Annotated in this window: 45 protein-coding genes; 31 read left to right on the forward strand and 14 right to left on the reverse strand. The window is 68.3% G+C overall.

Annotated features, from left to right (window positions below; all coding sequences use genetic code 11):
- Positions 1–119: 119 nt before the first annotated feature.
- The 15 genes from eccB (at position 120) to ON34_RS06630 (ending at position 23,160) form a co-directional block, all read left to right on the forward strand.
- Positions 120–1,670 carry a type VII secretion protein EccB gene (eccB, locus tag ON34_RS06550; protein WP_040775616.1) on the forward strand — a complete coding sequence of 517 codons (1,551 nt, stop codon included), beginning with the start codon at positions 120–122 and terminating at the stop codon, positions 1,668–1,670.
- Positions 1,670–5,680, forward strand: a complete 4,011-nt coding sequence (gene eccCa, locus ON34_RS06555; protein ID WP_051022207.1) for a type VII secretion protein EccCa — start codon at positions 1,670–1,672, stop codon at positions 5,678–5,680. The genes eccB and eccCa overlap by 1 nt, the downstream gene beginning before the upstream one ends.
- A 443-nt stretch (positions 5,681–6,123) precedes the next feature.
- Entirely contained in the window at positions 6,124–6,432 is a 309-nt protein-coding gene (locus tag ON34_RS06565; protein ID WP_040775621.1) for a WXG100 family type VII secretion target, read from the forward strand.
- A gap of 44 nt (positions 6,433–6,476) precedes the next feature.
- Positions 6,477–6,794: a hypothetical protein gene (locus ON34_RS06570; protein ID WP_040775624.1), complete on the forward strand. Its 318-nt coding sequence runs from the start codon at positions 6,477–6,479 to the stop codon at positions 6,792–6,794.
- Positions 6,795–7,095: 301 nt separating this feature from the next.
- The gene (locus ON34_RS06575; RefSeq protein WP_040775627.1) at positions 7,096–7,413 is read left to right on the forward strand and encodes a hypothetical protein; all 318 of its coding nucleotides are present in this window, start codon (positions 7,096–7,098) and stop codon (positions 7,411–7,413) included.
- Between the two features lie 30 nt (positions 7,414–7,443).
- On the forward strand, positions 7,444–8,769 hold the full coding sequence (locus tag ON34_RS33370; protein ID WP_051022208.1) for a PPE domain-containing protein: 1,326 nt from the start codon (positions 7,444–7,446) through the stop codon (positions 8,767–8,769).
- A 59-nt stretch (positions 8,770–8,828) separates the two neighbouring features.
- Positions 8,829–9,659: an ESX secretion-associated protein EspG gene (locus ON34_RS06590; protein ID WP_040775748.1), complete on the forward strand. Its 831-nt coding sequence runs from the start codon at positions 8,829–8,831 to the stop codon at positions 9,657–9,659.
- Positions 9,660–9,693: 34 nt separating this feature from the next.
- Complete coding sequence (locus tag ON34_RS37405) at positions 9,694–11,283, forward strand: MinD/ParA family ATP-binding protein (protein ID WP_040775636.1); 1,590 nt, start codon at positions 9,694–9,696, stop codon at positions 11,281–11,283.
- Complete coding sequence (gene eccD / locus ON34_RS06600) at positions 11,280–12,803, forward strand: type VII secretion integral membrane protein EccD (RefSeq protein WP_040775751.1); 1,524 nt, start codon at positions 11,280–11,282, stop codon at positions 12,801–12,803. Before ON34_RS37405 ends, eccD begins: the two co-directional genes overlap by 4 nt.
- Positions 12,803–14,161, forward strand: a complete 1,359-nt coding sequence (gene mycP, locus ON34_RS06605) for a type VII secretion-associated serine protease mycosin (protein ID WP_040775638.1) — start codon at positions 12,803–12,805, stop codon at positions 14,159–14,161. The genes eccD and mycP overlap by 1 nt, the downstream gene beginning before the upstream one ends.
- The gene (eccE, locus tag ON34_RS06610) at positions 14,158–15,882 is read left to right on the forward strand and encodes a type VII secretion protein EccE (protein WP_040775640.1); all 1,725 of its coding nucleotides are present in this window, start codon (positions 14,158–14,160) and stop codon (positions 15,880–15,882) included. The genes mycP and eccE overlap by 4 nt, the downstream gene beginning before the upstream one ends.
- Positions 15,883–15,898: 16 nt before the next feature.
- Positions 15,899–16,252: a helix-turn-helix domain-containing protein gene (locus ON34_RS06615; protein WP_040775643.1), complete on the forward strand. Its 354-nt coding sequence runs from the start codon at positions 15,899–15,901 to the stop codon at positions 16,250–16,252.
- A 77-nt stretch (positions 16,253–16,329) separates the two neighbouring features.
- Entirely contained in the window at positions 16,330–17,346 is a 1,017-nt protein-coding gene (locus ON34_RS06620) for a discoidin domain-containing protein (protein WP_157172193.1), read from the forward strand.
- A gap of 1 nt (position 17,347) precedes the next feature.
- Positions 17,348–18,046, forward strand: a complete 699-nt coding sequence (locus ON34_RS06625) for a hypothetical protein (RefSeq protein WP_040775649.1) — start codon at positions 17,348–17,350, stop codon at positions 18,044–18,046.
- A 170-nt stretch (positions 18,047–18,216) separates the two neighbouring features.
- The gene (locus ON34_RS06630; RefSeq protein ID WP_051022209.1) at positions 18,217–23,160 is read left to right on the forward strand and encodes an NAD-glutamate dehydrogenase; all 4,944 of its coding nucleotides are present in this window, start codon (positions 18,217–18,219) and stop codon (positions 23,158–23,160) included.
- A 39-nt stretch (positions 23,161–23,199) separates the two neighbouring features.
- On the opposite strand, the gene ON34_RS06635 is transcribed toward ON34_RS06630, so the two are convergent.
- Positions 23,200–24,264 carry an SPFH domain-containing protein gene (locus ON34_RS06635; protein WP_040775653.1) on the reverse strand — a complete coding sequence of 355 codons (1,065 nt, stop codon included), beginning with the start codon at positions 24,262–24,264 and terminating at the stop codon, positions 23,200–23,202.
- Between the two features lie 213 nt (positions 24,265–24,477).
- Here ON34_RS06635 and ON34_RS06640 point away from each other — a divergent pair, with 213 nt between their 5' ends.
- Positions 24,478–26,010, forward strand: a complete 1,533-nt coding sequence (locus tag ON34_RS06640) for an amino acid permease (RefSeq protein ID WP_040775656.1) — start codon at positions 24,478–24,480, stop codon at positions 26,008–26,010.
- A 188-nt stretch (positions 26,011–26,198) separates the two neighbouring features.
- The gene (locus ON34_RS06645) at positions 26,199–28,586 is read left to right on the forward strand and encodes a serine/threonine-protein kinase (protein WP_245547911.1); all 2,388 of its coding nucleotides are present in this window, start codon (positions 26,199–26,201) and stop codon (positions 28,584–28,586) included.
- Between the two features lie 6 nt (positions 28,587–28,592).
- Here the strand turns inward: ON34_RS06645 and ON34_RS06650 are convergent, their stop codons facing one another.
- Complete coding sequence (locus ON34_RS06650) at positions 28,593–28,949, reverse strand: DUF1707 SHOCT-like domain-containing protein (protein WP_040775662.1); 357 nt, start codon at positions 28,947–28,949, stop codon at positions 28,593–28,595.
- Between the two features lie 217 nt (positions 28,950–29,166).
- On the opposite strand from ON34_RS06650, the gene ON34_RS06655 reads away from it, so the two are divergent.
- The 4 genes from ON34_RS06655 to ON34_RS06670 all read left to right on the forward strand — a co-directional run bounded on the left by ON34_RS06655 (position 29,167) and on the right by ON34_RS06670 (position 36,178).
- Entirely contained in the window at positions 29,167–29,901 is a 735-nt protein-coding gene (locus ON34_RS06655) for a MerR family transcriptional regulator (protein WP_040775665.1), read from the forward strand.
- Positions 29,902–30,145: 244 nt separating this feature from the next.
- Positions 30,146–30,727: a dihydrofolate reductase family protein gene (locus tag ON34_RS06660; protein ID WP_040775668.1), complete on the forward strand. Its 582-nt coding sequence runs from the start codon at positions 30,146–30,148 to the stop codon at positions 30,725–30,727.
- A 103-nt stretch (positions 30,728–30,830) separates the two neighbouring features.
- The gene (locus ON34_RS06665; protein WP_040775670.1) at positions 30,831–33,341 is read left to right on the forward strand and encodes an ATP-binding protein; all 2,511 of its coding nucleotides are present in this window, start codon (positions 30,831–30,833) and stop codon (positions 33,339–33,341) included.
- 299 nt (positions 33,342–33,640) lie between these two features.
- Positions 33,641–36,178 carry an ATP-binding protein gene (locus ON34_RS06670; protein ID WP_040775675.1) on the forward strand — a complete coding sequence of 846 codons (2,538 nt, stop codon included), beginning with the start codon at positions 33,641–33,643 and terminating at the stop codon, positions 36,176–36,178.
- Between the two features lie 85 nt (positions 36,179–36,263).
- Here ON34_RS06670 and ON34_RS06675 read toward each other — a convergent pair whose 3' ends face one another.
- The 5 genes from ON34_RS06675 to ON34_RS06695 all read right to left on the reverse strand — a co-directional run bounded on the left by ON34_RS06675 (position 36,264) and on the right by ON34_RS06695 (position 42,110).
- A complete protein-coding gene (locus ON34_RS06675; protein WP_157172194.1) occupies positions 36,264–36,821 on the reverse strand; it encodes a hypothetical protein in 558 nt (185 codons plus the stop codon).
- A gap of 150 nt (positions 36,822–36,971) precedes the next feature.
- Entirely contained in the window at positions 36,972–37,346 is a 375-nt protein-coding gene (locus ON34_RS06680) for a hypothetical protein (RefSeq protein ID WP_040775680.1), read from the reverse strand.
- A gap of 695 nt (positions 37,347–38,041) precedes the next feature.
- Positions 38,042–38,785 carry a DUF6008 family protein gene (locus tag ON34_RS06685; RefSeq protein WP_040775683.1) on the reverse strand — a complete coding sequence of 248 codons (744 nt, stop codon included), beginning with the start codon at positions 38,783–38,785 and terminating at the stop codon, positions 38,042–38,044.
- A 177-nt stretch (positions 38,786–38,962) separates the two neighbouring features.
- Positions 38,963–39,604 (reverse strand): TetR/AcrR family transcriptional regulator, encoded by a 642-nt coding sequence (locus ON34_RS06690; protein ID WP_051022210.1) that lies wholly within the window; start codon positions 39,602–39,604, stop codon positions 38,963–38,965.
- Positions 39,605–39,641: 37 nt separating this feature from the next.
- Positions 39,642–42,110, reverse strand: a complete 2,469-nt coding sequence (locus ON34_RS06695) for a phosphoketolase family protein (protein ID WP_174372007.1) — start codon at positions 42,108–42,110, stop codon at positions 39,642–39,644.
- A 241-nt stretch (positions 42,111–42,351) separates the two neighbouring features.
- Between ON34_RS06695 and ON34_RS06700 the strand changes: the two genes are divergently transcribed.
- The 7 genes from ON34_RS06700 (at position 42,352) to ON34_RS06730 (ending at position 48,634) form a co-directional block, all read left to right on the forward strand.
- Complete coding sequence (locus ON34_RS06700) at positions 42,352–42,930, forward strand: FKBP-type peptidyl-prolyl cis-trans isomerase (RefSeq protein WP_040775686.1); 579 nt, start codon at positions 42,352–42,354, stop codon at positions 42,928–42,930.
- Positions 42,931–43,138: 208 nt separating this feature from the next.
- A complete protein-coding gene (gene tig / locus ON34_RS06705) occupies positions 43,139–44,515 on the forward strand; it encodes a trigger factor (RefSeq protein ID WP_040775767.1) in 1,377 nt (458 codons plus the stop codon).
- Between the two features lie 237 nt (positions 44,516–44,752).
- A complete protein-coding gene (locus tag ON34_RS06710) occupies positions 44,753–45,340 on the forward strand; it encodes an ATP-dependent Clp protease proteolytic subunit (protein ID WP_040775689.1) in 588 nt (195 codons plus the stop codon).
- 109 nt (positions 45,341–45,449) lie between these two features.
- Entirely contained in the window at positions 45,450–46,079 is a 630-nt protein-coding gene (locus ON34_RS06715) for an ATP-dependent Clp protease proteolytic subunit (protein ID WP_040775770.1), read from the forward strand.
- A gap of 428 nt (positions 46,080–46,507) precedes the next feature.
- The gene (gene clpX / locus ON34_RS06720) at positions 46,508–47,788 is read left to right on the forward strand and encodes an ATP-dependent Clp protease ATP-binding subunit ClpX (protein ID WP_040775773.1); all 1,281 of its coding nucleotides are present in this window, start codon (positions 46,508–46,510) and stop codon (positions 47,786–47,788) included.
- A 146-nt stretch (positions 47,789–47,934) separates the two neighbouring features.
- Positions 47,935–48,345: an STAS domain-containing protein gene (locus ON34_RS06725; protein ID WP_051022215.1), complete on the forward strand. Its 411-nt coding sequence runs from the start codon at positions 47,935–47,937 to the stop codon at positions 48,343–48,345.
- Positions 48,346–48,373: 28 nt separating this feature from the next.
- Positions 48,374–48,634 carry a ribosomal protein bL12 gene (locus ON34_RS06730; RefSeq protein WP_040775691.1) on the forward strand — a complete coding sequence of 87 codons (261 nt, stop codon included), beginning with the start codon at positions 48,374–48,376 and terminating at the stop codon, positions 48,632–48,634.
- Between the two features lie 351 nt (positions 48,635–48,985).
- Here the strand turns inward: ON34_RS06730 and ON34_RS06735 are convergent, their stop codons facing one another.
- The 4 genes from ON34_RS06735 to ON34_RS06750 form a co-directional block, all read right to left on the reverse strand.
- Complete coding sequence (locus tag ON34_RS06735) at positions 48,986–49,879, reverse strand: flagellar assembly protein FliX (RefSeq protein WP_245547912.1); 894 nt, start codon at positions 49,877–49,879, stop codon at positions 48,986–48,988.
- 216 nt (positions 49,880–50,095) lie between these two features.
- Complete coding sequence (locus ON34_RS06740) at positions 50,096–50,665, reverse strand: carboxymuconolactone decarboxylase family protein (protein ID WP_040775694.1); 570 nt, start codon at positions 50,663–50,665, stop codon at positions 50,096–50,098.
- Positions 50,666–50,781: 116 nt separating this feature from the next.
- Positions 50,782–51,564: an AraC family transcriptional regulator gene (locus tag ON34_RS06745; RefSeq protein ID WP_040775696.1), complete on the reverse strand. Its 783-nt coding sequence runs from the start codon at positions 51,562–51,564 to the stop codon at positions 50,782–50,784.
- A 192-nt stretch (positions 51,565–51,756) separates the two neighbouring features.
- Positions 51,757–52,389, reverse strand: a complete 633-nt coding sequence (locus tag ON34_RS06750) for a dihydrofolate reductase family protein (protein WP_040775699.1) — start codon at positions 52,387–52,389, stop codon at positions 51,757–51,759.
- A 194-nt stretch (positions 52,390–52,583) separates the two neighbouring features.
- Here ON34_RS06750 and mihF point away from each other — a divergent pair, with 194 nt between their 5' ends.
- Positions 52,584–52,898 (forward strand): integration host factor, actinobacterial type, encoded by a 315-nt coding sequence (gene mihF, locus ON34_RS06755; RefSeq protein ID WP_040775700.1) that lies wholly within the window; start codon positions 52,584–52,586, stop codon positions 52,896–52,898.
- 96 nt (positions 52,899–52,994) lie between these two features.
- On the opposite strand, the gene ON34_RS33375 is transcribed toward mihF, so the two are convergent.
- The 3 genes from ON34_RS33375 to ON34_RS06770 all read right to left on the reverse strand — a co-directional run bounded on the left by ON34_RS33375 (position 52,995) and on the right by ON34_RS06770 (position 56,752).
- On the reverse strand, positions 52,995–53,537 hold the full coding sequence (locus ON34_RS33375) for a hypothetical protein (RefSeq protein ID WP_051022213.1): 543 nt from the start codon (positions 53,535–53,537) through the stop codon (positions 52,995–52,997).
- Positions 53,538–53,618: 81 nt separating this feature from the next.
- Positions 53,619–54,458, reverse strand: a complete 840-nt coding sequence (fdhD, locus tag ON34_RS06765; protein WP_040775702.1) for a formate dehydrogenase accessory sulfurtransferase FdhD — start codon at positions 54,456–54,458, stop codon at positions 53,619–53,621.
- A complete protein-coding gene (locus ON34_RS06770) occupies positions 54,455–56,752 on the reverse strand; it encodes an FdhF/YdeP family oxidoreductase (protein ID WP_040775704.1) in 2,298 nt (765 codons plus the stop codon). Before ON34_RS06770 ends, fdhD begins: the two co-directional genes overlap by 4 nt.
- Positions 56,753–56,876: 124 nt before the next feature.
- On the opposite strand from ON34_RS06770, the gene ON34_RS06775 reads away from it, so the two are divergent.
- Positions 56,877–57,233 (forward strand): type II toxin-antitoxin system RelE/ParE family toxin, encoded by a 357-nt coding sequence (locus ON34_RS06775; RefSeq protein ID WP_040775707.1) that lies wholly within the window; start codon positions 56,877–56,879, stop codon positions 57,231–57,233.
- Between the two features lie 19 nt (positions 57,234–57,252).
- Positions 57,253–57,537: a helix-turn-helix domain-containing protein gene (locus ON34_RS06780; protein ID WP_040775708.1), complete on the forward strand. Its 285-nt coding sequence runs from the start codon at positions 57,253–57,255 to the stop codon at positions 57,535–57,537.
- The last annotated feature ends 134 nt before the right edge of the window (positions 57,538–57,671 follow it).

Below are 57,671 nucleotides of genomic sequence, written 5' to 3' on the forward strand. Positions count from 1 at the left end.
ATCGGCGGCTTCGGGCGGGAACCGGACTCGCTATTCCCGACGCTGGGGATAGGGTTCGTATTCGCATTGTTACCGGTCGTTAGGGTGGCATTGCAGGTCGGCGGAAGGAATGAAAACCCGTGGCGCGCTTCCGGGTTGTGACCAAGCACCAGATATCTGGTTGGCGCTTTCTGCTGCGGCGGATCGAACACGCACTGGTCCGCCGGGACGCCTCGATGATCGACGACCCGCAGCGCGGCCGTTCCACCGCCCTGTCCATCGGCATCGCGCTGGCCTGCGTGATCATCGCGGGTGCCGCCGTGCTGGCGTTCTTCAAACCCGCCAAGAAGGTCGGTGATTCGAACATCGTGGCGGAGAAGGACACCGGCGCGTTGTTCGTTCGCCTCGGCGGCCGGCTGTTTCCGGCGCTGAACCTCACGTCGGCCCGGCTGATCGTCGGTTCTCCCGACAAGCCGGTACAGGTTTCCAAGGACGAGTTGTCGAAGTATCCGCGTGGGCCGTGGGTCGGCATTCCCGGCGCGCCCGGCAGCATCGTCGACACCGACGAAAGGGATTCGACCTGGACGGTGTGCGACACGGCGAGAACCGGCGCCGCCGCGCCGGTCAACCCCGCGACCGGTCTGCCGACGGTCAGCCGCTCCGCCGTGCGAACCACCGCGATCGGCGGTCCGCTGACCGTGGACGGTGACGCCATCCGCCCGCTCGGCGATGGCGAGGCCAGGTTGCTTCGCGACGACACCACTACCTGGCTGATCTACGGCGACGCCGAGAAAGGTGTGGTGCGCGCGGCGATCGATCTCGCGAACACCGCGGTCGCCCTGGCACTCGGCATCGATTCGACTGCGCCGGTGATGGCCGTCTCCAAGGGACTGATCAACGCGATCCCCGAGGTGCCGCCGCTGCGCGTGCCCGAGGTGCCCGGCAAGGGTGAATCGATCACCTTGAACTCCGGACTCACCACGCCGGTCGGATCCGTGCTGACCGTGTCGACTCCGGATCAGGGCGCCTCGTACTACCTTGTCTCCCAATCGGGTCTGGTCCGGGTCAGCGCGGTACTGGCGGCGATGGTGCGCAATGCGGACTCGCAAGGCGCGGTGTCCACGCGCACCGTCGGCCCGGACGTGATCGCGGCCAACCTCCGCCCCGGCCAGTGGCCGGGCACCGCGACCTACCCGACCCGCCCCATTCGCCTGGTGGACCCGGAACGTTCCGGCGTGACCTGCTATCGCTGGTCGCGCGCCGCGAACGACCCGAACGCGGCCACCGAATTGCTGGTGGGCAGACAACTGCCGCTGACCAGGGAGGAGCAGGGCCGTGCCGTCGATCTGGTGACCTCGGCCGCCTCGCGCGGTACTACCGCGGACGCGGCGTACCTGCCCCGTGATACCGGCCGTTTCGTGCAGGTGACCGGCACCGAACCGGGATCACCGCTGCGGGAGTCGCTGTACTGGGTATCCGACAGCGGAGTTCGCTACGGCGTGATAACCGCCTCGAAAGGCGGGTCCAGCGACCCCACCCTGACCGCGCTCGCGCTGCGCACGCCGGTCCCGGCCCCGTGGAGCATCATCTCGCTGTTCGCGGTCGGTCCGGCCTTGTCCCAGAACGAGGCTCGCATTCAGCACGACGGGATTCCGGGCAACAAGATCGTCGCCGGGCTGGGTGGTCCGTAGTGACCAGCACCCGCCGATTCGTGCGACCCGCCCGGATGGTGCGCGGTCCCAAAGCGCCCGCCGTGACCGAATTACGGCTGCAGCCGCCGACCGAGCTGCCCAAGCCGGTCCCGCCGTCGCGGCTGCGCATGATCATGCCCGTGGTGATGGTGGCGGCCATGTCCGGGATGATGGTCATGATGTTCCGTGGCGGCGGTGCCATGAACCCGATGATGCTGATGTTTCCGGTCATGATGCTGGTGTCGATGTTCGGCATGATGGGCAGCTCGTTCTCGGGCAATGGCTCCGGCGGCGCGGCGAGTCTCAACGAGGAACGCAAGGACTACTTGCGTAGCATCACCGACAACCGCAAGACGGTGCACGGGGCCGAAGCCGAGTTGCATGCCTTCCTGCGTTACACCCACCCTGGCCCGGACGAGATCGCCCGGTTGATCGGCGGCAAGCGCATGTGGGAGGTGCAGGTCGCCAGTCCGCAGTTCCTGCGCGTGCGGGTCGGCCGGGGCCGCATCGCCAACCAGGTGCGCGTCATCGTCCCCGAGGCCGCACCCACCTCCGATCTGGATCCGGTCGGCGTCGTCGAGCTGACCCGCTTCGCCAAGGCGTATTCCACGGTCGGCGGCATGCCGGTCGCGATCAATCTGCTGTCCGCGCCGCAGGTCGGCATCGACGGCGACGCGCAGCTGGTGGCCGGACTGATCCGCGCGATGATCGCCGAGGTGGTGGTGCTGCATGGACCGGATCAGGTGGCGGTCGCCGCGGTGCTGTCGAATCCGGACGCGCCGGAATGGTCCTGGCTGAAATGGCTTCCGCACACTCAGCATCCGAGTGACACCGACGCGATCGGTTCCAGCCGGATGGTCTACCGCACCGTCGCCGAGCTGCGCACCAAGGTGCTGGCGGGGCTCAATCGCGGTCCGTTCTCGGCGAATTCGCAGCCCACCTTGGACCGCACGCACTATCTGCTGATCGTGGACGTCGGGGGACCGGCAAGCGACCGCGATATCTCCGGCATCGACGGCTGCACGTGGTTGCGGCTGGGTGCCACGGAGCAGAACCTGCCGCGCGCCCTGCGCTTCACCGTGTCCGAGGACCGCTCGCTGAACGAGGTGACCCCCCGCGGGCTGCGCCGCGTCGCCGTCGCCGACACGCTGTCGGTGGCCGCGATGACGGCGATGGCGCGCAACATCTCGCCCTACCGGTTGTCCACCGTGGTTGAGGCGGTGGCCGCCGAACAGGCCAGCGGCGGAACGTCCTGGGAGGAGATGGTCGGCATCGCCGATCCCGGCGCCATCCGCGTGGAGCAGGCCTGGGTTCGGCGCCGCGACGAGGATAGGGCGCGGTTGAACATCCCCTTCGGCCACGATCCGGCGGGCGGTGTCGTCTATCTCGACATCAAGGAATCGGCCGAAGAGGGCATGGGTCCGCACGGCATGTGCATCGGCGCCACGGGATCGGGCAAGTCGGAATTCCTGCGGACCCTGGTGCTCTCGGCCGTCGCGACGCATTCGCCGGACGTCTTGAACCTTCTGCTCGTCGACTTCAAGGGTGGCGCGACCTTCCTCGGATTCGACCGGTTGTCCCACGTGACCGCCGTGGTGACGAACATGGAGGAAGAAGCCGACCTGGTCACCCGTATGGAAGACGTGATCAACGGCGAAATGGCGCGGCGGCAACGCATTCTGCGCGACGCGGGCAATTTCGCCAGTGTCGCCGACTACGAGCGAGCCAGGGAGCAGGGCGCGGACCTGCGACCACTGCCGACCCTGCTGATCATTCTCGACGAGTTCGCCGAACTGCTCGAGCAGTACCCGAACTTCTCGAAACTGTTCGTGGCCATCGGCCGACTGGGCCGATCACTGCGCATTCACTTGCTGCTCGCGTCGCAGAAGGTGCCGGCCAACCGGATGGGTGAGTTGGAAGCGCACCTTTCCTATCGAATCGCGCTGCGCACCAACCAGACCAGCGACTCGCGCGACGCGATCGGCACGGCCGACGCCTACCACCTGCCGAAGAAGCCCGGATCGGGTTACCTGCGGGTCGGCTCCGGTGACCTGCAGCGGTTCCAGGCCGCCTATGTGGGCGAACGGTATTCGCCGCCCGCACAGATCTCGGCGGCCTCCGCGCAACGCGCCAGACGGCCGGGTGGCGGATACCGGCCGCCGCAGCGGTTCACGGCGGCTCACATCGTCGACACTCGACCTCCCGTGGTCGAGCCGGTGGTGGTCGACAACACCCCCGAGACCGCCGACGGAGAGTCGATCACCGTGATGGAAGCGGTGTTGCAGCAGCTGGCCCGGCACGGCCAGCCGGCCCACCGCATGTGGCTGCCGCCGCTGGTCGTACCCCCGACACTCGATCGGATGGTTCGAGCAGTGCCGCAGGGGGCGTTGCAGATGCCGTTGGCGCTGGTCGACAAGCCTCGTCAACAGCGTCAGGACGTGTGGTCGGTCGATATGTCCGGCGCCGGTGGACACATGGCCATCGTCGGTGGCACGCAGTCCGGCAAATCGACCGCGCTGCAGACATTCATCCTGTCAGCCGCACTGACGCATACCCCGGAGCAGGTCCAGTTCTACTGCCTCGATTTCTCCGGTGGCGGGTTGTCGGCTCTGGCGAACCTTCCCCACGTGGGATCGGTCGCGGCGGCCCGCGATGGCGACCGTATTCGGCGCACTATCGCGTTGATCACGAATCTGCTCGAGAGCCGCCAATCGCTGTTCGTCGAATTCGGAATCGACAGCACCCGGAAGTTCCGCACGTTGCGAAATGCTCCAGGCGAGCGGCCGCCATGGTTGGATCGCGACCCCTATGGCGATGTCTTCCTGGTCATCGATGGCTGGGACATCGGGTTCGGTGTGAACAGCCCGTACTACGACGAATACTCCGCGGTGATGGAATCGATCGCCCTCCAGGGGCTGAACTATGGCATTCACTTGGTGCTCACCAGTTCACGCTGGATGGCCATGCGGCCCGCGATCAAGGATCTGCTGCAAACCCGCGTCGAGATGCGTCTGGGCGACCTGGCCGACACGGTGTTCAACGTGCACCGCGCCGTGGTGGCGGCGATACCCGCCAATCGACCTGGCCGTTGCATCTCCACAGATGGCCTGCATATGTTGACGGCGTTGCCTCGCATCGATGGTGTAGGCGAGGCGGATTCGGCCGCGGAGGGTTTGGCCGCCGCGATCAGCGAAGTCGCGCAGCGCTATCCCGGCCGGCGCGCGCCGCAAGTGAAACTGCTCCCACCGCAAGTCGGCCTCGACGAGGTCAGAAGGGGACTGCCCGCGCCGCAGACGCTCGCCCAGCGACTCGTCGTGCCGTTCGGTATCCGGGAATCCGATCTCAGTCCAGCGGCAATAGACTTCGGTGTATCGACACATTTCATCGTGCTGGGCTCGTCGGGATCCGGGAAGTCCACGACGTTGGCCGCGCTATTGGAATCCATTCGACTCCAGTACGACGCTTCGCAAGCGCGTGTCCTGCTGATCGATTACCGCCGACGGCATTTGGGGGCCGTGCCGGACGAGATGCTGATCGGCCACGTGACCAGCGAGCGGGACGCGCGCGACGCACTGCCGGCGCTGGTGCAGAAGATGAGCTCCAGGCGCCCGCCCGAGAACGTGACCACTCGGCAGCTTGCGGAGAGGTCCTGGTGGAGCGGCCCCGAGGTGTTCGTGGTGATCGACGACTATCACATGGTCGTGCAGCGTGGCGCGCTGAACCCGCTGGAGCCGCTGAAGGAGATCATCGTCGACGGCCGCGATACCGGTTTGCATGTGATCGCGGCGCGCAACATCGCCCAGGCGGACACGGCGCTGTACGACAACGTGATCGGCCAGATGAAGAACCTCAACTCCTCGGGTCTGATCATGGACGGCTCGAAGCTCGACGGTGTGCTGATCGGTGACGTGCGGCCGACGAAACAGCCTCCGGGACGCGGTTTCTTGGTGGAGCCGATGAGCTCTCGCAAAGATCTCGTCCAAGTGGCCTGGGTGCCGCAGCAGCTTTGATCTCCGGCGCGCCTCCCAAGATTGGGAATGAATTACCGTTTTCCTTAGATACCACTCGATCCGAGTCGGTGATCAAAGCTCGATTGGAGTCTCACCATGGTACTCCCCACCGCTGTCTGTCCAGATCGCCTGCCATCCATCGTGGGCGCGACGGCGACAAGGAGCTGGTCATCGGCGGTTATCGCCGATGGACTGTCGGCGGCGGACGGCACCGACAGTCGGACTTCGTCGATGGCCACCACCGGCCAGGGACACCCGGCCAGCAACGTGCAGCAGGCGGAGAACCTCAGGAGGTGCCGGTTCTGGAGAAACCCCCCGTTATCGGTGTGATCGAGTACGTCAACGCGCAAGACGCGCATACCGACATTCCGACGCACACGTTGTCAACGTCCTCGGCGAACCCGACCGAGGCAAGGTAAACGCTTCATAGATAGGAAACGGATATGGCCATTGGCTACACCGGCGACCCTGCGGAGATCACCGCCACAGCCAAGAAATTCTACATGCACGCCGACACGTTCAAGAACCATATGGGCATCCTCGAGGGCATCAAGTTGGAGTATGCCCCGGCGGTGCAGGGGCAGACCGGCACCGCTATCCAGAACGCGATGCAGGCGGCCCTCGACAAGGGCGGAAAGCTGCACAACGTCTTCATGGAAATCGTTGACGCGCTGAATACTGCTGGCGCGGGTTTCGACAGCCAGGATCAAGAAGGTGCCTCGCAGGTCAACAAATACAACCTCAATTTCTGATTCCCTGGTCTGTGACCGAAAACTATTGGGAAAGGTTTTGAATAATGGCTCTGGTAAACAATTACAATGCCGTTGACGGCCTGGTCATCCGCACCGGCCAGGCGCTCACCGATATGACGGTCGACGCGGGGGAGCGGGCTGCGCTGGCCAAGCTGCTCGCCGAGAACTTCCAAGGTGACGCGGGTAGCTCGAATGCCACTCTGCAAACGCGCATCCAGACACTGATCGACGAATACAACGCGGCCCTCAGCGATCTGAAGGCAGCCACCTCGACAGTCTCCGGCATCGACGGCATGTTCCGCGCGGTCGACTTGGGTCAGTCCATGCGGTTCGAGCAGATCGGCACCGGCGGGATCATGTAATTCGTGGTTCCAGCCACGATTCCGGAGTCGGCCGAGTGTTCGGCGTGACATGGCGGCCGATCCGGCCCCGGTAGACGCTGTCGTCCTCGATGAGCTCGTCGCGCGGGCTTCGTCGAGGGCGACAGCTTGCATTTGCCGGTCGTGCGCTCCCGCAGGGATCTGACCCAGCTGACCTAGGTGCCGCAGCCGAGTAATCCCTCGTCGAGGCCCATTTCTGATCGGCATTCCCATAGCTGGGAATGTCTTAGCGTTCGTGATGTACTACTTCCCAAGAGTGGGTACCAGTCGTTAGGAGACTTCCATGTACCTCGCTGTTGCTCAGGAGCATCTCCCGGTTATCGCTTCCCAGCTCGGTGTCAGCGCGGAGGACCTGATGCTGATGCTCGGCGCGGCCGCTCCTGCCGCTGTCCCGCTTCCGCCGGGGCAAGATGACGTGAGCAAACTGATTCCGGCCGCGTGCGGCAAGCAAGCGGGGGCGTTCTTCCCCTGCACCGCAAACGGAGTCGGGCTGGGAATCGATGGTGCGGTCGAGCTACCAAAGGTGGCTGTCGCCTTCACTGATGGCGACGTGCACGGTGGCGCCCATGTAGGCAGCAGATCAGCGGCATTCGGCGAGTAGGCGCGGATAGCCTGAGCGAAAGCTGATGAGATGCTTGCTGTCGTATTCGGCGCGTTGGCGCCGGAGGCAATTATCTACCCGTTGCTCGCCGGGGACGGTGGCGCGACCACGCGATTGACCGCGAAGGCTTATGCGGCGATGGCCACGCAGTTGAATATCGCCGCGGCCAACACCGATCGCTCGATGGTCGAGATGGGCGGGCAGTTCCGGGCGCTCACGTCCGACCAGGCGCAGGCAGCGTTCCATAAGCATGCGGCATGGTTGCGTGAGCAGGCTACGGTGGCTGCGCAGACCGCCGCGCTGCTGGATCGAGCGGCCGACATCTACTCCTCGGCGCAGGGCGCCATGGGGGCGCTGGCCGCCAAATGTGCCGAGGTCCGGGTGCGAGAGGGTATCGCCGCCCTCGGCGGCATGGGCACGTTGAGCGGCCCGATGATCCTGGCGGCCGAGGCCGAGTTGGCCGCGATCAGAGTGGCCGCCATCGGTGTAATGCTCGGTTACGCTGGGGCGCTGGTGCCCACACTGGCCGCGCTCCCACCGCCGGTCGAGGCGCCGCCCGTTGCGGCTGGCGGAGATCCGGGCATGGATTACGCGCCCTATGACACCCCGGTATACGACGGGCCGACCGACAACACCGGCACCGGTCCTACCCAAACGTCGACATCCTCCACATCGTCGACGGGCGATGGGTCGACTGGATCCGACAACGGCGGGGGCGGCGATAAGACGCCTACCGATCCGACCCAACCGACCGATCCGACACAGCCCGCGGATCCGACGAACCCCGCCACCAATCCCGAGCAATTGGCGCCGGAGATGGATCCCAGTCCGTTGTCCGCTGATTCGGGAGCGAATGGCATAGGCGACGGAACCGCGAATGATTCCTGGTTCTACGGCACGTCGCAGAACTCCCCGACGCTGGCGGCATTGAATGGTGGGGTGGGAAGTCTCGTCGCGCTGAATATGGTCCGCGGCGGCCTCGGATCGATGCCGGGCGCTGCGACCGGTTTCCGGATGCCCGCCAACTGGAATCCGGGGGCGGGACGGGCATTCGGCGCCTTGCCGCAACAAGCAGCGGCCGGGCCGCCGGCGCGGAAGGGCCCGCCGCGCGGTGCCGTCGCACCCAAGGCGCGCATGCGGCGACGCCGCGACGACGAAGAGAAGCCGTCGAAGGTGTTCGTACCGGGCGAACCGCAGGATGTTCCGGTACTCGAGCAACCCCCGGTCATCGGGGTGATCGAGTACGAGGATCGTGATGGCCCGGACGAGGCGGTGTTGGAACCGGCACTGGCGGTCGGCGTCATCGAGCGAATCGAAGACGAGGCGGTGCTCGCCGCGGCGGAACGTCCCCGGTGAAGCGCGCCGAGACCAAGTATCCAGTTGAGGGAGAGGATCACAATGCATTCGGTGAAGGTGTGGAAGACGATCCAGTCGTAATCGAGCTGAATGTCGATGCCGCCCTGCTGTTACAACATCTGGTCGGCATCGACTCCTATCCGCTGGTATTGGCCCTACTGCCGAATATCTACCGCATCGAGGATCGAGATCGGGTGCATGCTGTAGTCGCCGCGCAGCTCACCGAGGTGGGCGTGCTCCAGGACGGTCGCGTGCACCCGGTGGTCGAGCATTGGCTTCAGTGTCTGTACCGGCCGGATGTGGAGCTGGCTGTCCGGATCGTGGACACCGGCCTGGACGGCGAGCCGAAGGGGATGCTGCGGCTGTCGCTGGTGCGCACGGGCGAGACCCATGTGCTCGCGGTGCGCTCCGACGATCATGTCGTCATCCAGTCGGTCTTCCAGCAGGACAACGAGCTCGACACCTTGTCGGCCGCCGTCGCGGCCGCGCTCGGTCCGGCGCCGGTGCTGCGGTTCGATCCGATCGCCGCGACAGCCGAGCAATTCGGCGAGGTCCCCGACGATCAGGACGAACGGCGGCGTGCCTTGGTGGAACTCGGTGCTGAACCGCATACCGCCGCAGTGCTGAGCCGGGTGCTGGACGAGGTGGTCCGGCGGGCCGAGGTGGTGGTGATCGAGCACCACGACGGTAGCTCTGCGCAGCCGGAAGTCTGCGTGAACGTGGTGGATACCCTGTCAGGGCGGTTCATCGTGACTCCGAGCGTCGCGATGGATGGACGGAAGTGGGCCAGATATGCGCCCGGCGACGATGCGGCCTTGCGGTCGGGCATCGGGGCGCTGATCGACCTGCTGCCCGGCCGAAGTTGGTTCGACACCAGCAGACTGAACTGAACGTCGGACCGTGGTTGTGGAGAGGACGACGGAAATGAACCGAGCACCGAGCAGAAACGGTCATTCGGCCGATGCCGCGCGGGCGCGCGGCGGCTACGACGCGTTCTTCGCACCGTCCGGCGAGCTGGCCGACGCGGCCGTGGCACAAGGGCCCGCCGCCGAGACACGCCAGGATGCCGACACGTTCAGTCACGTCGACCCCATTGTCGGGCCGCCGCGCGAGCCGCAGGCGGAGCCCGACCACCGTTCCCAGGGCGTGGTAGCTCCGCCGCCCGTGGCGAGTCCGCCGCTGCCCGGCGCGAGTGTGCCTCCGCCGCAGGTGAATCCTCAAACCCCACAAGCAAGTGCGGAGTCGTCGCAGGGCAGGGCCCAGCCGCCGCAGGCAAGTGTTCGACCGCCGCAGGCAAATCCGCAGCGCGACTACGCCGCCCCGCCACCGGCTGGAGGGCAACAGCAGGCGGTCCAGCAACATTCGGCACAGCAGCAGGCCGCCGAGCAGTACCAGACCGAGCAGGCAGCCGAGCCATCCCAGGCGCTCGCACGGAACGAACCCGCGTCCGCGAATCAGGATTGGTCGTCCGGATCGGCGACACCGTGGGTTCCCGACCGCGTCGACAGCTCCGCCTATGACTCGACGCCGCGGATCGAGGTGCTGCCCGCCGCGCTGAGCTCGATCGAGCTGCTCGCCGACATCTCCGCCGCCAAGCGCGCGCAGCTGCGCTCGCAGTCCGGCGTTCGCGGTGCGCTCAACAAAGTCGGCTTCAATCTTGGGCTTTCGCCTGCGGAGCAGCGAGCCGAGGATCGCCGCAACCGCATTCGCCGACAGCTGACTACGACCTATCAGATCGCGGTGGTGAGCGTGAAGGGCGGCGTCGGCCGCACCACCACCGCGGCCACGCTCGGCTCGACGTTCGCCAGCCTGCGCCCGGACCGGGTGGTCGCGATCGACGCGAACCCGGACTTCGGCGACTTGGCGACCCGTACCGCCAGGCATCCATACGGGCTGACCTTGCGCGACCTGGCGCAGTCGCAGAACCTGGACGCGTTCTCCGCGGTGCAGTCGTTCACCTCGATCAACTCGGCCGACCTCGCCGTGATCGCCTCGCCGTGGACGACCGAGGCCACCGAGGCGCTCTCCGGCCAGGAATACCGCACCGCGGTAGAGGTTTTGCGCCGTCACTTCAACCTGCTGCTGGTCGACTGCGGGACCGGTGTGCTCGATTCGGCGACCGCGTCGGTGTTGCAGACCAGTGACGCCGTCGTGGTGGTGACCCCGGCCACCGTCGGCGGCGTGACCGGGGCGGTGGCCACCCTGAACTGGCTGAGCTCGCACGGCTTGCAGCATCTGATCGCCAAGTCGATTGTCGGGATCGTGCATCACCAGCCGCTGAAACCGACCGTCGACGTGGACGCGATCGAGAAGCTGTTCGCGACCGCGCAGCGTCCGACCCGCGTGCTGCCCTACGACGCGCACCTGGCCGAAGGCGGCGAGATCGACCTCCGATTGCTGGAGAAGGACACCGTGCTCGCGTTCGAGGAACTGGCCGCCTGGCTGGCCGACGGATTCCCCGGATACCTCGCCGGTGGCGCCGACAACTCCGGTGATCATGGAGCGTGGCGATGAGCACTGCCGTCGCGCCCGCGCCCGCCGGGACGCAGTCGTCGGCGGAGGTCGCACGGGCCAGGATCGCCGTGATGGTCGCTTCCTACCAGGTCGACGTGGTGGTGCCGACCAAGTTCACCATCGAGACGTTCATCGACGATCTGCTGGTGGTGCTGGCCTCGGCGATCGATGACGAGAGCGTGGACTTCACCCCGCCGCAGGGCCAGTGGAGCCTGGCCCGCCCCGGTGAGCCGCCGATGCCGCGCTGGCGCAGCCTCGCCGACCACGACGTCACCGACGGCACCGTGTTGATGCTGTCGGTCGTCGAGTCGGCGGAAGTGTTCACGCCGGTGGTCGAGGACATCACCGACGCGCTCGCCTTGATCAACGAGCGTGAGTTCGCCGAATTCGACGCGAACACCGCGGTGATCGTCGGTCTCACCGCGCTGGGCATCGGTGCGTCCGCGGTGGCCGCGATGCTGTCCTGGTCGTGGACCATGACCGGTTCGGTCGCGTGGTGCGGGCTGCCCGCCTTGCTGCTCGGCGCGCTGTGCTGGGCCGGAGCGGCGATCGCGCGCCGCCGCGACGCTCCGGCCAAGATCTGCCTCGGCTTGTCGCTGGCGGCCACGCCGCTGCTGTTCGCGGGCGGCGCGATGCTGGTGCCGCCCGCCTACGGCCAGCCAGGGCCGTTCGCCGCGGCGAACCTCGCGGCCGGAGCGGTGGTCGCCGCGGTGGCCGCCGCCACCATGATGCGGTTGAGCGGACTCGGCATCGCGACGCTGATGGCGGTGACGGTGCTCGGCGTCGCCCTGACCGCCGCGGCTCTGCCGCTGACCTACGTGGATCTGTCCGTGGGTCAGGTCGCCGGTGGCGCCGCGTTCGTCGGCATCGTGCTGCTGACCATGGCGCCGCGAATCGCCGTGGTGATCGCGCGTATCCGGCCGCCGGATCTGCCCGACCCGGGCAACGAGGTCTCCCCGACGACGCTGACCGACATCTTCGACGCCGAGACGGTGCGTGACGGTGACGAGCACACCGAAGAAAACGAACGGCAGCGCCAGAGCACCGAGGTGGGCATCGAGAGTCGCGCCCGGCTGGCGGTGACCAGCCTGCGCGGCCTGATCGCCTCGATCTCCACCGTGCTCGCGGTCTCCGCGGTGATCTCGGCCGCGGTCAGCCCCGGCGGCATCCGCGAGATCGTCATGGCCGCCGCGATCGCGGGCTTGCTGGCGATGCGCTCACGCTGGCATCCGGACCGGGTGCAAGCGATCGCCTTGATCACCGCCTCCGCCGTGACCGTGTGCGGCGTGGGTTTTGTCTTGGTCGGCGCGTATGAAACCCCGGTCGCGCGTCTGGTGGTCGGATTGGTGGTGGTCCTCGCGGCCATCGCGGCCTGCGTCGCGGCGATCCGGTTGCCCGGCAAGCGACTCTCCCCGGTGACCCGGCGGGTCATCGACCTGGTGGAGTACGCGCTCATCCTGGTGGTTCCGGTGATCGCCTTCTGGATCATGGGCGTCTACACCGCGATGCGAGGGATCTGATGAAGGTCGGCAGCGCCGCTGTGGCGGTTCTGGCCGGAGTGCTGCTGGCCGTCCCGGCCGCGCCCGCCATCGCGTTGGAACCACCGCAGGTCGTGGTGGGTTCGCCGCCCGCGGATGATCCGCCAGGGCCCGAACTCCCGACGAAGCAGGACAAGGGCTGTTTGGCGGCGGGTCTGCTGCCGGACAGCGACGTGTCTCGGGTGCCGCCACCGGAACTCGCGCTGGATCTGCGCCGCGCTCGGGCGCTGAGCCGGGGCGCGGGCGTCACCGTCGCCGTGATCGATACCGGTGTGACTCCCCATCCGCGCCTGCCCAACCTCATCGGCGGCGGCGACTACGTGGCGGCGGGTGGCGACGGTCTCTCCGACTGCGATGCGCACGGCACGCTGGTCGCCGGGATCATCGGCGCCGCCTCGGATCCCGCGGACGGATTCGCCGGTGTCGCCCCAGACGCGCGGATCATCTCCATTCGCACTCGTTCCGGCGCGTTCAGCCTCGAACGACCGAGTTCCGATCGCGACCTGCAACTTTCGATCGACCTGCGCACCATGGCGCGAGCGATCACCCGCGCGGCGAACCAAGGCGCCGGGGTGATTACGGTGTCACTGCCGATCTGTGTGCCCGCGGACGCGCAGGTGGACCAGTCCATGTTGTCGGCGGCCATCGGCCATGCGGTGCACGTTCGCGGGGCGCTCATCGTCGCGGGCGCGGGCAACACCGCCGGCACCGCCAACTGCGCGCAGAATCCCGACATCGATCCGACCCGGCCCGCCGACTCCCGCAACTGGCGGGACGTGAAGACCATCTCCACGCCGGGCTGGTTCGGCGCCGACGTGCTCACCGTCGGATTCACCACCGCGACCGGTGCGCCGATGCAGGATTCACTGAACGGGCCATGGGTTTCGGTGGCCGCGCCGGGAACCGGCATCGAGTCGCTCGGTCCCGGCGGCGGCGGTCTGATCAACGGAGTCGGCACTCCCGACAAGCTGGTTCCGGTGGGCGGCGCGTCGTTCGCCGCGGCCTACGTCAGCGGGGTCGCCGCGCTGTTGCGCTCGCGGTTCCCCAACGAGACCCCGGCTGAGATCGCCGCCCGTTTGCAGGCCAGCGCGCACGCGCCCGCCCGCGGCATCGATAACGCGGTGGGCGCGGGCATGATCGACCCCCTGGCCGCGCTGAGCTACCGGACGCCCCCGAAGCAGCCCGCCGGGCTGTTCCGGTCCTCGGAGCTGCCCATGCCCGCCCCGCCGCGCCCGAAGGATCCGCTGCCTGCGATCACCGCGACCGTCGTGATCGCCGTCGCCATGCTGCTCGGCCTCGCGGGCAGTCACGCGAACTCCCTGATGCGGAGGCGGCGGTGAGCTTTCCGAGCGTCCGGGTCGGCGGCGTCGAGCGCGGTCCTTTCGCGGCCTTCGTCGTCGTCGGCAGCCCGCTGCTGGTCGGTCTGTCGGCCAAGACACCCTGGTGGGTCAGCGCGGTGGTCGTCACGGTCCTGGTCACGACGGTGACCGTCCGGGTGAACGGTCGCACCGGCGCGCGCTGGCTGCTCGACTGGATGGGCTACCGATCCGGCCGGACCACACGGGCGCGGGAACGGGAGCGACAGGCCCGAATCCGGGATGTCCAAGTCGCGGCAGGTGTTTGCGGCATCAACGAGGCGGGCGACACGCTGATCGCGATGATCCAGCTCGCGCCGAACCTGGACCTGCCCACCGTCATCGGAGAGCGAACGCTCTACACCGAGGACACCATTCCGGTCGATCTCCTGTATCCGATGCTGGACCAGTTCGGCATTTCGATCGACATCGATATCGTCACCACCGGGCAGCGTGTTCGTTCCGCGGGCAGTTACAGCATGCTCTACGACCAGCTGATCGGCTCCCACCCGGTGGTCGGCGACCGGCTGACCTGGCTGGTGGTCCGGCTCGACCAGGAACGCAACTTGGCCGCGCTGAGCAAGCGCGGCCCATGCTCGGTGGTCGCGCCCAAGGCGCTGGCCAGCGCCGCGCATCGGATAGCGGGGCGGCTACGCGAACGCGGCATCGCCGCGCACGCGCTGCCCGCCGACGCCTTGCGGGACGCGACGCGCTTGCTGCACGCCGGTGTCGAACTGACCGATCTGCGGGAGACCTGGAGCAACCTGGAGTCGTCGGTACCCGGTCGTTGCGTGACCAGCTTCCTGATCGACTGGTCCCGCTTGGATGGGGTCGGCCTGGACGATTGCTGGACCTGGAACCGCGGCCGCACCACGCTGGTGGTGAGTCTGACCGATGACGCAGACGGGCCGCGCGCGCTGGTCCGGTTCATCGGTCCGGCCCTGACCACCTCCCCGCCGGAGTACCTGCGGCTTCTGCGCGGCGACCAGTCCACGGCGCTGATGGCGTCGTTGCCCACCGGCTACTCGGTTCGCGCCTTGCGCGGCTTCGAGTCCGGCTCCGACGTCGCACCCGCCGACCTCGTCGCCGAACTGACCATCGCGATCGGACCGAACGGACAGATCCTGGGTGCGATCAGCGGCCAGCCGCGGCACACTCTGGCGCTGCCGCTGTTCGACCCGGCCCGGTACAACCCGCGCAGGCGCACCATCGACGTGCACGCGGTGCTGCCGGTCGCGCAGCAGATCATCTTGCGGGCGATGGTGGTCGGCGCGGACGTGGAGATCCATTCGGCGCGACCGGACAGCTGGCGTCAGCTCGTCACCGCGGTCGGTGACCCCCGCTCCATGCGGATGGCCGATCCGAACGCCGGAGGACCAAGAGCCCAGAACGACGCGGCGGCCGACAGCCCCGCCACGATCGCCGTCTTCGACCACCTGCCACCGCGGGCGTCCAGCGCACAGACGACGGTCACCATCAGCGAGCCCGGCGGTCCGCGCAGGCGTGCGGTCGATCTCGCGATCAATCAGGTCAGCGCGACCGCGGTGGACGTGAGCATTCCGATGCGCACGGTGCGGGTCGACCTCATCGAGCCGAGAGGCGAAACACGATATTTCGATACTGTCGACGGTCCGCCCGCGCCTGCCGCTCGGGCCTCTGCACCCGTGGTTGCACCTCCGCAACCGGGTGGCCGTCGCGTGAGTTGACGGGAGCGGTCGGTTAATGTCTATCACCGTGGTTGCGGACACCCATTCCGATGGCGGCGATCTCCCTCATCAGGACGCCGGGGACGCGCTGACTCCCAGGCAGGCCGCCGCCGCGATCTTCTCCAGCCGGTTGTCGGAGCTGATCGCGGAGTCCGTCGTGTCCACCGAGGACGGATCGACGCGTTCGCTGACGCTCTATTCGCTGGCGCAGCACCTGGAGTTGGCCTACCCGGACGTGCCGGTGTCGCAGTCCGGTCTGTACCGGCTCATCCACGGTGACGCGATCCCGCGGCTGGACTTGGTGATCGCGCTGGCGCGGGTTTTCGACGTGCCGCCGGAGTACTTCGTGACCGAGGAGAAGAAGCGCTGAACCGGCCTCTCGGCTGTTCCCTCCAGCGGGAATAGCGGGAGCTCGGCGGGCTGGGCGCGCCGGATACGATCCGGTTCATGCCCGATGAGGACGCGGGAGACGTTTTTCTCCGTCATCGAGGCGCGGTACTGGAGGCTTTGCTGTCCGATCCGTCGTTCGGGCCTTCGGCCGCGCCGCCCAGCGACAGTCCGGACTTCGGCACCGCGTCGCTCGGGCTTCCCGACCTCGATCCGGACTCCGAGCCGGTGGCGCCGCGGCGCCGCGGCGGTGACGGCCCGAGGGCCAGCGAGCGAATCCTCGCGCTGCTGAACGGGCAGACCCAGGACACGACGTCCGCAATGGATTTCGCGAGCGACTACTCCGCGGCCGCGGCGCGCTCGAACACGCCGGAACCGGAACCAGAACCAGAACGTCCTGCGGCCACCCAGTCCAACCGGCTCGCGCCTGCGCAACAGGTGGCCAAGGACGCGCTGGTTCAGCTGCGCAAACCGCGGGTGGCGTTGATTGTCGCCGCGGTGGTCGCGGTGCTTCTGGTGCTGCTGCTGGTGACCACCGGTGGCGGCGACTCGAAGAACACGGCGCAGAACCAGCTGCTGGTCGTCACGCCGCCGCCGACCTCAGCGGCGCCGACGACGTCGGCCGCTCCGGCGGCGGGCTCGATCATCCAGGTGAAGTCCGCGGAGTCGAAATGCCCGCCGGGCAGCACCTCGGCGATGGACGCCTTCTCCGGGCAATCGGGCAAGGCGTGGTCGTGCGTGCGCGCCTACAAGGTCGACGGCCAGGTGATCACCATCGACCTGGGCAAGACCTACCAGATCGACTCGATCGGCATCGTGCCCGGCTGGGACAACATCAGTGCGGACGGTATCGATCAGTGGTCGAAATACCGCACCGTGAGCCGGGTTTCGTACCAGTTCGACGACGGCAACAAGACCGTCTACACCCAGCCGACCCTCGATCAGCGCACCTTGGTGGTGACCAAGATCGAGCCCACCGTGAGCGCGTCGAAGATCGTGCTGACTGTGCTGGAATCCAAAGGCGGTCCTTCGATCAACACCACCGCCATCTCCTCGATCGTGGTCACGGGGCGCTGAGGTGTCCACGCTGCGCGAGCTGGTCTGCGAGTACTGCGGGCATCGCAACACCGGTGCCAATTCCCGGTGCGCGCACTGCGGTGCGCCGCTGCGGTCGTCGGGGGACAAGTCCGTCGTCGAGCGCAAGCTGCCCACCCAGGTGGCCGAGGTTGCCGAGAAGGTCGGCGCGGAGGCGGAGAAAGCGGTCGCCGAGACCAAGAAGATCGTCGGCAAGACGTATCCGCTCTGGCAGTGGCGTGCCGTCGGAATCGCGATCGTGGTCATGATCGTTGCCGCCGTCTTCGGTGTCCGCTCCTGCTCGATGCCTTTTCCCGTGGTTCCGAGCGGCGACACACAGGCACAAGCCATGCCGGGTCTGCTGCGGTCCGCGGCATCGTGTCAGCCGCTGGACAACACCGGGCGCGGCGAGAAGTGCGTCATCGCGGCCGACAACCCGATGCTCTTCGGCGGTATCGCCGGTGGTAGGGATCTGACCTTCTATTCCGAGCTGGTCCAGCCGGATCAGCTGTCGGACACCATGTCCCGCTGGCGCAACGCCCGCGCGGTCGTGCTCGTCGACGGGCCCGTCTATGTGGCGATCAGCCCCTCGGCAACCGTCTGGTACGCGGACACCCGGGCCGGTTTCCGGTTGGAGACAGGGACATTCGCCGGTCAGACGGCCGCCCGGACCTTTGTCTCGCGGGCGGGACTGGTCCGCTGACACGGCACCGTCCGCCTCGTCCGGCCGAAGAAACGCCCTGATCCGGACGCCGTAACCCGTATCTGCTACGGAAAATTATTGTTACACTGTTGATTGTGCCGTTATCCAGCGGTACGTTATTTGAAGTACGACACACGTACGAGCGCAGTTCTCGGGAAGGCAACGGATCGATGGTGGCAACCACCCAGCAGACGATTTCACCGAAGCGGTTCCACGATGATCCGACCGATCTAGAGGCGGCCTACTTCCGGTGGATCCAGCCGGGGCCCTCGGCCTCGGCGATCACGGATCGCGCCGAGCGGATCTTCCGCCAACACCTCGGCCTGGCGGCCACCCGCGCGCCCGGTTCGGCGACCACCCGGGTCTACCGCCCGGATGACAACGCCGGGCTCGGCGCCGCGATCCAGATCGTCAACGACGACATGCCGCTGCTGGTCGACTCGGTCACCGCCGCGCTGCGGCGGCTCGGTGCGACGATCACCGAGGTCGTGCACCCGGTGTTCGACGTGTCCCGGGACGCCGAGGGCAGGGTGCTTTCCATCGCGCCCCGCGACGTCGAGGCCGAACCCTCCGCCGAGGCCGACGGACAGACATTGCGCGAGTCGTGGATTCACGTGCAGCTGGGCGCGGGCCTGTCCGACGAGCTGGTGGACCGGATCGAGCGCGCGCTGCCGCCCCTGCTGGCTGACCTGCGCCAGGTCGCCGACGACACGCCGACCATGGTCGAGGTGCTGACCACTGTCGCCGACCAGCTCGATCAGGCCGCGCAGTGGGCAGGCGACGCCGAGATCCCGCAGACCGCGAATCTGCTGCGCTGGCTGTCCGACGGGCACTTCACCCCGCTCGGCTACGGCTACTACCACTTCCGCCGTTCCGCGCCGACCGCGAACGCCGACTTCGAGCCGTGGCAGCTGCCCGGCACCGGACTGGGCGTGCTCGCCGGCGGCGCCGCCGCGGATATCAGCGTGCCGGTGGTCGGCGCGAAGCGGACGGTCCTGCGCATGGCCAACGGCTCGGTGGACTCGCTGCTGCCCGGGTCGCGGGATCTGTACTTCATCAGCGTCGCCGACTACGGCTCCGGCGATCCGAGCGGGCGCGCGGCCTGGGGTGACACCGTCGCCATGGTGAAGGGCGAGCACGTCTTCGTCGGCACCTTCACCGTCGCGGGCCTGCACGAGAACATCCTGGACATCCCGGTCATCTCGCGGCGGGTGCTGCAGGTCATCGACTGGGCCGGTTTCGACCTCAACTCGTTCTCCGGGCAGGCGATGCTGGAGATGATGCAGTCGTTCCCGCGGGTGGAGCTGTTCTCCACCGACGCGCGCAGGCTCTTCGAAACCGTCTCCGCCGTCATGAATCTCGGCCTGCGGCGCCAAGTGCGGTTGTTCCTCCGGCGCGACGCGCGCAGCGACACCATCTACTGCCTGGTGTACATGCCGCGGGACCGCTACTCCACCGAGGTCCGTGTGCGCATGGGCGACATCCTGCGTGCGGAGTTCGACGCCGAGCAGATCGCCTATTCCGCGCGAGCCACCGAATCCGAGCTGGCCGTCGTGTATTTCACGGTGCACCGCAAGCCGGGCGCCGAACCGGGCGACATCTCCGAGGACAACCGCGAGCGGATCCAGGAGCTGCTGCTGGCCACCACGTGGACCTGGAGCGACCGCCTGGTCGCCGAGGCCGCGGGAGCCTCGGATGTACCGCAGGCGCTCGTCGGCGACTACGCCGCCGCCTTCCCGGCGAGCTACCAGCAGGAGCACGAGCCCGCGCGTGCGCTCACCGATCTGCGCAGGCTGGAGCGGCTGGCCGACGGCGAGATCGACACCAATCTCTACCGGCACGGCGAATCCGCCTCCGCGGAGTGGCGATTCACGCTGTACGTGGCGGGCGAGGGCGTCTCGCTGAGCCGGGTGCTGCCGGTGCTGCACAGTCTCGGTGTGGAAGTGGTCGACGAGCGGCCCTACCGCATCACGGTGCCGGACCGGCCGGACCGCTGGATCTACGACTTCGGGCTGCGCGTGACGGCCGCGCCGCTGCGGGACGCGCTCGACAGCGAGCCGCCCGCGCAGCTCGGGCAGTCGGTCGATGTCGCGTCGCTGCCGGAAACCAGTGTGCGACGGCGTTTCCCGGACGCGGTGACCGCGATGTGGTTCGGTCGCGCCGAGGTCGACGGCCTCAATGAGCTGATCCTGCGCGCTGGTCTGCACTGGCGTCAGGTGGCGCTGCTGCGCGCCTACGCGAAGTACTTGCAGCAAGCCGGATTCGCCTACACCTTCGGCAACATCACCCGCGTGCTGCTCACCCACCCGGCCACCGCCCGCTCGTGCACCGAACTGTTCGCCGCGTACTTCGATCCGGATAGGGTCGACGATCAGACCGCCGACCGGGCCGCCGAGATCGCCGAACGGGTGCAGTCCGAGATCGACGCCGTGGTCAGCCTGGACACCGACCGGATTCTGCGCGCCCTGTTCGGCTTGATCGAGGCGACGCTGCGGACCAACTACTACCGGCATGACGAGGCGGGTGATCCGCTGGACTACCTGTCGGTCAAGCTGAACCCGCACGCGATCGCCGAACTGCCCAAGCCGCGTCCGCAGTTCGAGATCTTCGTCTATTCGCCGCGAGTGGAGGGCGTGCACCTGCGCTTCGGCTCGGTCGCGCGTGGTGGTTTGCGGTGGTCGGATCGGTTGGAGGATTTCCGGACCGAGATTCTGGGTTTGGTGAAGGCGCAGGCGGTGAAGAACGCGGTGATCGTGCCGGTCGGTGCCAAGGGCGGGTTCGTGGTCAAACAACCGCCCGCGGCGACTGGCGATCCGGTGGCGGATCGGCAGTCGCTTGGTGCGGAGGGTGTTGCCTGCTACCGCACCTTCATCTCCGGTTTGCTGGATATCACCGACAATGTGGATCGGGCGACCGGTGAGGTGTTGCCGCCTGCTCGGGTGGTGCGCCGCGATGGTGACGACACGTATTTGGTGGTGGCCGCGGACAAGGGGACGGCGACGTTTTCGGATATCGCCAATGAGGTGGCTCAGAGCTACGGGTTCTGGCTGGGTGATGCGTTCGCCTCTGGTGGGTCGGCGGGTTATGACCACAAGGCGATGGGGATTACGGCCAAGGGTGCGTGGGAGAGTGTCAAGCGGCACTTCCGTGAGATGGAGATCGATACCCAGACGCAGGATTTCACTGTTGTGGGTGTCGGTGACATGAGTGGTGATGTGTTCGGCAACGGCATGTTGTTGTCGGAGCACATCCGGTTGGTGGCCGCGTTCGACCACCGCCACATCTTCCTCGACCCGATTCCCGACGCGGCGCGCTCGTTCCAGGAGCGGCAGCGGATGTTCGCCCTGCCGCGTTCCTCGTGGGCCGACTACGACCGGTCGCTGATCAGCTCCGGCGGTGGCGTCTACGATCGCTCCGCCAAGGCGATTCCGGTGACACCGGAGGTGCGTGCGGCACTCGACCTGCCCGCACACGTGACCACCTTGTCGCCGCCGGAGATGATCAAGGCCATCCTGCTCGCGCCGGTCGACCTGCTGTGGAACGGTGGCATCGGCACCTACATCAAGGCCAGCACCGAGACCAATGCCGAGGTGGGCGACAAGTCCAACGACGCGGTCCGCGTCAACGCCGACGAACTGCGGGTAAAAGTAATCGGCGAGGGCGGGAACCTGGGTGCGACCGCGCTCGGCCGCATCGAGTTCTGCCGCAACGGCGGACGGATGAACACCGACGCGCTGGACAACTCCGCGGGCGTGGACTGCTCCGACCACGAGGTGAACATCAAGATCCTGCTCGACGCCGTCGTCTCCAGTGGCGAGCTCCCGGTCGCGGAGCGCAACCCGCTGCTGGCCTCGATGACCGACGAGGTCTCCGAACTCGTGCTGCGGGACAACATCTCGCAGAACTTCCGGCTGGGGATGTCACGGGCCGACGCGGCGGGCATGTCCGGCGTGCACGCCAGGCTGATCAACGACCTCGAGCAGCGCCGCGGCCTGGACCGCGAGCTGGAGGCGTTGCCGACGGATGCCGAGCTGGCCCGCCGCGCCGCCGAAGGCACCGGGCTCACTTCGCCCGAGCTGGCCAATCTGATGGCGCACGTGAAGCTGTCGCTCAAGGCCGACCTGCTCGCCGGCGACCTGCTCGACAGTGCCGCGTTCGCGTCGGTGCTGCCCGCCTACTTCCCCGCGCCGCTGCGCGAGCGGTTCGCCGCCGCGATCGGCAGGCACCCGCTGCGGCGCGAGATCGTGGCCACCGTCGTGGTCAACGAGATGGTCGACTACGGCGGCATCACCTACGCCTTCCGTCTCGCCGAGGAGGCCGGGGCCACCACCGACGACGCGGTGCGCGCGTACAAGGCGGCGGTCGAGATCTTCGATCTGCACACGCTGTGGGAGCGGATCAGGCAGACGCCGATGTCCACGGCGGCGCGCAACGAACTGGAGCTGGAGACCAAGCGCACGCTCGACCGGGCGTCGCGGTGGCTGCTGTCCAACCGGCCGCAGCCGATCGCGATCGGCGCCGACATTGCCAGGTACCGGGACGGGGTGCGTGCGTTGGCCGGCCAGGTGCCCGCCTGGCTGACCGGGTATCTCACCGACGATCTCGCCGAGCGTTCGCGGCGGTCCATCTCCCGTGGCGCGCCGCGTGAGCTGGCCGAGGAGGCCTTCGGGCTGATCCACCGCTTCCCGCTGTTGGATGTGATCGACCTGGCCGACATCGCCGACCGCGATCCGGCGGAGGTCGCGGTGCTGTACTACGCGCTGAACGAGCACTTCCAGATCGAGCGCCTGCTGACCGCGGTGGGCAAGCTGGAGCGCGGCGGGCGCTGGCGGGCGCTGGCCCGGCTGGCGGTGCGCGAGGATCTCTACGATTCGCTGCGCTCGCTCACCCTGGACGTGCTGACCGCGAGCGAACCGCAGGACAGCACCGCCGAGAAGATCGCGTACTGGGAGTCGACCAACCGGTCGCGGCTGGCCCGGGCCCGTGCGTCGCTGGCGCAGATCTTCGCCGCCGAGACCCACGACCTGGCCGCTCTCTCGGTGGCGGCGCGGCAGGTCCGCGGCATGGTGAGCGGCGGTGAGTCGACCGCCGTCGCACCGACGGCCGCAGGCTGATCCATCCGGACGATGCCCGCCAGGCTGGCGCGCTCGGCGTCAGCCTCCGGGCATCGGCGTTCCGCAGGAACCGCAGAACTTGGCCGTAGCGGGCGATTCCGCGCCGCAACTGGGACAGTGCCGCGGCTGCGGCGCCAAGCGCGCACCGCAGTTCATACAGAACTTCGCGCCGGTCGGGTTCGCGGTATCACAGGCGGCGCAGGACACCTGTCCCGCCGCGGGAGCCGCGGGCGGAAGCTGCGGTGTGGCGGGATGGGTGCCGACCTGCTGGCCGATGGCGTTCAAACTCAGCGCGGCGCCGAGGAATCCGCCGTCGGCGCCGTGGTGGTGACCGTGCGCGAAACCCTGGCTCGCGCCCAGCGCGAGTTCGCCCGCGGCGTAGCGCTGGAAATCGCCGGTCAGGCGAATGTACTTGACGTCCTTGGCCAGGCGCTTCAGCCGCTCGGCGTCTTCGGGAGCCAGTGAGATGTCGAAGTTGCCGATCCGGGGGATGCGGAGGCCGTATTCGTAGAGCGCCGTGTTCGTCTGGCGCAGCACCGCGGTCTCGATCGGCTGCAACTGCGCCGAGAGCCCGAGCACCTGCCAGTCGCCGCGCGAGATGCCTTGTGTCACGGCAATTTTCATGGACTTGAGCAGCAGATCGGCGCACCAGCTCTGCACCCGCTGCTGGTCGGTGAGGTCGGCGGTGCCCGCCAGCTGGGTGAGCAGCTCGGCGGGATCGCGGACGGTGAGGGCGAACTCGCCGAACACGCGCAGGGTCACCACCTGCTCACTGACCGGGTCGAGGATGTCGGCCAGCCGACCACCGAACCGGATCCCCGGAAACTCCCTCGTGGAGACGAAGTACAGCTCGGCGCGATAGAAATTGCCGCCGGTGACCGTGTCGACGAGGGCGCCGAGCACCGGGAGCTCGGTGGCGTCGATGCGGTGCCGGCCGGGGCCCATCGCGGCGATCACCCGCCCGGACTGGACGAACAGGGCGATCTCGTCGGCGTTGACGATCGCGCGGCTGTAGCGGCGGATGTTGACATCCGGCCACTTGTAGACCAATTGGTTCTTGCGCTCCTCGGGGACCGCGATGAACTCCCGCTCGAACCACGCCATCTGCGCTCCCTCTACTGCATTCCCACTGCGAGCGTACCGATATCCAGTGGCTCGTTCAATGATTACACTTTGCGATCACTGCTGCTCGAACGCCCTTTTTTCAAAGTCGTTGATGTCCAGCATGTTACAAGTGGCGAGTCGCTATTGAACGTACCGCTATATAACGGTACATTGAGCGAAGTTATGATCGCCGTCACCTGAAAGGCCATCGCCATGACCACAGTTCGACCTCCCGCGGAGGCGCCCGCACCCGCTGCCGCGCTGCATGAGGAGGACGAGGGATATCACAAGGCCCTGCGCCCCCGTCAGCTGCAGATGATCGCGATCGGTGGCGCGATCGGCACCGGGTTGTTCCTGGGTGCGGGCGGGCGACTGGCCAGCGCGGGCCCGGGCCTGTTCCTCGTCTACGCCATCTGCGGCGTATTCGTGTTCTTCATCCTGCGGGCGCTCGGTGAGCTGGTGCTGCATCGCCCCTCCTCCGGATCGTTCGTCTCCTACGCGCGTGAGTTCTACGGCGAGAAACTGGCCTTCGCGGTCGGGTGGATGTACTTCTTCCACTGGTGCATGACCGGGATCGTAGACATCACCGCCATCGCGACCTATGTCCATTACTGGGGAGCGTTCGAAGCGATACCGCAGTGGCTGATCGCCCTGGTCTCCCTCGCGGTCGTGGTGGCCATCAACCTCATCTCGGTGAAGTGGTTCGGCGAGCTCGAGTTCTGGGCCGCGCTGATCAAGGTCGTCGCGCTGGTCACCTTCCTGATCGTCGGCACGGTGTTCCTCGCGGGCCGCTTCAAAGTCGACGGTCAGGTCACCGGCCCCAGTGTCATCACCGACAACGGCGGGCTGTTCCCCAGCGGCCTGCTGCCGCTGGTCCTGGTGACCACCGGCGTCGTCTTCGCCTACGCCGCGGTGGAGCTGGTCGGCACGGCGGCCGGTGAGGCGGAGAACCCGGAGAAGATCATGCCGCGCGCGATCAACTCCGTGATCGCCCGGATCGCGCTGTTCTACGTCGGTTCGCTGGTGCTGCTCGCTCTGCTGCTGCCCTACACCGCCTTCAAGAACGGTGAGAGCCCCTTCGTCACTTTCTTTTCGAAGCTCGGTATCGATGGCGCCGGTTCGGTGATGAACCTGGTCGTGCTGACCGCCGCGTTCTCCAGCCTGAACGCCGGCCTCTACTCGACCGGCCGCATCCTGCGCTCGATGTCGATGAACGGCAGCGCGCCCACCATCGCGGCGCGGATGTCCCGCGGCGGCGTACCCTACGTCGGCATCCTCGCCACCGGCGCGGTCGCGCTCATCGGCGTCGGCCTGAACGCGGTGGTGCCGGAGCAGGCGTTCGAGATCGTGCTGAACATGTCGGCGCTGGGCACCATCTTCGCGTGGGCCGCCATCGTGGTCTGCCAGCTGCAGCTGTGGCGCTGGTCGCGCACCGGCCGGGCGGAGCGCCCGTCCTTCCGGCTGATCGGCACGCCCTACACCAGCTTCGCGACGCTGGTCTTCCTGGTGACCGTGGTCGGCCTGATGGCCTTCAGCGATGACCACGTGCAGCGCGGAGCCGTGATCGCCATGGTCGTCATCATGATTCCCGCACTGGTCGGCGGCTGGTTCCTCGCCCGCAAGCGGGTGCTGCAGATCGCGGCGACCCGCGAGGGCGTCACCGGGCAGTTCCCGGTCCTGGCCGAGCGGCCGCAGCGCCACACCGGCGACACCGTGGTGATCCTCGACAAGCCCGACGAGGAGTGAGCCAGTATCCGCCCCGGGCGTTTCGCCCGGGGCGGATCTATTCCCAATGCCGGGAACAACACTCTGCGCATCGACAGGCGGCGGACCAGAATGAAACCCCGATTCAACGGTGGGTTTGAGAGGTTCGTATGCCGGAGCACCCCAGCGCATCCGACCGTCCACTCGCGCATCCGTGGGCGAATCGGCGAATGCGCGGCACCGAGGTGCCCCGGCGAACTTCCCACCCTTGGGCGACTCGGCACCTGCTCAAAACCGAAGTGGCCCCACGACTACCCGATCCGTGGTCGACACCGCGGTGGGCCGAGGAGCGGTCGAAGCGTGCCGTCGCGGTGGATTCCGTCCCCAGCGTCGTCGAGCGCGGGCCCGCTCCGGACGCCGCGCCGGAGCCGACCATCGGCACTGCCGAGCTGCTGCTCGGTGAACTCGAATCCGAACCCGGTTCCGGGCGCAGCGCGCGCTCGCGGCCGAGCGTGCGCAGATTGGGTGGCGGTCTGGTGTCCATGCCCAAGGTGAGCCCGCTCGATCCGCGCACCGCGGTCATGCAAGACCCGGAAGTCCCTGAGCACAAACGTTTCTGCTGGAAGTGTCAGCAGCCGGTCGGCCGCACGACCGAAGCCGGGCCGGGTGCGGTCGAGGGGGAGTGCGGCCGATGCGGCTCCCCGTTCAACTTCCGGCCCTCGCTCCAGCCGGGTGAGATGGTCGCCGACCAGTACGAGGTCCAGGGCTGTCTGGCCCACGGTGGACTCGGGTGGATCTACCTCGCCGTCGATCGCAACGTGAGCGACCGCTGGGTGGTGCTCAAGGGGTTGCAGAACCCGCTCGACTTCGAAGCGCACGTGGTCGCCCTCGCCGAACGCCAATTCCTCTCCGAGGTGGCCTATCCCGGCATCGTCAAGATCCACAACTTCGTCAAGCACCGCTCCGGCCGCGACGTGCCCGACGGCTACATCGTCATGGAGTACGTCGGCGGACGCTCGCTGAAGAAGATGCTCGACCTGCGTGCGCCGGAACGTATTCCGGTCTCCGAGGCGATCGCCTTCATGATGGAGATCCTGCCCGCGCTGGACTACCTGCACTCGTTCGGGCTGGCCTACAACGACCTCAAGCCGGACAACATCATGGTCAGCGAGGACGAGGTCAAGCTGATCGACCTCGGCGCGGTCGCCGCGATGGAGTCCTACGGCAGCATCTACGGCACTCCCGGCTACCAGGCGCCCGAGATCACCGAGACCGGCCCGACCGTCGCCTCCGACATCTACACCGTCGGGCGGACGCTGGCCGCGCTGGTCATGGACATGCCCAAGAACGCCGCGGGCCACCAACTGCCCGGCATTCCCTCGCCGGAGCAGGAGCCGCTGCTCCGGCGCTACCCGGCGCTGCACCGGCTGCTGCTGCGCGCGACCGATCCGGATCCCCGCCGCCGCTTCCCGACCGCGTACGCCATGTACGGCCAGCTCGCCGGTGTCCTGCGAATGGTGCTCGCCTACGACACGGGCAAGGAGCACCCCCAGGCGTCGCTGGAATTCGGCGCGATGCGGGGCGATTTCGGCATCGAGACGCTGATCGGGCAGACCGACGGGATGGCCGACGGGCGGCACCGGTTGCCCGCGCTGGACGCGCCGAGCGTCGTCGCGGCCCTGCCGGTTCCGTTGATCGACAGCGAGGACCCCAGCGCCGACCTGCTGTCCACCCTCCTGCACGGTGACCCGAGGCACGCCCTGGACGCGTTGCGCCGCACGGCCGACCGGATCGTCTCCGGGACGATCCGGGAGCCGGAGACCTTCGAGCTGGAGGGCACGCTCACCGCGGTGCGCGCGCACCTCGACCTCGGTGAGGTAGTACCGGCCTGCGACCGGCTCGCCGATCTGCGGCCCGACTATGGCACCGACTGGCGTATCGAGTGGTACTCCGCCATCGCCGCGCTGCTGGACGGCCAGTACGAGCGCGCCTTCGAGTACTTCGATTTGGTGCACCGCATGCTGCCCGGCGAGATCGCGCCCGCTCTGGCGCTGGCCGCCACGGCCGAACTCACCCTGCAACATCTGGGGGAAGCCGCGGGCGACACCGACTGGGGCGGGCTCGCCGAGGAGTACTACCGCACCGTGTGGCGGACCAACCACGGCGTGGTGAGCGCGGCCTTCGGCCTGGCCCGCAGGCTCGCCGCAGACGGCGGGCTGCTGGAGGCCGTGGAGGTCCTGGACCAGGTGCCGGAGGCGTCGCGCTATCAGAACGTCGCGCGGATGACCGGGTGTCTGCTGTTGGTCTCCCAGCCGATCCCGGAGACGACCGAGGCCGACCTGCTGGAGGCCGCCGCGCGCTTGGACGCGGCGCCCGACGAGCCACGAGCGCTGCAACTGCAGGTCATCGTGGTGGGCGCGGCGCTGGAGTGGGTGCGGGCGGGCGGGCAATCGGCCACCCCCGACGCGACCCTGCTCGGTTTCCCGTTCACCTTGCTGGGGCTGCAACGCGGGCTCGAGTCGAGCCTGCGTGCGCTGGCGCGGATCGCGCCGCATCGCTTGCACCGGTACCGCTTGGTCGACCTGGCCAACTACGTACGTCCGAAGTCGCGGTGGTGACCTGGCTCAGGTCGTCCGCGCGGTGAGCATGAAAAGCGCTGGCGCCGCCAGGATCACCAGCAGCCACAGCCAGTTGCCGGTGGTCACCGCGAGCACCACCGAGAACACCACGGCCGCCCCCGCCAGCACGACGAGGCGGGGCAGCGGATTGGCCGGGGTGACCTCGGGTGCGGGCGGTGTGCTGCCGGGCAGGTCGGCGAACAGTTCGGCCAGCTGAGCCTTGCTGGTCGCCGCCGCGACGGCGGCGCTGAGCTCGTCGAACTCGGCCAGGCCGATTCGGCCGGTGCCCAAGTGCTGGGTCAGCTCGCGAAGCGCCCGCTCGCGGTCGGCGATACTGGCCGGAGGGCCTGCGGATTCACCCATGCCGGAAGGATAGGCGCAGCGGCAAAAGCCGTGCACCGAGCGGGTTTCCAAGGGCGGGAAGGGCGGTCGGCCACGGGGTGCCGACGGTGTCCGGCGGAGCGTGGGGCGCCACCACCTGCGCGGCATTTGCTGAATTGTCGCTAGAGACCGGTCGGTCGCGCAGGCAATGGCCGCGCACCGGCCGTCGCACCGTGTTGCGATGTGGTTTCCTTGGAGTATGACTGCGGGTGTGGAGTACACGATCGACGAGCTGGCGCGGGAGGCCGGTACGACCGTGCGCAGCCTGCGCGTTTACCACGAACGCGGGGTGCTGCCGCCCCCGCAGGTCAAGGGGCGGACCGGGTTCTACGGCGCCGACCACCTCAACCGGGTGCGCACCATCAGCAGACTGCTCGACCGGGGGATCAAACTCAACGGCATCAAGGAATTGCTCAACGCCTGGGACCGCGGTGACGACCTGGGCGACATCCTCGGCGTCGGCGAGCCCGGCGCGCCCGAGACGGCCGCCGTCGACGCCGGGGACACCATCGCGGCGACCGAACTCGCCGAGCGCTACCGCGACGTGCCCAACGGCCTGGCGCGGGTCGTCGCCGCTGGCATGTACGAGCCGGTGGACGCGGCGACGTATCGGATCGCGGATCGGCGGCTGGCGCACGGTTTCGACCGCCTCACCGCCGCGGGTGTCCCGGCTGATCAAGCGCTCGGCGAGCTGGAGAAACTGCGCGCTGACGCCGACCGGATCGCCCGCCGCTTCGTCGACCTGTTCCGGGGCACCGTCTGGGCGTCGTTCCAGGATTCGCCGGGCGGCCCGGCGGAGGTCGCCGATCTCGGACAGCGGCTGGCGGCCACCCGCGCGATCCCCGGCGAGACCGCCGCCGAACTCGTAAACCACTTCATCGCAAAGTATCTCGACCAGGACACCGAGCTCGCCGAGGCGCTGCCGCGGGACTGATCGGCGGGTGCGCCCGGAACGGCAGGAAATATCTCCATTTCAGATTCCCATCAGTGGAGATACGTGACAGTAACGTGCCGTTAATTAGCGGTATATTGGCCTCATTCGACGCGCGTCCGCACTGTTGCGACGCTACCTATGGTCGTCTACCTAAGTATGTCTCCCACCGATCTACCGATGCGCCGAAGTGTCACTCTCCCCGACAATTTGACCGTCGCACAAGGGCAGCAGATGGGTGTGGGCAATGGGAAGCGTGACACTGTGGATGCAGATGTCGCTCGACGGCTTCGCGGAGGGGCCGGACGAGGAGATCCACTGGCCGGTGGTCGACGAGGAACTGTGCGAGTCGTTCCTCGACGAACTGCGTTCGGCGGACCTGTTCCTCTACGGTCGCAAGACGTACGAGATCATGGCATCGTTCTGGCCGACCGCCGACGTGGATCCGGCGATCTCGGAGTTCTACGTCGACTTCGCGCGGTGCTGGAAACAGACGCCGAAGCTCGTCTTCTCCCGGACCCTGCGTTCCGCCGGGTGGAACACCCGCGTCGTCCGGGACGATCTGGTCGAGCAGATCACCGCGCTCCGCGCGCAGCCCGGCTGCGACATGGTCCTGTTCGGCGGCGCGGAGACGGCGTCGGCGTTCATGAAGCACGACCTGATCGACGAGTACCGGCTGTTCGTTCACCCCATCGTGCTCGGTGGCGGCGTCCCGCTGTTCCCGACGCCCGTGGTGGCGTCGGGGTTGCAGCTCGTCGACGTGATGACGTTCGACAGCGCGGTCGTCCAAATGCACTACCAGCAGATGGCCTCGGCGTCGACGGCGTAGTGCGCCCACGCGGTGCCCGCCGTCGGCATCGGCGGGCGATATGGGACGAACGTTACTTCTGATTGCTCAGCGCGTGGGCGCGTGGTCGGCTAACTTTCGTTCTATGTCCCTGGTTCAGGCACGTGGCGACGTGCTGCCTGCATCCACCAGTGAATTCATCGGCCGGGAAACGGAATTGGACCGGCTGGGCGCGCTGCTGGACGGTGACGCCCGCCTGATCACCCTGGTCGGCCCCGGCGGGATCGGCAAGACGCGATTAGCCGCGGAGGCGCTGCGCCGTGGCGCGCGAGCCAGGCGCAGGCCGGTCTACTGGGCGCGGCTGGCCGAGCTGGAGCCCGACAGCACCGCGACCGCGCAGGACGTGATGCAGTCGGCGGTGCGCACCGATCTCAGCTCCCCACCGACCCGAGCCGCGCTGGTGCGCACCTTCACCAGCGAGGACCGTTCCGCCGAGCGCGCGATTCTCGTGCTGGACAACTGCGAACACCTGCTCGGCGCGGTCGCGGCGATGATCGCCGAGCTGCTGGACGCCGCCCCTGGGCTGACCATCCTGGCCACCAGCCGCGAACCGATCGGCTGGGCCGACGAGTACCTGCTCGCCGTGCCGCCGCTGTCGCCGCGCCAGTCCCTCGAATTGTTCCGCCAGCGCGCCGAACTCATCGGACGGGCGATCCCGGACGACCGCGAGCAGGTCGCCGTCGCCGCGCGGATCTGCCGCCGGGTGGACCACAACCCGCTGTTCATCCGGCTGGCCGCGGCCCGGTTGCGGCATCAGCCACCGATGATGGTGCTGCGGGAACTCACCGGCGACGCCGACGACAAGCGCCTGCACTGGACGCACGGAGCCAGGGCGGGCGCCGAGGAGCGCCACCGCGGCGTCTACGACGTCATCGCCTGGTCCTTCGCGCTGTGCAGCCCGCCCGAGCAACTGCTGCTGGAGCGGCTGTCGGTCTTCGCCGCGGGATACGAGACCGATGCCGAGTCGGTGCGGGGCGGAATCGAGCTCGACGCCGCGATCGCGGTGTGCGCCGATGACTCCCTTCCCGCGAGTGAGATCGAACACCTGCTGGAGCGGCTCACCGAGCAATCGCTGGTGTCGGCGCATCTGACCGCGACGACGGTCAGCTGGTACCTGGTGGAGAGCGTGCGGGTGTTCGCCCGCGACCAGCTGCGCCGCCGCGACCGCGGCGAGTTCGACCGCCTCGCCGCCCGGCACCGCCGGTACTTCCGAGACAAGGTCGTCGCCGGCCAGGCCATCTGGCTCGGCCCGCACGACCTGGCCTGGCTGGCCTGGGCGCGGTCGGCGTGGAACGACATCGTGCTCGGCATCGAATCCGGCCTCGCCGACCCGGCGGAGGCCGTGATCGCGCTGGAGACCGCGACGGTGCTGCTGTCGATGAAGGTTCCGTTCGTCAAGTCCGGTGCGGGCGCGCTGACCCGGCTGACCGAACGGGCGCTGGAAGCCACCAAGGCGGCCGGGCTCGGTCCCTCGGGGGTCGTCGACCTCGCCACCGCGCTGCTCGGCTGGATCTCGTTGTGGCAGGGGCGGCCCGACAACATCCCGCAGTTGCTCGCCGACTGCGGGACCGGCCCGGCCGAGCCGCGCTACACCGACGTGGATTTCGGCTTGCCCGCACCGGTGGAATGGATGTGGGGACTCGAGCTGATGCTGGTGCGCGGCGACCCGCGCGCGATCACCGTCCTCACCCGGGCCCGGGACAAGTTCGCCGAGCAGGGCGACCGCATCGGCGCCGAGCGCAGCGACGTGTTCGTGGCGTTCTGCTCCGCCCTCGTCGGCGACCGGCGGCAGGCGCTGGAGAACACCGCGCGGTTCCTGGAGCGGTCGGTGTCGTCCGGTTCGACGCTGTCGACGGCGTGGGCGGAAATCGCGCGGGCGGTGGCGCTGGCCAAGCACGGGTCCGCCGCCGAGGCGCTGGAGCTGACCCACGACGTGTTCACCCGCCACCGCGGGGAACGGGACACCTGGACGGCGACTTGGGCGGTGGGCGCGCACATCGTCGCGATGGCCCAGGTGCTCATCGCCGAGCGGGCCAGCGGCGGCGATCCCGCGGCGGTCGCCGCCACGGCCACCGAGATCGCGTATCTGGTGGGCAGTTTCAAGACGCGGCAGCGCTCGATGGGTATCGCGGTGGACCGGGTGCCGCTGATCGCCGCCGAGATCCGCAGCGCCGCGGAAGTCGCCCGCACGGTGCTCGGCGACCGGGCATACGCGTCGGCCGAGCGCCGGACCCGGCTACGCCCCGAACTGGACGCGCTGTGGTGGCCGACCACCGACTCGACGCCCGCGTCCCGGCGGCCGGACCGGCCCAGCGCGGCCCGCCCCGCGTCGCGGCGGCCCAGCTCGCGCTGGAACGAGCTGTCGGAGGCCGAACGCGACGTCGCCGTCTTCGCCGCGGCGGGCTGGCCGAACAGCGCCATCGCCGCCCTGCGGCGCAGCTCCATCCGGACGGTTGACGCGCAGGTGGCCACCATCCGGCAGAAGTTGATGATCGCCTCCCGAGCCGACATCGCCGGTCACATTCCCGCCGAGCTCGCCGACCGCGTTCGCCGTGAATCCGAGCGACGGCCCAGACGCGGCCGCAGGCGTGCCTGATGGGAGCTGCCGGAAGAGGTCCGTCGATAGCTCGCGTATGGCCGGAGCGAAGCGGGAGGTACGCATAGTGGGCACTGCCGGACGCAGTCCGTCGGTCGCTGCCGCATGGCCGGTGCGGAGGCGGGCGGTGCGCATAACGGGCGCTGCCGGACGCAGTCCGTCGGTGGCCGCCGCGTGGCCGGTAATGGGCGCTGCCGGACGTAGTCGGTCGGTAGGTCGCGTATGGCCGGAGCGAGGGCGAAGGTGCGCCTACTAGGCTGCTGCTCCCGGTGGTTTCTGGATCGATAGGTGTGGGCGGCATGTCGGAAGTGAATAGCGGCGGTGGCAACGGCCCCGCCGCGCCCGGCGAGTTCGTGGGCAGACACGCCGAACTGCGACAGATCGACGCGCTGCTGTCCTCGTCGAGCGCGCGGTTGATCACGCTGCTCGGGCCGGGCGGCATCGGCAAGACGACGTTGGCGTTCGAAGCCGTGCGCCGCTATCGCGGCACGGCGCGGCACTCGGTCTACTGGACGCGTCTGGCTCGGCTCGCGGCGGGCGCGGAGACCGGAGCGGTCGCCGAGGAAGTGCTCCAGTCCCTCGCCAAGAACGGCATCACCGGCCGCTCGGCCTGGGACGGCTTGGTGGCGACATTGAGCGAGGACGACGACGAGTCGCACCGGACCATCCTCGTGCTCGACAACTGCGAACACGTGCTCGGTGGAGTCGGTCCGCTGATCGTCGGACTGCTCGACGCGGTGCCCGGCCTGACCGTCCTCGCGACCAGCAGGGAGCCGGTGGGCTGGATCGACGAGCACCTGGTCCACGTGCCGCCGCTGTCCAGCACGCACGCCCTCGAATTGTTCCGGCGGCGTGCCGAGCGCACCGGACGGCCGATTCCCCAGGATCCCGGGCAGCTCGCCATCGCTGCGCGCATCTGCGGTCATGTCGACAACAACCCGCTGTTCATCCGGCTGGCCGCGGCGCGACTGCTGCACCGGCCGCCCGCGATCGTGCTGCGCGAACTGTCCGGCGACACCGACGACCGGCGCCTGCACTGGACGCACGGCGCCAGGGGCGGCGTCGGGGAACGCCACCGCAGCGTGCGCGACGTGATCGCCTGGTCCTACGGCCTGTGCACCGACCTGGAACAACTACTGCTGGAACGGTTGTCGGTGTTCGCCACCGGTTGCGACGCGGAGAACGACGAAACTCCGTGCGGCGGAGCGGATACGGACGCGATCGTGGCGGTCTGCGCGGACGCGTCGCTGCCCGCCGAGGAGATCGGGCCGCTGCTCGAGCGCCTGGTGGAACGGTCTTTGCTGTCGGCGCACATCACTCCGACCGCGGTCAGGTACTACCTGCTGGAGAGTGTCCGGGTGTTCATGCGCGACCGGCTGGCGGCGCGCGGCGGCGACGTCGACGAGGCGCGGCTGCTCGCCCGGCACCGGCGGCACTACCGCGACCGGGTCGCCGCGGGCCCGGCCACCTGGTACGGCCCACGGGAACAGGAGTGGATCGACTGGGCGCGCACGGCCTGGGACAACATCCTCATCGCCATCGAGACCAGCCTGGCCGACCCGGAGGAGGCCGTCGTCGGGCTGGAGACCGCCGCGACGCTGATGGCGTTGCGTGTGCCGTTCATCACCGGCTCCAACCGTGCCATCACCGGTCTCACCGAACAGGCGCTGGAAGCCACCGCCCAGCTCGATCCGCCGCCGACCAGGCTGCGCATCAACGCCACCGCGCTGGTCGGCTGGATCGCCATCTGGCAGGGCAGGCACACCTACACCGCGCAATTGCTGGACGAGTGCGCCGCGGAGTGCCTGACCGACCCGGACCTGCGCCGCGGCTGGCGGGAGACCACGGCCACCGACGTCGGCCTGCCCGCCCCCGTCGAGTTCACCTGGGGCCTGGAACTGCTGCTCATCCACTTCGACCTGCGCGCGGCCGACGTACTGGCGCGGGCGCGAAGGAAATTCGCCGCGGCGGGCGATCGAGCGGGGGAGCAGCGCAGCGAGCTGTTCGAGACGCTCACCTACGCCAACATCGCCGATGCCGACGTGGCGCTCGGCGCCACGCGCAGGCATCTGGACCGGGCCCTCGACTCCGGCGCGGCCTGGGCGATCGCTTGGGCGGAGCTGGCCGTGATGATCGCGGTGTCCAGGCACGGCGATCCGCAGGAGGCGGTGCGGCTCGGACAGTCCACGCTGGAGCGCCTGCTGACCACCGGGGACACCTGGACGGCGGGCTGGGTCGCCCACTTCAGCATGATGGCGAAGACTTACCTGCTGTGCGCCCGGCTCGACGCGGGCGAGGCCGGGAGCGCCGAATCGATCGCCGCGGCCACCGAAATCGCCCATCTGCAAGGCGGAATCGACACGCTGCACCGTTCGATGGGCATCGTCGCCGACCGGGTGACACTGGTGGCCCGCGGCACCGCCAGAGCCGTCGAGGTGGCCACCTCGGTCGTCGGCGAGGAGGCCTACGCGGCGGCCGCCCAGCGCGGCGCCCGCCTGCGGCCGGAACGCGACGAGCTCCAGTTGTTCCTGCTCGGCAGGTTGCCCATCGATCAGCTCCCCAGCCCCCGACCGCGAGCGAGGACGATCGCCTCGCGCTGGGACGAGCTGACCCCCGCGGAGCGCGAAGTCGCCGTGCTCGCCGCCGCGGGCTGGGCCAACAGCGCCATCGCCGGGCGCAGGGGCAGCTCGATCCGGACGGTCGACGCCCAAGTCGCGGCGGTGCGCAGGAAGCTGATGGCCGCTACCAGGGCCGACATCACCTGGCATATCCCGGAGAACCTGGAGGAACGGGTGCGGATGGAATCCGAGCGGCGGCCCGCGCGGCGCTCTGCGTGATCGCGTCCGAGCCCCGCACCAACGCGACCACGCCCGTAACCGTCGCGGCGGTTACGGGCGTGGTCGGGGGTTGTTCGGGGTTCGGTCAGATCAGGGAGCCGTCATGGCAGGAGCCCGATGACCGCCAGGACGGCCGCGGACCCGTGCCGGGATCGAACGCCCACTGGTCGATCGGTCCTGCGGCTTTCCAGTACAGCCCGCCGCGTCCGTCCGCGACGACCTGGTAGACGTCCTCGGAGCCCTCGATGAGCTGGTTGCCGACGCAGTAATCGTTGTAGTCGGTACCGAATTGGCGTGCGCCGGCGCTGAACAGGCCGGTGGGGTTGGTGTACGCGCCCGGGTTGGGGACGGTGCTGGCCCGGCGCGCGTCTCCGCGGTGCCAGGAGGACGTGTGCCAGTACGGAGCGCCGCGACCGTCGGTGCCGCAGAGGAAGTTCCAGCCGCCTGCCACGACGGTCGTGCCCTGGCCGTAGGCGCCACCGGCCCAGAGGCAGGCAGCGCCCTGAGCCTCGGCGGTGCCCGCGCCGAGGCTCAGGCCGCCCGCCGCCACCACTGCCGCCGCCAGCAGGGTGAGCGTCCGTGCCGGGGCGGTCCGCTTGTCGTTACACGCGGACGCCCGGCGTAGGCCTCTAATCTTGCTCATTGGTGCTTCTCTTTCGTGCGCTATCCCGGCCGCCGGCAGGGGATCGGGAATGATGATGCTTCAAGTAGTGTGCCGCTGAATAGCGGTAAGATCACTGCGAAAATCGGGAAAGGTGTCGTGGTGCTGCGAGCTGGTGCGTCGGCTGGACGATCAGCGGCACCAGCTGGCCTGCGGCTTGCACACGGTGTAGCCGCTGCCGTCCGGGCGGGTCGTCCGCGACCAGGTCGAGCTGTTGGAGTTGCTGCCGGTGACGGTGTCGTTCGGCCCGGGCTGGCTCTGGCGCTGGTGGTAGTCGCGGCGGGCCTGGTCGGCCGCGTTGGCTTCCAGCCGGTCGCTGTTGATGTGGTGCTGACCCATCGGGTCGATGTGGGTCCAGCCGTGGTCGTCGCCGGTGCCGTTGCGCGGATCCGAGGGATTCGAGCGCGGCTCGGCTGTGGTGATGCCTGCGGCGCCCGCGGTGAGCGCGCCGATGATCACGGCACAGGTGAGCAGTCGCCGGGCGGTATGCGCGATGGTGGCGTTCATCGTAAGTCTCCGTTGGGAATTCGAACCGTGCGCGGCGCGGTTCGGGATGCGGCGGTGCGGCGAACGGCGGGTGTCGGGGTTGCCGCGCGGGGTGGGGGCGGGGAAGGAATCGCGGCGGCATCCGTCGCGGACATGTCGTCCGGGGGTCGGTGCCGGTCGGCGCGGTTCCGGTCGTCGGGGCGGGAAGAGCCCGGCCTGTCGTCTCCGTGGCGGCCCGGGTATGCGGGGCGCGGGTCCTCGACGGTGTCGGGCCCGGCCAGCGCTCGGGTCGGCGCCGGGGTTTCCGGCGTGGCCGCTATCGCGCTCACGATCAGCGGGCGGACGAGCCAGGTCTGCGTCCGTCGCTGGTGGGCAGTGATGCCGGTCATCGTTCGTGTCCGATTCATCTCGCCACCCTTGGGATCGGGGATCGGTCCGGTGTGGTCCGATCAACGACTCCCTGTCTATCGTGCCGTTGGATAACGTCACATTAATCGACGGGTAGATAGTTGTCGAGTGGTTTCTCGGTGCTGGGAAGTCGGCGGAGCGGCGGGGTGATGACCAGCGGCGATCGGGCGCGCCGAAAGATGGTCGGCGGCAATATTTCGCCCGTGCTCCCTCAGGAACCGTTGGTGGCCAAGGCGGGTGTGAATACGAGAAACCGCGTCTGTCGGCAGGTGACCTGCCGGCAGACGCGGTGTGGATCTACGAGGAAATCAGGCTTCGATGGCGTAGGCCGGGGCCACCGGCTCTGGCGCCGTGTCCGGAACGCGGCGCGGCTCGGCCGCGGCGGGATCACGGAACGGGGCTTCGATCACCGCGCGTTCCCGCCACAAGTGGTACAGCGCGAGCGCGAAGATGGTCGTGCCGATCACGTTGGCCAGGAAGTGCCACCAGATGCGGTAGGTCGACGCGCCCGCACCGGGATCCAGCAGGCCGAAGATGGTCGATAGGCCGATCGCCTCGGTGCCGAACGCGACCGTGAGGGTGAGCGCGAGATGCTCGAGCCCGTGGATGCCCTGCATCAGCACGCCCATCCGGCCCCACTTGCGCGCCTTGCTCTCCAACGCGTGATGGGTGATCAGCGCGATGCCGACCAGCCCGGCGAGGAAGTGGAAATTGCCGACCAGGTGCAGGATTTCCATGCCCAGCGACGGCTTCATGTGGTTGACCTGGCCGAACCCGTTGGCCAAGCCGGTGCCCCACGGGGTCATCCAGGAGGGTGAGTTCGGATGCTGGATCCAGTACCCGACCTGCGCGACATGTTCTTGGAAGTGGGCGATCTGGGCGATCACGCCCAGTCCTATGACACCGAGCGCGGTGCGGAACATCCAGGGGCGCAATGGTTTTCGAAGGGCAACGATGAGCACGCCGACGGCCGCCCACATCACGACCATCCACGCCACCATCCCTATGGCGCCTAGGATTTCCAACGCGCTCGCTTCGGCTGTGTGGTTCATCGAACCGCCCTTCTGTGCGCCCTCCGGCAACGGCGACGGATGGGATGTTGCAACGGAACGCGTTCAGACGCGTTATCCGCAAGATACAAGCCGACGCTCCGTTTGTCCGAACTATCCGAATGTCCAGGTGCGCCGACTAATTCGGCCCTCGTTATGCGTGAAGTGCATAGTCCATGCTCAGGCGGGTTGCAGGAATCCCTCGATGATCCGGCGGGCGCGCTCGGCGGCCCCGGGATCACCGATCCGGAACGCCGTGTTGGTCGCGCAGAGCACCGCGTCGATCTGGAACGCGGCCAGTTCCGTGTCCAGCTCGGCGATCTCACCGGCGGACACCGCCGCGCGCAGTTCCCGTTCCAGCAGCCGCACCCATGCTCGCTGGTCGCGCAGCAGCGCGTCCCGGACCGGGCCCGGTTTGCTGTCGTGCTCGGCCATGGTTGCCACGCGGAAGCAGCCGCCCGCGAACAACGGCGTCTCGGCGTACACCATCCAGTGCTCGACCAGCGCTCGCAGGCGGGCGACACCGTGCGGCGCGGACCGCGCCGGTTCCACGACCGCCTCGCCGAACCAGTCCCGTGCGTAATCGATCGCGGCCAGTTGCAGCGCCTCTTTGGTGCGGAAGAGGGTTTGGATCCCCGCCTTGCTCAATCCGGTGTCGGTCGCCAGCCTGCCGAAGCTCAAACCCGAGAGCCCGTCCAGCGAGGCGATGTCGACCGCCTGCCGCAGCACCGTCGCGCGGGTCTTCGCGCCGCGCAGCAGACGCTTGTCGGTGATGTCCGGGGTGTGCCGCTGGGGCGGCGAAACGGAGTCCGCACGTTCCATACGGTCGATCGTACGTTCTCTACACCGGTAGCCGCACTCAGCCGCGCTGGTAGGGCCAGGTCCAGTCGGCGACCTCGGGGATGTCCGCGCCGTGCTCCCTGGTCCACGCGCGGGCGGTCCAGCGCGCGTCGACCATCTCCTGCCGCAGTCCCGCGGCTCGCTCGCGCAGGGTCGGCACGCGATCGATCACGTCCATCACCAGGTGGTAGCGGTCCAGGTCGTTGAGCATCACCATGTCGAACGGCGTGGTCGTGGTGCCGCGCTCCTTGTACCCGCGCACGTGCAGGCCGCCGTGGTTGGCGCGCCGATAGGTCAGCCGGTGGATCAGCCACGGGTAGCCGTGGAAGGCGAAGATCACCGGCCGGTCGCGGGTGAACAGCGTGTCGAACTCGCTGTCGGGCAGCCCGTGCGGATGCTCGTCCCGCGGTTGCAGCCGCATCAGATCGACCACGTTGAGCACCCGGACGCGCAACTCGGGCAGTCGTTCGCGCAGGATCGCCGCCGCGGCCAGGGTCTCCAGAGTCGGGACGTCACCGGCGCAGGCGAGCACCACGTCCGGCGCGGTGCCGATCTCGTCCCGGTGGCAGGCCCAAGGCCAGATGCCGATGCCGCGCGCGCAGTGCTCGGCCGCTTCGGTCGCCGACAGCCAGTCGGCCTGCGGTTGTTTGCCCGCGACCACCACGTTCACGTAGTGCCGGGAACGCAGGCAGTGGTCGTAGGTGGACAGCAGCGTGTTCGCGTCCGGCGGCAGATACACCCGCACGATCGAGGGCTTCTTGTTCAGCACCACGTCCAGGAAACCGGGGTCCTGGTGGGTGAAGCCGTTGTGGTCCTGCCGCCAGACATGCGACGACAGGAGGTAGTTGAGGCTGGCGATCGGCCGCCGCCACGGCACCGCCGCGCTGGCGTCGAGCCATTTGGCGTGCTGGTTGAACATCGCGTCCACGATGTGGATGAACGCCTCGTAGCAGGTGAACACGCCGTGCCTGCCGGTGAGCAGGTAGCCCTCAAGCAGACCTTGGCACATGTGCTCCGACAGCACCTCGATCACCCGGCCGGTGCGGTCGAGTTTCTCGTCGCGGGCATCGATCTCGGCCTGCCAGTCGCGTCCGGTCACCTCCAGGATGTCCTGCAGCCGATTGCTGGCCAGCTCGTCGGGCGCGAAGGTCAGGAAGTTGTCCGGGTTGCGCCTGGTGACCTCGCGCAGCCATCCGCCGAGCACCCTGGTGGCCTCGTGCCGGGTCGCGCCCGGCGCGCTCACCTCGACGCCGAACTCGCGCCAGTCCGGCAGGCGCAGGTCGCGGACCAGCGCGCCGCCGTTGGCGACCGGATTGGCGCTCATCCGCCGATCGCCGTCCGGCACCTGGTCGCACAGCTCCGAGACCGGCTTGCCGGTTTCGTCGAACAACTCCTCCGGACGATAGGACCGCAGCCACTGTTCGAGGACCGCGCGGTGCTCCGGGTCGGTGCGCGCGGCGGGCAACGGGACCTGATGTGCGCGGAAGGTGCCCTCGACCGGGTCGCCGTCCACTATCGGCGGGCAGGTCCAGCCCTTCGGCGTACGCAGCACGATCATCGGCCACGCGGGCCGGATCCCGTCGGTGCCGCCGCGGGCGGCGCGCTGGATCTGCGCGATCCGCTCCAGACCGGTGTCCAGCGCGGCGGCCATGGCCTGGTGGACGGTGGCCGGTTCGTCGCCCGCGACGACGATCGGCTCATAGCCGTATCCGTGCAGCAGCGCGAGCAACTCCTGTTCCGGGATACGCGCCAGGATGGTCGGATTGGCGATCTTGTATTCGTTCAGCGCCAGGATCGGCAGGACCGCGCCGTCGCGCGCCGGGTTGACGAACTTGTTCGCATGCCAGCTGGCGGCCAGCGGACCGGTCTCCGCCTCGCCGTCACCGATCACGCAGAACACGGTGAGATCGGGGTTGTCCAGCGCGGCGCCGAACGCGTGCAGCAGCGAGTAGCCGAGTTCACCGCCTTCGTGGAAGGAGCCCGGCGTCTCGGGCGCGCAGTGACTGGGCACGCCGCCGGGGAAGGAGAACTGATGGAACAGCGCGCCCATGCCGGTGGCGTCCTGCGGGATGTGGCTGTAGAGCTCGGAGTAGGTGCCCTCCAGCCAGGCGCACGCGTTCGGGCCGGGCCCGCCGTGCCCTGGCCCCGCGACGAACACCGCGTTCAGGCCGCGCTGCCGGATCGCGCGATTCGCATGCGTCCAGACCAGATTCAGGCCGGGCACGGTGCCGAAGTGGCCGAGCAGGCGCGGCTTGATGTGCTCGGGCCGCAGCGGTTCGCGCAGCAGCGGGTTGGCCATCAGGTAGATCTGGCCGACCGACAGATAGTTGGCGGCCCGCCACCACGCGTCGATGGACGTCAGCTCGTCGCGGTCCAGCGGGCCCGGCGCGTCCGCGAGCCGATAGGGGCGCGGAGCGACGGTTTCCCCGCTCGTCGCGCCGACATTGTCGGCCGAAGTATCGCCACCTGCACTGGCCATGTGGGTCATGCGCCGACTCTCCTCACCCTCGGGGCATCGGGGACAGTGGCGCCACCACGCGCCGTCCCGGATCGTGCACGGCTGCCGATCGCAATCGGCAACGTGGAATGGAGAATTCATCGCCAGCTTAACGGGATGGGCGATTCCGGCGTGGCGAAAGCGTGTCGCGGGACGTCCGGCCCGCCAACGCTGCGGCCATGCGCGGCCTGTTGACGGACCGCGTCCGGCTGCGTCCATTAAGGTCCGCGGCATGCACATTCTCGGAAGGATCATCGGGATCGGCGCCCTCGCCGCGACGGCCATCGCGCTCGCGGCCTGCGGGTCGGAGGACGAGACCTCCCCCGCTGTCACCACCACCAAGGCCACCGCCCAGGCGGGTCCTTCCGCCGCGCAGCGCCCGGCCACGCCGAGCAAAGGCCGCGAATGCACCGCCGAGGACATCCGGGTGACCGGCGACTTCGGCGCCGCGCCGACGATCACCATCCCGGACGACTGCGACCCGCCCGAGCAGCTGATCGTCAAGGACCTCAGCACGGGCAGCGGGCCCGGCGCCGTGGCCGGTCAGCAGCTGACCATGAACTACGCGCTGGTCACCTGGTCGGACAAGAAGACGCTGGACAGCTCGTTCGACCGGGGCAAGCCGTTCCAGCTCACCCTCGGCGCGGGCCAGGTCATCGACGGCTGGGACCAAGGGTTGGTCGGCGTCCAGGAAGGCTCGCGCAGACTGCTGATCGTGCCGCCGGAGCTCGGCTACGGCGCTGGTGGGCGCGGCATCGCGCCGTACGAGACGCTGGTGTTCGTCACCGACGCGGTCTCGGTGGGGAAGTAGCGCGGCCCGCGGCGGGCACCGCCGAGTGCAGGCCCGCTCGGCCGGTCAACTAACCTGGTCGGGATGCGTCGCGCACACCGCATCCCTCGTCGTCTCGGCCGAGGCCGGGAGCCCGGTTCGGATCGGCGCCGGTGGCGGTGGTGGTGCCTGGGGTGGAGCGCGCACAGCGAACGTCGACCAGTACGAACAACGAACAAGGAGCATGTCCGTGAAGAGCACCGTCGAGCAGCTGAGCCCGACCCGGGTCCGGATCAATGTCGAGGTGCCCTTCGAGGAGCTGAAGCCGGATTTCGACCGCGCGTACAAGGCATTGGCCAAGCAGGTCCGCATCCCCGGCTTCCGTCCCGGTAAGGCGCCCGCGAAGCTGCTCGAGGCCCGCCTCGGCCGTGGCGCGATCCTGGAGCAGGTCGTCAACGACGCGCTGCCGGGCCGCTACAGCGAGGCCGTCACCACCTCCGAGGTGAAGGTCATCGGGCAGCCCGAGATCGAGATCACCAAGATCGAAGACGGCCAGGAGCTCGCCTTCACCGCCGAGGTGGACGTGCGTCCGGAGATCACCCTGCCGGACTACTCCGGCATCGCGGTCACCGTCGACGCGATCAGCGTCGGTGACGAGGACATCGAGGAGCAGCTGCAGTCGCTGCGCCAGCGCTTCGGCACGCTGACCGGCGTCGAGCGCCCGGTGCGCGAGGGCGACTTCGTCTCGATCGACCTGTCCGCGACCGTGGACGGCGAAGAGGTGCCCGAGGCCGCCACCACCGGCCTGTCCCACGAGGTCGGCTCCGGCCAGCTCATCGAGGGCCTGGACGAGGCGCTGGTCGGGCTGTCGGCGGGCGAGTCGAAGGAGTTCACCTCGAAGCTGGTCGCCGGCGAGCACGCGGGCAAGGACGCGGTCATCACGGTGACGGTGCAGTCGGTCAAGGAGCGCGAGCTGCCCGAGGCCGACGACGAGTTCGCCCAGCTGGCCAGCGAATTCGACACCCTCGATGAGCTCAAGGCCGACCTGCGCGGCCGCGTCGAGCGGGTCAAGAAGGTGCAGCAGGCGGGCGAGATCCGCGACAAGGTGCTGGAGACCCTGCTGGAGCAGGTCGAGGTGCCGCTGCCGGAGGCCGTGGTCAAGGCCGAGATCGACGCCGTGACCCACGACGCCGTGCACGGCTTCGACCACGACGAGGCGAAGTTCGCCGAGGCGCTCGAGGCGCAGGGCAGCACCCGCGAGGAGTTCGACGCCGACACCAAGGAGGCCGCCGAGAAGTCGGTGAAGACCCAGCTGCTGCTCGACGCGATCGCCGAGGCGGAGGGCACCCAGGTCGGTCAGGAGGAGCTCACCGAGCGCATCCTGTTCCAGGCGCAGCGCTACGGCATGTCGCCGGAGCAGTTCATCCAGCAGGTGCAGCAGGCGGGCCAGCTCGGCGCGGTGTTCGCCGACGTGCGCCGCGGCAAGGCGCTGGCCGGGGTGGTCGGCAAGGTCACCGTCACAGACTCTGCGGGCAACCCGGTGGACACCGCCGAAATGTTCGGCGCTCCGGCGGATTCGGCGGACGAGGACAAGGCCGACGAGACGTCCGCGGCGGACGCCGAATAATTCCATGGACTACCCGTGCGATCGGCGCCCGAGGGGTGCACTGATTGCGCTGTGAGCGAAGAAAGGGCGGTACCGGGAGTTCGGTGCCGCCCTGCTTCGTTAGTGTTTTGTGACGGCAAGTCGAATAGGTTGTATTCCAGCGAATGCAGTCGATTCGACAAGGGATGGCTACGTGGCAACCGGCGACGAGCCGGTGAGAGAAGGCAGGTATCCGTGACAATCAACCAGGCAGGGGTCATGACAACCGCGACTGCTGGTCTCAACCTCAGTGATTCGGTGTACGAGCGCCTGCTGCGTGAGCGCATCATCTTCCTGGGCACCCAGGTCGACGACGACATCGCGAACAAGCTGTGCGCGCAGATCCTGTTGCTGTCGGCCGAGGATCCCACCAAGGACATCTCGCTCTACATCAACTCGCCGGGCGGTTCGGTGACCGCGGGCATGGCCATCTACGACACGATGCAGTTCGCCGAGTGCGACATCGCCACCTACGGCATGGGCCTGGCCGCGTCGATGGGGCAGTTCCTGCTCACCGCGGGCACCAAGGGCAAGCGCTACGCGCTGCCGCACGCGCGGATCATGATGCACCAGCCGTCGGCGGGCATCGGCGGTTCGGCGGCCGACATCGCGATCATGGCCGAGCAGTTCGCGCACACGAAGCGGGAGCTGAACGAGCTGCAGGCGCTGCACACCGGCAAATCCGTGGAGCAGGTCACCACCGACGCCGACCGGGACCGCTGGTTCACCGCGGCCGAAGCCCTGGAGTACGGCTTCATCGACCACGTGATCAGCCACGCGAACCAGGCCAACGGCGCCAAGAAGTAACGCACCGGATCACCCATAGGCCCCCGGACGCCTCGAACGTCCGGCCGCCACACCGACTTTGGAGACGAAGATGGCCCATTCGATCGACCCGCGCGCCGGCCTGTCCGGCATCGCTCCGCAGAGCCCGCAGGCGCGCTACATCCTGCCGTCGTTCATCGAGCACTCGAGCTTCGGCGTCAAGGAGTCCAACCCGTACAACAAGTTGTTCGAGGAGCGCATCATCTTCCTCGGCGTGCAGGTGGACGACGCCTCGGCGAACGACATCATGGCGCAGCTGCTGGTGCTGGAGTCGCTGGACCCCGACCGCGACATCACCATGTACATCAACTCGCCGGGCGGCTCGTTCACCTCGCTGATGGCCATCTACGACACCATGCAGTACGTGCGCGCCGACGTCGCCACGGTCTGCCTGGGCCAGGCCGCCTCCGCCGCGGCCGTGCTGCTGGCCGCCGGTACCCCCGGCAAGCGCGCCTGCCTGCCCAACGCCCGGGTGCTGATCCACCAGCCGTCGCTGGAGGGCGGGATCCAGGGTCAGGTGTCGGACCTGGAGATCCAGGCCGCCGAGATCGAGCGCATGCGCCGCCTGATGGAGACCACGCTGGCGCGGCACACCGGCAAGGACGCCGACACCATCCGCAAGGACACCGACCGCGACAAGATCCTGACGGCCGAGGAGGCCAAGGAGTACGGGATCATCGATACCGTGTTCGATTACCGGAAGCTCAGCGCGCAGAAGTGACGCGCATGCCCGTCGTTTTCGGGTAGACCCGGCACGACGGGGCGAATCGCCGAGCCCGGCGGTGATTCGCTCGAATATCGCTTTACAACAGGGAATTCCGGCCGGGAAAGTATGTCAGGGGCATGCTGCCCGGCCGGACCGCTTCCGCGTCGCCGGCGATTCGGACGATTTCGTCCGAAATCGGGCGTCGCGCGGCGGTCGGTCGGAGGTCTCGGTGGCCATCGGCACACAACCCGCGAGAAACATGCGCGAGTTGTCGACCTCCATCCCGCACACCGGGTACGGTCAACCTAGGGACCTTTGCTCCCGGTTGCCGACACTGTCCACCAGCTCCGAAACAGTCGATGCGTTTGCGGCTGCGAAAGCGGTGGACAGCTGGCAACCTGGACGGACGGTTGCACGCGGACAAGGAAGTAGGGACCCACGAGATGGCGCGCATCGGAGATGGCGGCGATCTGCTGAAGTGCTCGTTCTGTGGAAAGAGCCAGAAGCAGGTCAAGAAGCTCATTGCGGGACCAGGGGTGTACATCTGCGACGAGTGCATCGATCTCTGCAACGAGATCATCGAGGAGGAACTCGCCGAATCCAGCGAGGTCAAGCTCGACGAGCTGCCCAAGCCCGCGGAGATCCGGGAATTCCTGGAGAACTACGTCATCGGGCAGGACACCGCCAAGCGCACCCTCGCGGTGGCCGTCTACAACCATTACAAGCGCATCCAGGCCGGTGACAAGGGTCGCGACAGCCGCGGCGAGACCGTCGAGCTGGCCAAGTCGAACATCCTCATGCTCGGTCCCACCGGCTGCGGCAAGACCTATCTGGCGCAAACGCTGGCGAAGATGCTGAACGTGCCGTTCGCCATCGCCGACGCCACCGCGCTCACCGAGGCCGGGTACGTCGGCGAGGACGTGGAGAACATCCTGCTGAAGCTGATCCAGGCGGCGGACTACGACGTGAAGCGCGCCGAGACCGGCATCATCTACATCGACGAGGTCGACAAGATCGCACGCAAGAGCGAGAACCCGTCGATCACCCGCGACGTGTCCGGCGAGGGCGTGCAGCAGGCGCTGCTGAAGATCCTGGAGGGCACCCAGGCGAGCGTGCCGCCGCAGGGCGGGCGCAAGCACCCGCACCAGGAGTTCATCCAGATCGACACCACCAACGTGCTGTTCATCGTGGCGGGCGCGTTCGCGGGCCTGGAGAAGATCATCTCCGACCGCACCGGCCACCGGGGCATCGGCTTCGGCGCCGAGGTCAGGTCCAAGGCCGAGATCGACACTACCGACCACTTCGCCGAGGTCATGCCGGAGGACCTGATCAAGTTCGGTCTGATCCCCGAGTTCATCGGCCGTCTGCCGGTGGTCGCCTCGGTGACCAACCTGGACAAGGAGTCGCTGGTCAAGATCCTTTCCGAGCCGAAGAACGCGCTGGTCAAGCAGTACGTCCGGTTGTTCGAGATGGACGGGGTCGACCTCGAGTTCACCGACGACGCGCTGGAGGCCGTCGCCGACCAGGCCATCCTGCGCGGCACCGGTGCGCGTGGTCTGCGGGCGATCATGGAGGAAGTCCTGCAGCCCGCGATGTACGACATCCCCAGCCGCGACGACGTGGCCAAGGTGGTCGTCAACGCCGACACCGTCAACGACAACGTGCTGCCCACCATCGTCCCGCGCAAGGCGCAGCGGCCGGAGCGCCGGGAGAAGTCGGCATAACTCCGGGTGTAGCGGCCGAACCGGTTGGGTACTCCTGTGTGAGGGTTGAGCAAACAGCCTAGTTCCGGCGGGTGTGTCGTCCGGAGCGAATCGTTACCGCTGGCGTCGTTCTCGAGATCGCCGCGGACGACTGGACCGAGGTCCTCATGTCGACAGGTTTTGCCCCTCCTCCCTTTCTGGTCACCGACGCCCGCAAAGCCGACCATCCGGCCGACCGGCTGCAGATTTCCGTCACCGCCCCGAGCGACGAGGTCACGCTGTGCGCCGTCGCGGGTGAGGTCGACCACTACACCGCCGACGTGTTCCGCCGCCGAATGATCGAGGCGCTGAGCACGGCGGCGCCGCTGGTGGTCGTCGATCTATCCAAAGTCACGTTCTTCGGCGTCGCCGGGCTGCGCGTGCTGCTCGAGGCACGATCCCGGCTCGACAACGCCGACCGCCACCTACGGTTGGTCACCGGGCCGCGGTGCGTGAACCGGTTGCTCGAGGTCGCCGCCGATATCGCGTCTTTCGAGACCATGACGAGTCTCGCCCATGCCGTGCTGGACGCCGCCTGAGGTCCGTGCCGGTCACTACGATCGAGGCATGTTTGCCCATCGGCGTTTGGAGCGCAAGGTCGACGCGTTGCACGACAAGCTCGACCTGATCATGAACCATCTCGGCATTCAGCAGGCCGCCACACCGCTCGGCTCGTCACCGCACGTGCCGAGCGGTGACGGAATGGCCGAGATCGACGCACTCCTGGCGCAGGGCAAGAAGATTCACGCGATCAAGCGCTACCGGGAGCTCACCGGGTCGGGGCTCAAAGAGGCCAAAGACGCGGTCGAACGGCGGTATCCGTACTGAGCTTGTGGTGCCGCGGCGGACGTGACCGGCTCACTCCGCCGGACGAGCGGACGCTTCGCGCGTCCGCCGCCTCCGCCGTTGGAGATGCTGCCTGGCGTGCCATGCCCAGCGGCGGGTGCCGTGGCGGACGTGACCGGCTCACTCCGCCGGGCGAGCGGATGTTCCGCGCGTCCGCTGCCTCCCGCCGTTGGAGATGCTGGCTGGCGCGCCACACCCAGCGGCTGGCCTCGCTGCATCCCGAGCACCCCGGTGTCGCTTCCGCCGCGACGTACGTATTGCGCGGTGCCGAGTTCGTCCGTCGTAAACGCACGCTGCCGGGCAGGACCGCCGGCCCCCGTGCGGAAGGGGCTGCTATCGGTGCGAGCTGGGAACCAATCGGTCGTCGTTCGGTACGGCTCCCACCGCCACCGGCAGGTCGGCGTCCGAGCCGACGAGCACGTCCGTTGCGGATTCCGGCAGCGGCTCCAGCCCGGTGGGATCGGGGAGGCTGCGGATCTCCTCGGTGGCGATGCCGATCGCCCGGCCGTAGCGTGCGCTGGCGGCATCGTGGATGAGCAGCGCGACGCCGATCATCACCGGCGCGACCCCGTGTACCGCCGCGTCGAACCACCGGCCCGCACTCACATACGGGTAGGTGTTCAAGCCGACGGTGAGCGCGAGCAAGGAGACCTCGGCCGCCGCGACCTGGCTGCGGTTGTCCAGCACGCCCCACTCGGTGACCTTGTTCGTGCCGATCATGATGATGATCAGCGACACGCTGATCATCGCCTCCAGCAGATAGCTGAACCAGTACAGCGGATCGGTCGGCCCGCCGGGCGCGATGTTGTGCTGGACGTTGACCGCCGACCACAGCATCCCCGCGGCGACCACACCCGCCAGCGCGCCGAGCGACCACGACCGGTGCCGGTACAGCGACGCCAGCCTGGCGTGCGGACTGGACGCGCGCCGCTGCGCGGCAATCGCCTTGCGCGCCAACAGAAGATCCTTGACCTCGGCCTTCTCGATGGCCTCGGTGGTGTGCCGGGCCCGGTCCGAAGCCGCGGCGGCCGACTCGGCCTGCTTCCAGCGCTGTTCCCGGTCCTGGGTCCGGATCCGTTCGGCCAGTTCGCGTTCGGCGCGCAGCTCGTCTTCCGACAGCGCGCCGGTCAGCGCAGGGTCGAACTGGTAGGCGAGACGGCCCCTGGCTTTCTCGACCCGCCGCGCGAGCCGCACGACGTCGTCGTCCAGGGGATGTTCGTCGAGCATGCGGCTCCAAACGGTTGAGCGGAGGGGAACTCGAGAAACCGAAGACGCCGACTCGGCCTACCGGTCACCGAACGCGACAGGGTAGCGCTCGCCGACCGGGACCAGCGTCGTCAACACCTCCTATTCATAGTCCATTCCCGGCCGCAGCGACAGTCGGCAGCGACCGCGGCGCTGAAACTCCTGGTCGGCCAGGGACTTACCAGCAGCGCCGGACCGTCACGCCCAGGGCACCCGGCAGGAATCGGTGCTGAAGCCCTGCGCCGTGATGCCGAGCGCCGAGTAGGACCGGGCGCGTGAGTTCTCCAACGCGATGTGATAGGTGAGCTCCACGACGCCGGCGCGGCCGAAGCGCCGCTCGAGATCGGCGACCTGCTCGTCGGTGACCGAGGTCGGTGTCGCGGTCATCGCGTCGGCGTAGGCGATGGCGGCGCGCTCGTCGTCGGAATACAGCGGTGAGGTGGCGTAGTCGGCGATGTGTTCCAGCCGTTCGGTGTCCAGCTCGCCGAGGCGCATGAGCATGGCACCGAAGTCGACGCACCACGAGCAGCCGATCGTCCACGCCGTGCGGTAGACCGCGATCTCGCGGATGACGGCGGGCAGGACCTTGCTGGCCTTGTCGACCATCGTCTCGTGCACGGCGTTCGCCACGAGCAGCTTGGGATGGTTGGCGGCGACGGCGAACGGCTCCGGCACTTCCCGGAAACGGCGCTTGGCCACCCGGTACAGCAGCTTGGTCACCGGTCCGGCCTGCTGCGGGGTAACGGCGGCGATGCGAGTGGCGCCCATGTCGATCTCCTTCGATCAGCGGAAATGGTTCCTACTTCTCGGACGAGAGACCGTCCCGGGATGTGATGGGGTCATGGTGTGACCCCGCCCACGTGAAACGCGTTCCAATTTCCAGCCTAGCAAGCTGGAGTCGCCGGTTCGATCCCTCGGGCGTCATCGAGTACGACGACCTGGACGCCGGTGGCGAGGAGAGCCGTGGCCGACAGCCCGAACAACGTGTGGAAAGCGTCGCTGAAATGGGAGGAGCTGGCGAACCCTGCGTCGATCGACGCGACGGTGAGATTCTCGCCCTTGGCGATCGCCCGGCCGACGGCCAGCATCCTGGCCCAGAGGCGGTAGCGGCGGAACGAGGTCCCCGCCTGCGCCGCGAACAGGTGCCGGAATCGGGACTCCGACAGGTGCGCCGCCGCGGCGAACCGTTCGGCGGTGAACTCGGTGGCCGGATGCGCCAGCAGAGTCGCCATCGCCGCCGCGACGCGCGGGTCCAGGGATGGACGCGGTGCCGAGCCGACGAGATCCGCCAGCGACCGCGCGTCGGGCCGGTCGTGGGCCGCTGCCTCCGCCAAGGCGGCCTCGTCCCGGTGATGCAGTCCGAAATCGTCGTCCCACAGTGTCATCCGATCACGGCATGCGCGTGCTCGAACTGATCCCGGATCGAGGTAGCAGAACATCATCTGGTCGCCGCCCGCGATCAGCCGGTGCGTTCGGCGCGGTGGGATCAGCGCGCTGCGCGCGGTCCGCGCGACTCCGTCGACCTCCAGGGTGAACGGGGCGTCCACGCCGACGGCCAGGCAGTCCACGGCGGTCGAATGGGCATCGAGGCGCAGGGAAGGTCCGCGATAGATCGCCTGCCCGGCCCACAGCCACAGCGCCGCGGGCGAGGGAGTGCTCGGCTTCATCCGGCCATGCTGGCACGCCAGGCCGGAGAGCGTTGTTCGGTTGTCGCGTTCCCGCCGGGCGACGGTGGCTATCGGCGGGGCCGACCGAGCCGGGTATCGGGGGATCGCCGTTGATCCCCCTCTGGTTCGCCGTTGAACCTCGACCCGCGCTAGGCATCGCTGCTGACTGTGTCGGAGGAGAGGGCGCCGGTGTTACTGGGTAGCCGCGGGTACTTCGTCGGTGTAGTCCCCGTACTGCGGCGCGCCTGCGTTGCGGTAGGTGCTGATCACCACGCCGCTGCCGGTCAGGCGGTGGTCGGTGAGCCGGAGTCCGGCGGGCTGGACATCGCTGGTGAACAGCCGTTTGCCGGTGCCGAGCAGCACCGGGAAGGTGTACAGATTCAGGGTGTCGACCAGGCCGTTCGCCAGCAGGGTGTGGGCGAGGTTGCCGCTGCCGTGCACCTGGAGTTCGCGGCCGGGACGCTGCTTCAGCGCGGTCACCTCGGCGACCAGGTCGCCGCGCAGGAGCTGCGTGCCCGCCCAGTCGGCGCGCTCCAGCGTCGAGGACGCGACGTACTTCGGCAGCGTGTTGAGCTTCGCGGCGATCGGGTTGTCCGGATCGGTGACCTTCGGCCAGTAACCCGCGAAGATCTCGTAGGTGCGCCGCCCGAGCAGGAACGCGTCGGCCCGCTCGAACACCTCGTCGACGAACGCGCCGAAATCCGCGTCGCCGAACGGCACCGACCACCCGCCGTGGGGGAATCCGCCGCTGGTGTCCTCCTGCGGCCCACCGGGCGCCTGGCAGACGCCGTCGACGGTGACGAACTGGGTGAGGGACAACTCCATGACGCGGGGTTCCTTTCGTCCGTTTCGCCCGCTGGGCGCGGGCCGGTTACCCGTTCCGACGGCGTGGACCAGGGAAACTCATCGCTATTTCCGCTGCTCGTGCCCCGGTGTGTCGAGCTTGTGCGCCCGGTGCCGTGATGTTTACTCGGTCCGGTCAACCAGAGGTTCGAGTGACGAGTGGAAGCGGAGGAGACATGGCACTGCCTACCATGACCGCAGAGCAGCGCACCGAGGCGTTGGCCAAGGCGGCTGCGGTCCGCAAGGCACGCTCCGAACTGATCGGCAAGGTGAAGGCGGGCAAGGTTTCCGTCGCCGACCTGCTCAAGAAGGCCGACACCGACGAGCTGGTCAAGAAGACCAAGGTGGCCGCCGTGATCAAGGCCCTGCCCGGCGTCGGCCCGGTGAAAGCCGCGAAGCTGATGGACCAGGCGGAGATCCCGGAAGATCGCCGCATCGGCGGCCTCGGCGCGCGTCAGCGTGCCGCGCTGCTCGAGGCGCTGAAGGACTGACCAGCGGGAGACGTGCGGCGACCTGGCGTCCGCGGACGCACCGGATCACGCCCGTGGTGATCGCGCACGGGCGTCCCGGACAGGGCAGTGCCTCGGTCAGCGGGACGCGCGCGGACGGCGGCGCGGGAAGCGCAGGGTGATCGGCTGCGGGTCCGACAGCGGGAGATCGCCGCGCGGCGGAACGAAGACACAGACCAGCCCGCCGACGATGAGCAGGAACGCCGCGATCAGGCTGGCCGTGAAGCTGCCCGCGCCCATCTCGGCGGGCTTGTGCAGGGCGTGGTAGAGGAAATGCGGGATGGCGAAGGTCAGCCAGCCGACGCCCGCCATGCGGGCCGCCGTGGTGCCGTTGACGACCAGCGCGGCGATCGTGACGGCGGTCAGCGCCAGGAAGAATGCCCCCACGTCGCCGGTCAGATGATGGTTGAAGGGGCCGTCGGCAGCTACCCACCGGACGCCGAAGCCGGGAAAGCTGGTGTACCAGGAGTGCGGCGCCATGGTGGCCCACAGCCCGACGATCGCGCCCTGCACGGCCAAGATCGCCAGGACGATCCGGGTGACCAGCAGGCGGCGGCGGTACTGCTCGAACCGCATCCGTACCCGCAGGCCCTCGGAGTTCCCCTCGAGCGAGATCCGCATCGGCTGCTCCGTTCTGGCCGAACCCGTTCCGACTGTGTGCAGTCACGGTAAGTCGGACGATCCGTCACAGGCAATAGTGAGTCAGGCCAAGAGGGAGGTTGTGCCTGGTTCGGCGCGGATCCGTTCGGGGGCGCTGTAGACGTTCATGGTGTCGCCGCGCAGGAAGCCGACCAGGGTGAGTCCGGCGTCGGCGGCGAGGTCGACCGCCAGCGAACTCGGCGCCGAGACCGCGCCGAGCATCGGGATACCGGCCATGACGGCCTTCTGGACCAGTTCGAACGAGGCGCGCCCGCTCACGATCAGCACCAGATCGTGTGCGGGAACGCGGTTTTCCCGCAGCGCCCAGCCGATCACCTTGTCCACGGCGTTGTGCCTGCCGATGTCCTCGCGGACCGCGAGCGCGGTGCCGTCGGCGGTGAACAGCCCCGCGGCGTGCAGTCCGCCGGTGGCGTCGAACACGGATTGGCGGTCCCGAAGGCTGTCGGGCATGGCGGCCAGCACGCGTGTGTCCACCGCTGGGCCGTCATTCGGCAGCGGGAACCGGGTGCGGGTGCGCACGTCGTCCAGGGCGGTCTTGCCGCACAGGCCGCACGCGCCGGTGGTCGGGAAGGCGCGGGTGGGCACCGGGACCGGTGTGCGCAGGGTGACGTCCAGGACGTTGTAGGTGTTGTGTCCCTGGTCGTCGGTGCCAGCGCAGTAGCGGGCGGCGACGATGTCGTCGGCGGAACCGATCATGGCTTCGCTCAGCAGGAATCCGTGCACCAGGTCGATGTCGTTGCCCGGCGTGCGCATGGTGACGGTCAGCGAGTGTCCGTCGATGCGGATCTCCAGGGGTTCTTCGACCGCGAGGGTGTCCGGACGCTGGATTTCTCCGGTGGGTGAGATGCGGCGCATCCGGCGGCGGGCGGTGACCCGGCTCATGAGGAACTCGGCTCGAAGCGGACGGTGACCGCTTTGGCGACGGGCGTATTCGATCGCGCCGCGACGTGGTCCAGCGGGACCAAGGGGTTGGTCTCGGGGTAGTAGGCGGCGGCGTTGCCGCGCGGGGTGGGGTAGGAGACCAGGCGGAAGCCTTCGACGCGGCGTTCGGTGCCGTCGGTCCACTCGGAGACCACGTCGACCAGGTCGCCGTCGGCGAAGCCGAACGCGGTGATGTCCTCGGGGTGCACGAGCACCACTTTGCGTCCGCCGTGCACGCCGCGGTAACGGTCGTCGAGCCCGTAGATGGTGGTGTTGTACTGGTCGTGGCTGCGCAGCGTCTGCAGGATCAGCCTGCCCTCCGGCACCGGCAGCCAGGTGAGCTCGTTGACGGCGAAGTTGGCCTTGCCGGTGGCGGTGCGGAATTCGCGGGCATCGCGCGGCGGATGTGGGAGCTGGAATCCGTTGCGCTGCCGGACCTTGGTGTTGTAATCCGCGCAGCCGGGCACCACACGGGAGATGGCGTCGCGGATGGCGTCGTAGTCCTGAGCGAATCGCGCCCACGGCACCGGATGGTCCGCGCCCAACAACGCTCGCGCGAGTTCGCAGACGATCGCGACCTCGCTGCGGAGTTGGTCGCTGACCGGCTTCAGCCGTCCGGTGGACAGATGCACCATCGACATCGAATCCTCCACCGACACTTGCTGTTTGGCGCCGTCCGGGGCCAGGTCGAGGTCGGTGCGGCCGAGGGTGGGCAGGATCAGCGCGGTGCGGCCGTGCACGACGTGACTGCGGTTGAGTTTGGTGGAGATCTGCACGGTGAGCGCGCAGCCGCGCAGCGCGGCCTCGGTCACCGCGGTGTCGGGGGTGGCGGCCACGAAGTTGCCGCCCATGCCGACGAAGACTTTCGCGCGACCGTCGCGCATGGCGCGGATGGCCGCGACCGTGTCGAGGCCGTGCTCACGAGGGCTGGTGATGCCGAACTCGGCGTCGAGGGCGTCGAGGAAGGTGGCGGGCATCTTCTCCCAGATGCCCATGGTGCGATCGCCTTGGACGTTCGAGTGGCCGCGCACCGGGCACACGCCCGCGCCCGGTTTGCCGATCATTCCGCGCAGGAGCAGCAGGTTCGTGGCCTCCTCGATCGTCGCCACGGCATGGGTCTGCTGGGTGAGGCCCATCGCCCAGCAGATGATGATGTGCTTCGATCGCGCGAACAGGTCAGCGGTGTGCTCCAGTTCCGCCCTGCTCAGGCCGGTCGCCGCCAGGGCGGTGTGGAAATCGACCGCGCGGACGTGCTTTTCGTATTCGGCGTAGCCAGCGCAGTGGGCGTCGACGAACTCGCGGTCGACCACCGTTCCCGGCGCCCGGTCCTCGGCTTCCAGCAGCAGGCGGCCGAGCGCCTGGAACAGCGCCATATCCCCGCCGAGCCGGATCTGCAAGAAGTCGTCGGCGATCGGCACGCCGGTGGTGAGACCCTTGACCGTCTGCGGATCGCGGAAGCCGAGCAGCCCGGTCTCCGGCAGCGGGTTCACCGCGATGATCCGGGCGCCTGTGGCCTTCGCGCCCGCCAGTGCGCTGAGCATGCGCGGATGGTTGGTGCCCGGGTTCTGGCCCGCGACGATGATCAGGTCCGCTTTTTCGAAGTCATCGATGGAGACCGAGCCCTTGCCGATCCCGATCGAACTCGACAGCGCGGCGCCGGAGGACTCGTGACACATGTTCGAGCAGTCCGGCAGGTTGTTGGTGCCGAAGCTGCGCACCAGCAGCTGGTAGAGGAACGCGGTCTCGTTGCTGGTGCGGCCGGAGGTGTAGAAGACGGCCTCGTCGGGTGAATCCAGACCGCGCAGGGTGTCCGCGATCAACCGGTAGGCGTCCTCCCAGGCGATCGGCGAATAGTGGGTGTCGCCGGGTCGCAGCACCATCGGATTGGTCAACCGGCCCTGCTGCCCCAGCCAATACCCCGACTTGTCGCTCAGGTCCGCGATCGAGTGCGTGGCGAAGAACTCGGGAGTCACCGTGCGGAGCGTGGCCTCTTCCGCGACCGCCTTGGCGCCGTTCTCGCAGAACTCCGCAGGTCTGCGATGACCGCTGGGCTCCGGCCAGGCGCAGCCGGGGCAGTCGAAGCCGTGCACCTGATTGACCCGTGCGAGAGTCCGGGCGGTCCGGATGACACCCATCTCCTCGACCGAGCGCTTCAACGCCACCGCCACCGCGGTGACCCCCGCGGCCTGCCCCTTGGGCGGCGTCACGGTCACCTCGGACTCGTCGATGTCCCGGCTCGGCCCGTTTCGATGCATGCCGCCATTGTGCTCCCGGTCCGTGCGGGCCGGGGGCCGGGGCGGAGCTCCATCACACATGTCCGAGTGTGCGCACGGGGCAGCACGAGCACCGAATATCACATCTGTGTGATATTGTTGGCGGGTGCTGTACGAGATCCTCGCGGAACCTGAGGTAGTCGAGTTTCTGTACCGCCTGGACCCCGCCAGCCGTGCGGCGGCAGACCATCGCGCTGGACTCCTCGCCGAACTCGGTCCGCGACTCGGGGAACCGTACAGCCGCTTCCTTGGCGATGGAGTGCGCGAACTGAGGTTCGTTCTCTCCACCAGTCAACAAGCGCGCATTACCTACTGGTTCCCGGGCGGGCAGGTGATCATCATGCTCACTGCATTCACAAAACAGCGGCAGCGGGAATCCGGCGAGGTGGAGCGGGCAAAGCAGGTGCGGAAGGTCTGCGAAACGGAGCATGACAGGACTTACCAGCACATCATCACGCTGTAGAAAGGAGACCTACGTTCCGATGATCACGCAAGAGGAATTCGACCGTCGTACCGCTGAACAACGAGCAACCCCCGAATACCAGCAGGCGTACCGCAATGCTGAGATTGCCTACCGGGTGGGGAAGATGGTGCGAGAAGAGCGAGAAGCCAGGGGTTGGACCCAAATCGAGCTAGCCGCACGTTCCGGGCTGAAGCAGCACGCGATCTCGCGCCTGGAGGCTGGGGATGTGGTACCGACACTCACCACCCTGGAAAAGATTGCGCAAGCCTTCGGTGGGCATGTGCACGTGAACATTGCGGCATAGCAAGTCTGCTGATCGCCGCCAGGTTCTCAGAAGGCCAGAATGGTTGCGCTAGTGCGTGATTCTTCGTCGCGCGCGAAGTCGGACGGGGCGGTCGCAACGCACGCGGGCTTGACCTGCTGTATCTACACATTGCC

It is taken from the genome of Nocardia pneumoniae NBRC 100136, assembly GCF_000308755.1.
Classification (GTDB): domain Bacteria; phylum Actinomycetota; class Actinomycetes; order Mycobacteriales; family Mycobacteriaceae; genus Nocardia; species Nocardia pneumoniae.

Coding starts and splice junctions, on each gene's coding strand:
- ON34_RS33370 (WP_051022208.1), top strand. CDS start 7,444: ATGCTTGCTGTCGTATTCGGCGCGTTGGCGCCGGAGGCAATTATCTAC.
- ON34_RS06640 (WP_040775656.1), top strand. CDS start 24,478: ATGACCACAGTTCGACCTCCCGCGGAGGCGCCCGCACCCGCTGCCGCG.
- ON34_RS06745 (WP_040775696.1), bottom strand. CDS start 51,564: ATGAAGCCGAGCACTCCCTCGCCCGCGGCGCTGTGGCTGTGGGCCGGG.
- mihF (WP_040775700.1), top strand. CDS start 52,584: ATGGCACTGCCTACCATGACCGCAGAGCAGCGCACCGAGGCGTTGGCC.
- ON34_RS06615 (WP_040775643.1), top strand. CDS start 15,899: ATGTCTATCACCGTGGTTGCGGACACCCATTCCGATGGCGGCGATCTC.
- ON34_RS06780 (WP_040775708.1), top strand. CDS start 57,253: ATGATCACGCAAGAGGAATTCGACCGTCGTACCGCTGAACAACGAGCA.
- ON34_RS06680 (WP_040775680.1), bottom strand. CDS start 37,346: ATGAACGCCACCATCGCGCATACCGCCCGGCGACTGCTCACCTGTGCC.
- ON34_RS06565 (WP_040775621.1), top strand. CDS start 6,124: ATGGCCATTGGCTACACCGGCGACCCTGCGGAGATCACCGCCACAGCC.
- ON34_RS06690 (WP_051022210.1), bottom strand. CDS start 39,604: ATGGAACGTGCGGACTCCGTTTCGCCGCCCCAGCGGCACACCCCGGAC.
- ON34_RS33375 (WP_051022213.1), bottom strand. CDS start 53,537: ATGCGGATCTCGCTCGAGGGGAACTCCGAGGGCCTGCGGGTACGGATG.
- ON34_RS06710 (WP_040775689.1), top strand. CDS start 44,753: ATGACAACCGCGACTGCTGGTCTCAACCTCAGTGATTCGGTGTACGAG.
- ON34_RS06575 (WP_040775627.1), top strand. CDS start 7,096: ATGTACCTCGCTGTTGCTCAGGAGCATCTCCCGGTTATCGCTTCCCAG.
- ON34_RS06635 (WP_040775653.1), bottom strand. CDS start 24,264: ATGGCGTGGTTCGAGCGGGAGTTCATCGCGGTCCCCGAGGAGCGCAAG.
- ON34_RS06675 (WP_157172194.1), bottom strand. CDS start 36,821: ATGAGCAAGATTAGAGGCCTACGCCGGGCGTCCGCGTGTAACGACAAG.
- ON34_RS06645 (WP_245547911.1), top strand. CDS start 26,199: ATGCGCGGCACCGAGGTGCCCCGGCGAACTTCCCACCCTTGGGCGACT.
- ON34_RS06650 (WP_040775662.1), bottom strand. CDS start 28,949: ATGGGTGAATCCGCAGGCCCTCCGGCCAGTATCGCCGACCGCGAGCGG.
- mycP (WP_040775638.1), top strand. CDS start 12,803: ATGAAGGTCGGCAGCGCCGCTGTGGCGGTTCTGGCCGGAGTGCTGCTG.
- ON34_RS06730 (WP_040775691.1), top strand. CDS start 48,374: ATGTTTGCCCATCGGCGTTTGGAGCGCAAGGTCGACGCGTTGCACGAC.
- ON34_RS06570 (WP_040775624.1), top strand. CDS start 6,477: ATGGCTCTGGTAAACAATTACAATGCCGTTGACGGCCTGGTCATCCGC.
- ON34_RS06750 (WP_040775699.1), bottom strand. CDS start 52,389: ATGGAGTTGTCCCTCACCCAGTTCGTCACCGTCGACGGCGTCTGCCAG.
- fdhD (WP_040775702.1), bottom strand. CDS start 54,458: ATGAGCCGGGTCACCGCCCGCCGCCGGATGCGCCGCATCTCACCCACC.
- ON34_RS06665 (WP_040775670.1), top strand. CDS start 30,831: ATGTCCCTGGTTCAGGCACGTGGCGACGTGCTGCCTGCATCCACCAGT.
- ON34_RS06725 (WP_051022215.1), top strand. CDS start 47,935: ATGTCGACAGGTTTTGCCCCTCCTCCCTTTCTGGTCACCGACGCCCGC.
- ON34_RS06770 (WP_040775704.1), bottom strand. CDS start 56,752: ATGCATCGAAACGGGCCGAGCCGGGACATCGACGAGTCCGAGGTGACC.
- ON34_RS06655 (WP_040775665.1), top strand. CDS start 29,167: ATGACTGCGGGTGTGGAGTACACGATCGACGAGCTGGCGCGGGAGGCC.
- ON34_RS06695 (WP_174372007.1), bottom strand. CDS start 42,110: ATGACCCACATGGCCAGTGCAGGTGGCGATACTTCGGCCGACAATGTC.
- ON34_RS06630 (WP_051022209.1), top strand. CDS start 18,217: ATGGTGGCAACCACCCAGCAGACGATTTCACCGAAGCGGTTCCACGAT.
- ON34_RS06620 (WP_157172193.1), top strand. CDS start 16,330: ATGCCCGATGAGGACGCGGGAGACGTTTTTCTCCGTCATCGAGGCGCG.
- ON34_RS06735 (WP_245547912.1), bottom strand. CDS start 49,879: ATGCTCGACGAACATCCCCTGGACGACGACGTCGTGCGGCTCGCGCGG.
- clpX (WP_040775773.1), top strand. CDS start 46,508: ATGGCGCGCATCGGAGATGGCGGCGATCTGCTGAAGTGCTCGTTCTGT.
- ON34_RS06660 (WP_040775668.1), top strand. CDS start 30,146: ATGGGAAGCGTGACACTGTGGATGCAGATGTCGCTCGACGGCTTCGCG.
- ON34_RS06700 (WP_040775686.1), top strand. CDS start 42,352: ATGCACATTCTCGGAAGGATCATCGGGATCGGCGCCCTCGCCGCGACG.
- ON34_RS06685 (WP_040775683.1), bottom strand. CDS start 38,785: ATGAACCACACAGCCGAAGCGAGCGCGTTGGAAATCCTAGGCGCCATA.
- ON34_RS06670 (WP_040775675.1), top strand. CDS start 33,641: ATGTCGGAAGTGAATAGCGGCGGTGGCAACGGCCCCGCCGCGCCCGGC.
- ON34_RS06740 (WP_040775694.1), bottom strand. CDS start 50,665: ATGGGCGCCACTCGCATCGCCGCCGTTACCCCGCAGCAGGCCGGACCG.
- eccD (WP_040775751.1), top strand. CDS start 11,280: ATGAGCACTGCCGTCGCGCCCGCGCCCGCCGGGACGCAGTCGTCGGCG.
- ON34_RS37405 (WP_040775636.1), top strand. CDS start 9,694: ATGAACCGAGCACCGAGCAGAAACGGTCATTCGGCCGATGCCGCGCGG.